The organism is Pontibacter sp. CAU 1760 (assembly GCF_054482735.1).
On record NZ_JBTLRL010000002.1, the window covers coordinates 230,686 to 288,356 of the forward strand.

General features: G+C 53.8%; 51 protein-coding genes and 1 pseudogene (2 of these 52 only partly in view). 37 read left to right on the forward strand and 15 right to left on the reverse strand.

Features of this window, described 5'->3' with window-relative positions:
* The 5 genes from ACXYMU_RS03470 to ACXYMU_RS03490 form a co-directional block, all read left to right on the forward strand.
* Nucleotides 1-257, forward strand: partial view of a hypothetical protein gene (locus ACXYMU_RS03470; protein ID WP_458984958.1) — the 3' portion only. The gene continues 40 nt to the left of window position 1, outside the view; the window shows 257 of its 297 coding nt (coding positions 41-297); its start codon lies off the left edge, out of view; the stop codon is at nt 255-257.
* Between the two features lie 80 nt (nt 258-337).
* Nucleotides 338-628: a cell division protein ZapA gene (locus ACXYMU_RS03475; protein ID WP_458984959.1), complete on the forward strand. Its 291-nt coding sequence runs from the start codon at nt 338-340 to the stop codon at nt 626-628.
* 107 nt (nt 629-735) lie between these two features.
* Nucleotides 736-2,334 carry a ribonuclease Y gene (rny, locus tag ACXYMU_RS03480; RefSeq protein ID WP_458984960.1) on the forward strand — a complete coding sequence of 533 codons (1,599 nt, stop codon included), beginning with the start codon at nt 736-738 and terminating at the stop codon, nt 2,332-2,334.
* A gap of 188 nt (nt 2,335-2,522) precedes the next feature.
* Nucleotides 2,523-3,626 (forward strand): glutamate 5-kinase, encoded by a 1,104-nt coding sequence (gene proB / locus ACXYMU_RS03485; protein WP_458984961.1) that lies wholly within the window; start codon nt 2,523-2,525, stop codon nt 3,624-3,626.
* 347 nt (nt 3,627-3,973) lie between these two features.
* Nucleotides 3,974-4,969: a LysR substrate-binding domain-containing protein gene (locus ACXYMU_RS03490; protein WP_458984962.1), complete on the forward strand. Its 996-nt coding sequence runs from the start codon at nt 3,974-3,976 to the stop codon at nt 4,967-4,969.
* Nucleotides 4,970-5,026: 57 nt separating this feature from the next.
* On the opposite strand, the gene ACXYMU_RS03495 is transcribed toward ACXYMU_RS03490, so the two are convergent.
* Together ACXYMU_RS03495 and sucD are read right to left on the reverse strand one after the other, a co-directional pair.
* Entirely contained in the window at nt 5,027-6,418 is a 1,392-nt protein-coding gene (locus ACXYMU_RS03495; protein WP_458984963.1) for a mercuric reductase, read from the reverse strand.
* 161 nt (nt 6,419-6,579) lie between these two features.
* Complete coding sequence (gene sucD, locus ACXYMU_RS03500; protein WP_458984964.1) at nt 6,580-7,470, reverse strand: succinate--CoA ligase subunit alpha; 891 nt, start codon at nt 7,468-7,470, stop codon at nt 6,580-6,582.
* Nucleotides 7,471-7,781: 311 nt separating this feature from the next.
* On the opposite strand from sucD, the pseudogene ACXYMU_RS03505 reads away from it, so the two are divergent.
* Nucleotides 7,782-8,765: pseudogene (locus ACXYMU_RS03505) on the forward strand (PLP-dependent cysteine synthase family protein); the annotation flags it as partial.
* A gap of 315 nt (nt 8,766-9,080) precedes the next feature.
* A complete protein-coding gene (locus ACXYMU_RS03510) occupies nt 9,081-9,536 on the forward strand; it encodes a response regulator (protein WP_458984965.1) in 456 nt (151 codons plus the stop codon).
* An 81-nt stretch (nt 9,537-9,617) separates the two neighbouring features.
* Here the strand turns inward: ACXYMU_RS03510 and ade are convergent, their stop codons facing one another.
* Nucleotides 9,618-11,252: an adenine deaminase gene (gene ade, locus ACXYMU_RS03515; protein WP_458984966.1), complete on the reverse strand. Its 1,635-nt coding sequence runs from the start codon at nt 11,250-11,252 to the stop codon at nt 9,618-9,620.
* A gap of 261 nt (nt 11,253-11,513) precedes the next feature.
* On the opposite strand from ade, the gene cmk reads away from it, so the two are divergent.
* The 8 genes from cmk (at nt 11,514) to ACXYMU_RS03555 (ending at nt 18,593) form a co-directional block, all read left to right on the forward strand.
* A complete protein-coding gene (cmk, locus tag ACXYMU_RS03520; protein ID WP_458984967.1) occupies nt 11,514-12,218 on the forward strand; it encodes a (d)CMP kinase in 705 nt (234 codons plus the stop codon).
* 10 nt (nt 12,219-12,228) lie between these two features.
* A complete protein-coding gene (locus ACXYMU_RS03525) occupies nt 12,229-13,122 on the forward strand; it encodes a 4-hydroxy-3-methylbut-2-enyl diphosphate reductase (RefSeq protein ID WP_458984968.1) in 894 nt (297 codons plus the stop codon).
* Between the two features lie 112 nt (nt 13,123-13,234).
* Nucleotides 13,235-13,777 (forward strand): DUF502 domain-containing protein, encoded by a 543-nt coding sequence (locus ACXYMU_RS03530; protein ID WP_458984969.1) that lies wholly within the window; start codon nt 13,235-13,237, stop codon nt 13,775-13,777.
* A gap of 168 nt (nt 13,778-13,945) precedes the next feature.
* Nucleotides 13,946-14,776 carry an alpha/beta fold hydrolase gene (locus ACXYMU_RS03535; protein ID WP_458984970.1) on the forward strand — a complete coding sequence of 277 codons (831 nt, stop codon included), beginning with the start codon at nt 13,946-13,948 and terminating at the stop codon, nt 14,774-14,776.
* A 156-nt stretch (nt 14,777-14,932) separates the two neighbouring features.
* A complete protein-coding gene (locus ACXYMU_RS03540; protein WP_458984971.1) occupies nt 14,933-16,126 on the forward strand; it encodes a PQQ-dependent sugar dehydrogenase in 1,194 nt (397 codons plus the stop codon).
* Nucleotides 16,127-16,261: 135 nt separating this feature from the next.
* Nucleotides 16,262-16,726, forward strand: a complete 465-nt coding sequence (locus ACXYMU_RS03545) for an ATP-dependent zinc protease family protein (RefSeq protein WP_458984972.1) — start codon at nt 16,262-16,264, stop codon at nt 16,724-16,726.
* 10 nt (nt 16,727-16,736) lie between these two features.
* Complete coding sequence (gene rimK, locus ACXYMU_RS03550) at nt 16,737-17,645, forward strand: 30S ribosomal protein S6--L-glutamate ligase (RefSeq protein ID WP_458984973.1); 909 nt, start codon at nt 16,737-16,739, stop codon at nt 17,643-17,645.
* A gap of 6 nt (nt 17,646-17,651) precedes the next feature.
* Nucleotides 17,652-18,593 (forward strand): succinylglutamate desuccinylase/aspartoacylase family protein, encoded by a 942-nt coding sequence (locus ACXYMU_RS03555; RefSeq protein WP_458984974.1) that lies wholly within the window; start codon nt 17,652-17,654, stop codon nt 18,591-18,593.
* Nucleotides 18,594-18,670: 77 nt separating this feature from the next.
* On the opposite strand, the gene ACXYMU_RS03560 is transcribed toward ACXYMU_RS03555, so the two are convergent.
* The 6 genes from ACXYMU_RS03560 to ACXYMU_RS03585 form a co-directional block, all read right to left on the reverse strand.
* Complete coding sequence (locus tag ACXYMU_RS03560) at nt 18,671-19,162, reverse strand: hypothetical protein (protein WP_458984975.1); 492 nt, start codon at nt 19,160-19,162, stop codon at nt 18,671-18,673.
* A 107-nt stretch (nt 19,163-19,269) separates the two neighbouring features.
* Nucleotides 19,270-20,055, reverse strand: coding sequence for an SAM-dependent methyltransferase (locus ACXYMU_RS03565; RefSeq protein WP_458984976.1), 786 nt, complete (start codon nt 20,053-20,055; stop codon nt 19,270-19,272).
* Nucleotides 20,056-20,165: 110 nt separating this feature from the next.
* A complete protein-coding gene (locus ACXYMU_RS03570) occupies nt 20,166-20,837 on the reverse strand; it encodes an oxidoreductase (RefSeq protein WP_458984977.1) in 672 nt (223 codons plus the stop codon).
* Between the two features lie 152 nt (nt 20,838-20,989).
* A complete protein-coding gene (locus ACXYMU_RS03575) occupies nt 20,990-21,826 on the reverse strand; it encodes a CvfB family protein (protein WP_458984978.1) in 837 nt (278 codons plus the stop codon).
* A 214-nt stretch (nt 21,827-22,040) separates the two neighbouring features.
* Nucleotides 22,041-22,673 (reverse strand): Dps family protein, encoded by a 633-nt coding sequence (locus ACXYMU_RS03580; protein ID WP_458984979.1) that lies wholly within the window; start codon nt 22,671-22,673, stop codon nt 22,041-22,043.
* 73 nt (nt 22,674-22,746) lie between these two features.
* Entirely contained in the window at nt 22,747-24,642 is a 1,896-nt protein-coding gene (locus ACXYMU_RS03585) for a BamA/TamA family outer membrane protein (RefSeq protein WP_458984980.1), read from the reverse strand.
* Between the two features lie 267 nt (nt 24,643-24,909).
* Between ACXYMU_RS03585 and ACXYMU_RS03590 the strand changes: the two genes are divergently transcribed.
* The 9 genes from ACXYMU_RS03590 to sigZ all read left to right on the forward strand — a co-directional run bounded on the left by ACXYMU_RS03590 (nt 24,910) and on the right by sigZ (nt 34,133).
* Complete coding sequence (locus tag ACXYMU_RS03590; RefSeq protein ID WP_458984981.1) at nt 24,910-26,175, forward strand: putative DNA modification/repair radical SAM protein; 1,266 nt, start codon at nt 24,910-24,912, stop codon at nt 26,173-26,175.
* 178 nt (nt 26,176-26,353) lie between these two features.
* On the forward strand, nt 26,354-26,494 hold the full coding sequence (locus ACXYMU_RS03595; RefSeq protein ID WP_458984982.1) for a hypothetical protein: 141 nt from the start codon (nt 26,354-26,356) through the stop codon (nt 26,492-26,494).
* A gap of 15 nt (nt 26,495-26,509) precedes the next feature.
* On the forward strand, nt 26,510-27,283 hold the full coding sequence (locus tag ACXYMU_RS03600; protein WP_458984983.1) for a TIGR03915 family putative DNA repair protein: 774 nt from the start codon (nt 26,510-26,512) through the stop codon (nt 27,281-27,283).
* Between the two features lie 184 nt (nt 27,284-27,467).
* Nucleotides 27,468-27,836: a hypothetical protein gene (locus tag ACXYMU_RS03605; RefSeq protein ID WP_458984984.1), complete on the forward strand. Its 369-nt coding sequence runs from the start codon at nt 27,468-27,470 to the stop codon at nt 27,834-27,836.
* Nucleotides 27,837-28,435: 599 nt separating this feature from the next.
* Complete coding sequence (locus ACXYMU_RS03610; protein WP_458984985.1) at nt 28,436-30,397, forward strand: DUF3857 and transglutaminase domain-containing protein; 1,962 nt, start codon at nt 28,436-28,438, stop codon at nt 30,395-30,397.
* 104 nt (nt 30,398-30,501) lie between these two features.
* Nucleotides 30,502-32,400, forward strand: a complete 1,899-nt coding sequence (locus ACXYMU_RS03615) for a DUF3857 domain-containing protein (RefSeq protein ID WP_458984986.1) — start codon at nt 30,502-30,504, stop codon at nt 32,398-32,400.
* 92 nt (nt 32,401-32,492) lie between these two features.
* Nucleotides 32,493-32,918, forward strand: a complete 426-nt coding sequence (locus ACXYMU_RS03620) for an ArsI/CadI family heavy metal resistance metalloenzyme (protein WP_458984987.1) — start codon at nt 32,493-32,495, stop codon at nt 32,916-32,918.
* 78 nt (nt 32,919-32,996) lie between these two features.
* Entirely contained in the window at nt 32,997-33,509 is a 513-nt protein-coding gene (locus ACXYMU_RS03625) for a GNAT family N-acetyltransferase (protein ID WP_458984988.1), read from the forward strand.
* A gap of 3 nt (nt 33,510-33,512) precedes the next feature.
* Nucleotides 33,513-34,133 (forward strand): RNA polymerase sigma factor SigZ, encoded by a 621-nt coding sequence (gene sigZ / locus ACXYMU_RS03630; protein WP_458984989.1) that lies wholly within the window; start codon nt 33,513-33,515, stop codon nt 34,131-34,133.
* Between the two features lie 26 nt (nt 34,134-34,159).
* Here sigZ and ACXYMU_RS03635 read toward each other — a convergent pair whose 3' ends face one another.
* Nucleotides 34,160-36,250: a hypothetical protein gene (locus ACXYMU_RS03635; RefSeq protein ID WP_458984990.1), complete on the reverse strand. Its 2,091-nt coding sequence runs from the start codon at nt 36,248-36,250 to the stop codon at nt 34,160-34,162.
* A gap of 232 nt (nt 36,251-36,482) precedes the next feature.
* Between ACXYMU_RS03635 and ACXYMU_RS03640 the strand changes: the two genes are divergently transcribed.
* On the forward strand, nt 36,483-37,733 hold the full coding sequence (locus tag ACXYMU_RS03640) for a cation:proton antiporter (protein ID WP_458984991.1): 1,251 nt from the start codon (nt 36,483-36,485) through the stop codon (nt 37,731-37,733).
* Nucleotides 37,734-37,735: 2 nt separating this feature from the next.
* Here ACXYMU_RS03640 and ACXYMU_RS03645 read toward each other — a convergent pair whose 3' ends face one another.
* Nucleotides 37,736-38,587 carry a hypothetical protein gene (locus tag ACXYMU_RS03645; protein WP_458984992.1) on the reverse strand — a complete coding sequence of 284 codons (852 nt, stop codon included), beginning with the start codon at nt 38,585-38,587 and terminating at the stop codon, nt 37,736-37,738.
* A gap of 456 nt (nt 38,588-39,043) precedes the next feature.
* Between ACXYMU_RS03645 and ACXYMU_RS03650 the strand changes: the two genes are divergently transcribed.
* Complete coding sequence (locus ACXYMU_RS03650; RefSeq protein ID WP_458984993.1) at nt 39,044-42,232, forward strand: SusC/RagA family TonB-linked outer membrane protein; 3,189 nt, start codon at nt 39,044-39,046, stop codon at nt 42,230-42,232.
* Between the two features lie 22 nt (nt 42,233-42,254).
* A complete protein-coding gene (locus tag ACXYMU_RS03655) occupies nt 42,255-43,625 on the forward strand; it encodes a SusD/RagB family nutrient-binding outer membrane lipoprotein (RefSeq protein WP_458984994.1) in 1,371 nt (456 codons plus the stop codon).
* Nucleotides 43,626-43,706: 81 nt separating this feature from the next.
* Here ACXYMU_RS03655 and ACXYMU_RS03660 read toward each other — a convergent pair whose 3' ends face one another.
* A complete protein-coding gene (locus ACXYMU_RS03660; protein ID WP_458984995.1) occupies nt 43,707-46,031 on the reverse strand; it encodes a S46 family peptidase in 2,325 nt (774 codons plus the stop codon).
* Nucleotides 46,032-46,127: 96 nt separating this feature from the next.
* Between ACXYMU_RS03660 and yidD the strand changes: the two genes are divergently transcribed.
* Nucleotides 46,128-46,349, forward strand: a complete 222-nt coding sequence (gene yidD, locus ACXYMU_RS03665; RefSeq protein WP_458984996.1) for a membrane protein insertion efficiency factor YidD — start codon at nt 46,128-46,130, stop codon at nt 46,347-46,349.
* 91 nt (nt 46,350-46,440) lie between these two features.
* Here yidD and ACXYMU_RS03670 read toward each other — a convergent pair whose 3' ends face one another.
* Complete coding sequence (locus ACXYMU_RS03670; RefSeq protein WP_458984997.1) at nt 46,441-46,821, reverse strand: DUF6334 family protein; 381 nt, start codon at nt 46,819-46,821, stop codon at nt 46,441-46,443.
* Nucleotides 46,822-46,991: 170 nt separating this feature from the next.
* Between ACXYMU_RS03670 and ACXYMU_RS03675 the strand changes: the two genes are divergently transcribed.
* A complete protein-coding gene (locus ACXYMU_RS03675; protein WP_458984998.1) occupies nt 46,992-47,918 on the forward strand; it encodes a DUF1684 domain-containing protein in 927 nt (308 codons plus the stop codon).
* 436 nt (nt 47,919-48,354) lie between these two features.
* The gene (locus ACXYMU_RS03680) at nt 48,355-49,017 is read left to right on the forward strand and encodes a thioredoxin family protein (protein ID WP_458984999.1); all 663 of its coding nucleotides are present in this window, start codon (nt 48,355-48,357) and stop codon (nt 49,015-49,017) included.
* A gap of 59 nt (nt 49,018-49,076) precedes the next feature.
* Here the strand turns inward: ACXYMU_RS03680 and ACXYMU_RS03685 are convergent, their stop codons facing one another.
* Both ACXYMU_RS03685 and ACXYMU_RS03690 read right to left on the reverse strand, forming a co-directional pair.
* A complete protein-coding gene (locus ACXYMU_RS03685; RefSeq protein ID WP_458985000.1) occupies nt 49,077-49,496 on the reverse strand; it encodes a VOC family protein in 420 nt (139 codons plus the stop codon).
* Entirely contained in the window at nt 49,493-51,487 is a 1,995-nt protein-coding gene (locus tag ACXYMU_RS03690) for a peptidylprolyl isomerase (protein ID WP_458985001.1), read from the reverse strand. The genes ACXYMU_RS03685 and ACXYMU_RS03690 overlap by 4 nt, the downstream gene beginning before the upstream one ends.
* A 117-nt stretch (nt 51,488-51,604) precedes the next feature.
* Here ACXYMU_RS03690 and ACXYMU_RS03695 point away from each other — a divergent pair, with 117 nt between their 5' ends.
* The 7 genes from ACXYMU_RS03695 to ACXYMU_RS03725 all read left to right on the forward strand — a co-directional run.
* Nucleotides 51,605-52,081, forward strand: coding sequence for a hypothetical protein (locus ACXYMU_RS03695; protein ID WP_458985002.1), 477 nt, complete (start codon nt 51,605-51,607; stop codon nt 52,079-52,081).
* A 26-nt stretch (nt 52,082-52,107) separates the two neighbouring features.
* On the forward strand, nt 52,108-52,608 hold the full coding sequence (locus ACXYMU_RS03700; RefSeq protein WP_458985003.1) for a hypothetical protein: 501 nt from the start codon (nt 52,108-52,110) through the stop codon (nt 52,606-52,608).
* A gap of 231 nt (nt 52,609-52,839) precedes the next feature.
* Nucleotides 52,840-53,178, forward strand: a complete 339-nt coding sequence (locus tag ACXYMU_RS03705; protein WP_458985004.1) for a hypothetical protein — start codon at nt 52,840-52,842, stop codon at nt 53,176-53,178.
* Nucleotides 53,179-53,315: 137 nt separating this feature from the next.
* Nucleotides 53,316-54,491 carry an MFS transporter gene (locus ACXYMU_RS03710; protein WP_458985005.1) on the forward strand — a complete coding sequence of 392 codons (1,176 nt, stop codon included), beginning with the start codon at nt 53,316-53,318 and terminating at the stop codon, nt 54,489-54,491.
* 152 nt (nt 54,492-54,643) lie between these two features.
* The gene (epsC, locus tag ACXYMU_RS03715) at nt 54,644-55,477 is read left to right on the forward strand and encodes a serine O-acetyltransferase EpsC (protein WP_458985006.1); all 834 of its coding nucleotides are present in this window, start codon (nt 54,644-54,646) and stop codon (nt 55,475-55,477) included.
* Between the two features lie 23 nt (nt 55,478-55,500).
* Nucleotides 55,501-56,421, forward strand: coding sequence for a cysteine synthase A (gene cysK, locus ACXYMU_RS03720; RefSeq protein WP_458985007.1), 921 nt, complete (start codon nt 55,501-55,503; stop codon nt 56,419-56,421).
* A 252-nt stretch (nt 56,422-56,673) separates the two neighbouring features.
* On the forward strand, nt 56,674-57,671 hold the 5' portion of the coding sequence (locus tag ACXYMU_RS03725; protein ID WP_458985008.1) for a LacI family DNA-binding transcriptional regulator. The gene runs 34 nt beyond the window's last position; 998 of the gene's 1,032 nt are visible here — the first part of the coding sequence; it begins with the start codon at nt 56,674-56,676; its stop codon lies off the right edge, out of view.

The following is a 57,671-nucleotide window of genomic DNA, read 5'->3' on the forward strand; positions in this document are numbered from 1 at the left end:
AGGACAAAGTGCGCAAGCTCGTGACACGGTACACGGAGCTGCAACAGAAACTGGTCCAGGCCCAGGAAGAAATAAAGTTTCTGGAAGGGCTAGTGGAAGAGAAGGATGAGCAAATAAAAAATTTTAAAAATCAGGAGAATATCGTTAAAATTGTAGACACGATAGCAGGAAACCCTGCGAATTCGACGGAGTTAAAGCTTAAGCTAAACGAATATATCAGAGAAATTGATAAGTGTATCGCTTATCTACAGGACTAAAGATCAGCATGTAAAGAGCGCCGCGAGGCCCTCTCGCTATGAAAGCACCTGAGTAAGCATAACCCTTAAAAACGCAACGGATGGGTGAATTAGCCATTAAGATTCGCATCGCGGAACGCGAGTATCCGATGCGGGTAAAGGAAGAGGAAGAAGAAAGAATACGTGTTGTCGGAAAGATTCTGAATGAGCGCCTGCGTTATTTCAAGGATCAGTTCGGGTTACAGGACAAGCAGGACCTGCTGGCCATGGTAGCCTTCGAGACGATGGTGGACAAGGTAAAACTGGAGGAGGAGAAAGACTCCCTCAGCACCGACATCACCCAGCAACTCACGGTTCTGGAGGACCTCTTATCAACCACAAACCTGAAGTAGAAACCAGCTTTACTGGTTGTACTCGCAGTTTTCGTAAGGCATCAAGCCAAACCTGTCTTTTTGCAGGCACTGCTATGTGTTTTTATTCATCATAAAAGCTAATAGTTATGCCCGATATCTTATCTATTTTAATAACTGCCGTTGTCGCGCTCGGAGTGGGCGTGTTCATAGGGCGCTCGCTGTTGCAGAAAATGTACAAGCAGCAGGAGGAAGACGCGCGCCAGCGTGCTAAAAGCATTGTGCGCGAGGCGGAAATAAACGCCGAGAGCATCAAGAAAGACCGCATCCTGGAAGCCAAGGAGAAATACCTGAAGCTGAAGTCTGATTTCGATGAGGAGATGAACAAGAAGAAAAGCATCATCATCCAAAACGAAAACAAGGTGAAGCAGCGCGAGCAGCAAGCCAACAAGCAGATTGAGCAGGCCAAGCGCCTGGAGGCCGATCTGCAGAAGGAAAAGGATGGCCTGGCCGCCCAGTTCGACAAAGAGAAAGACCAGTTGCACGTGCAGCAGGAACAGCTGAAAAGGCGCCGGGAAGAAGTTGAGGCCAAGCACAACGAGATTGTAGGCCAGTTGGAGAAGATTGCCGGGCTAACCGCCTCTGAGGCGCGCGAGCAGCTGGTAGAAGCCCTGAAGAGCGAGGCGCAGACACAGGCGTCTTCGCATGTGAAGGACATTGTGGCGCAAGCCAAACTCACGGCTACCAAGGAAGCCAAGAAGATTGTGATCGAGACCATACAGCGCACTGCTGCGGAACATGCCATCGAGAACTGCGTGTCGGTGTTCAACATCGAGAGCGACGACATCAAAGGTAAGATTATTGGCCGTGAAGGCCGTAACATCCGTGCACTCGAAGCCGCTACGGGTGTGGAGATCATCGTGGACGATACCCCGGAAGCCATCATTATCTCTGGTTTTGACCCGGTTCGCCGCGAGATTGCAAGGCTTTCACTGCACCGCCTGGTAGCCGACGGACGTATCCACCCGGCCCGCATTGAAGAGGTGGTTTCGAAAACCCGCAAGAACATTGAGGAGGAGATCGTGGAGATCGGGGAGCGCACTGCCATTGACCTGGGTATCCACGGTTTGCATCCGGAGTTGATTAAGATGGTGGGCCGCATGCGTTTCCGCTCGTCTTACGGACAGAACCTGCTGCAGCACTCCCGCGAGGTAGCGAACCTTTGCGCCACCATGGCCGCAGAGCTTGGCCTGAACGTGAAGCACGCCAAACGCGCCGGTCTGTTGCACGATATTGGAAAGGTAACGCCAGACGAGCCGGAATTGCCGCACGCGATCATCGGTATGGAGCTTGCCAAGAAGTATAAGGAGCATCCGGACGTGTGCAACGCCATCGGTGCCCACCACGATGAGGTGGAGATGACAGCGATGGTATCGCCACTGGTGCAGGCCTGCGACGCTATTTCAGGTTCCAGACCAGGCGCCCGCCGCGAGATCATGGAGTCATACATCAAGCGCTTGAAGGAGCTGGAGGAAACAGCCGTCTCGTTTGAAGGTGTAAACCAGTGCTACGCCATCCAGGCTGGCCGCGAGCTGCGCGTGATGGTGGATGCCGACAACGTATCCGACGAAAAAGCATCGCAGCTGTCGTATGACATCTCGCAGAAAATAGAGAAGGAGATGCAGTACCCGGGCCAGATCAAGATCACCGTGATCCGGGAGATGCGCGCCATCAGCTACGCCAAGTAACAACTGGTATATAAATTAAGGTGAAGCCGCCTGCTGCGTTTGTGGCAGGCGGCTTTTTTATACCCCCCTTCCTAAGCTGAGGCTACGTGCCATCGGCTTGCTTTATACCTGATCAAAATTGCACCTGCATGTGCTGCTGTTTTAAGGTTTTAGCTTTAACTTGTAATGCATTAACAAATTGATAGTTTATGGCCTTAAACTATAAGAAAATAGTAATTAAGATCGGCTCTAACGTGCTTACGCTGGATAATGGCATGCCTGACCTTGCCCGGATAAAGCACCTGGTAGACCAGATGGCGGAGATCAAACGGCAAGGCAGGGAAGTAATCCTGGTATCGTCGGGGGCGGTGGCTTCGGGGAGGAGTATGGTGCGTGTGTCTGAGAAGGCGGACGCTGTGGCAAGCCGGCAACTGCTGGCCGCGGTAGGGCAAGTGAAGCTGATCAACACCTACTCAGAGTTGTTTGCCAAGCATGACCTGACCTGCGCGCAAGTACTGGTTACGAAAGAGGATTTCCGTGACCGACTGCACTACCAGAACATGAAAAACTGCTTCCGGATACTCTTGCAGCACGACATCATCCCGGTGATTAATGAAAATGATGTGGTATCGGTTACCGAGTTGATGTTTACGGACAACGACGAACTGGCCGGCCTGGTGGCCTCGATGCTGGATGCGGATGCCCTGTTGATTCTCTCGAATGTAGACGGCATTTACAACGGCAACCCGAAAGACGAAGGCACCGAGGTGATTCAGGAGATAGACCACAATGCAACCGGCCTGGCTTCCTTCATCAGCACCCAGCGCTCGCAGTTTGGCCGTGGCGGCATGTTGACTAAAAGCCATATGGCCCGTCGGGTGGCGCAACTGGGCATTGCCGTGCACATTGCCAACGGCAAAACGGAGAATATTCTTTTGAAGCTGCTGGATAGCACAGTGGTGAACACCCGCTTTATACCCAAGCAGGCGGCTTCCGGTAAAAAGAAGTGGCTGGCGCACAACGAGAATTACGCCAAGGGCATCGTCCGGATAAACCAGGGGGCCCGGGAGGCGCTCTATTCTTCTAAGGCGGTAAGTGTGCTGCCGGTAGGGGTGACCGGTGTGAGCGGCGAATTTTTGAAAGGCGATGTGGTGAAACTGCTGGATGAAGCCGGTGAGTTGCTGGGGCTTGGCATTGCAGAGTATGGGGCTGATAAAGCGCAGGAGCGCATCGGGCAGAAGAAGCAGCGCCCTCTGGTGCATTACGACTACTTGTTCCTATACCCTGAGCCCGCTAAAACCACTGCAAACTAACTGAGGCACGGGAATAGGCTAAAAAAGTGCCTGCGGAAACCACAGGCACTTAAAAATATACATAGTTGCATTATACTCGCGCTGTTTTAACTCCGGAAGGCCCTCAGCACTCAAAGCGGTTTGTCGTTATGCAGCAGCTGAGTAGGCCCAATGTGTTCTCGTTCCTGCCTCGGCGGTGATGAGGCAGATCTCGCATACCCCCAGCAGTAGCGGGCTTAGAGTCTGGTGTGTGCTCCGCATTGCCATCTGTCATTCGTCAATTTCCTTGTCACAAAGATTCAAATCCAAGGATGATAAATCAAATTGATTAAAACTATACCGCTATACCTAAAATCTATTTTGTAGCTTTGGATGGACAGGAAAACTCTCTGACCGCTCACCCCTACGACCCGACACACATGACCCTTGTACAGCTAGAATACTTGGTGGCCGTCGATACGTTCCGCCATTTTGCCATGGCCGCGGAACACTGCTCTGTCACGCAGCCTACCCTGAGCATGCAGTTGCAAAAGCTGGAGGAAGAGATAGGTGTGCAGCTATTCGACAGGAGCCGGGTGCCCGTGCGTCCTACCGAGATCGGCAAGGAGATAATTGCCCAGGCGCGTGTGGTGTTAACTGAGGCCAAGAAAGTGCACGAGATCATTCAGGACCAAAAGCAGGAACTGAACGGCGAACTGCGCATTGGCGTAATCCCGACTTTGGCACCTTACCTGATTCCGCTGTTCATTACCAGTTTCATGGAGAAGCACCCGGAGGTGCATGTGGTGGTGCAGGAGTTGATGACCGATGAGATAGTAGAACGCCTGAACCACGAGTTGCTGGATGTAGGGTTGCTGGTAACGCCGCTCGAGAACAAGACCATCAAGGAAATACCGCTTTTTTACGAAGCCTTCGTGGCCTACGTCAACCCAGCGCATATGCTGGCAAAGACAGCCGCCATTAACCCTGCCCAACTGGACCTGAAGGAGCTTTGGGTGCTCAACGAAGGGCACTGTTTCAGGAGCCAGGTGCTCAATATTTGTAACCGGGGCAGCTTAAGCAGCTCAGAAAGTAAAGGGCACCTCGATTACAAGAGCGGATCCCTGGAAACGCTAAAGCGCATCGTGGAAACCCAGTATGGCCTGACGCTGCTGCCGGAACTGTCTGTGCAGGAACTGCCCGCGGAGAAGCAACAGTTGGTGCACCTGTTTGAGGAGCCGCAACCCATGCGTGAGGTCAGCCTGGCTGTGCATCGAAGCTTCCTGAAAAAGAAGTTGGTGGAGGCGCTGCGGCGTGAAATCGTACAGGCCATACCCCCAAGTATCCGCGACCGTAAAAAAGAGCACATCGTGTCGCTGAGATAGACCCGCGGTACCAGGATTTCATCTCCCTTCGACCCAGCTATCAAATGGAGCTATACCTCAGCTGTCCAGTTTCATGAACAGGTTATTCAGCGACTCCAGGTAAGTTGGGTGCGCAAATACGCCTTCTTTTAGTTGCTTGTAAGTTAAGTTGCCCATCATAGCCAGCTGCACAGCGGTCATGAGTTCGCCGCCTTCCTCGGCTAGCATGGCCGCGCCCAGAATTTTACCGCTTTCTGTAGCGACCAGCACTTTCAGGAAGCCCTGAGTATGGCCGGTTTCCTTGCCCCGGGCAACTTTGGACATCGGCAGCTTGGCCACCCGATAGGAAATGTTTTGCGCCTTCGCCTCCTTCTCTGATAGCCCCACGCGGCCCAGTTGTGGCTCCGTAAAAACGCAATAGGGTACAGGGCGCTCGTCGGTGGAGCGGTGCTTGTCGTGGAGCAGGCTGTCGCGGAGAATGCGGTAGTCGTCGTAGGAGATGTGCGTGAATTGCGGCCCGCCTTTCACATCGCCGATGGCGTATACCCCTTCTACAGAAGTTTGGAGGTGCTTGTCGGTTTTGATGTTTCCCTTTTCATCCGTTTCGATACCGGCTTTATCAAAATTCAGGTCTGCGGTGCTGGCCTGCACCCCAACCGCGAGCAGCAGGTGTGTACCTTTTATTTCTTCGCTGGCGCCGTCGGCGATTTTAACAGTAAGCACAATGCCCCCTTCTTGCTTCACCTCCTGCGGTTCTGCTTTAAGCAGCACCCGGATCCCATCCTCCTCCAGTATTTGCTTTAACTCATCGGCTACGTCGGCATCCTCGCGGCCCATCAACTGCTCGCCGCGCTGCACCAGCGTTACTTGGCTGCCAAACCTCCGGAACATCTGCCCGAATTCCAGCCCGATATAGCCTCCGCCAATCACCAGCAAATGCTCCGGCACTTCCGTCAGGTTCTGGATGGTTTTGTAGTTCAGGAAATCTACTTCATTTAGCCCGCTTATATCGGGTACAATTGGCGTGGTGCCGGTGTTGATGATGATTTTGTCGGCGGTTAGGGTTTGGGTGCTGCCGTCTGTCGCCTTCAATTGCAGCTTCTTTTGGTCGAGGAAGGAAGCCGTGCCGCGAAGCAGCGCGACCTGGGAGTTTTCCAGGCTTTTCTCGATGCCTTCCCTGGATTGTTGCACCAGGCCGTCGCGTCGTTGCTTCACCTTTTGCAGGTTCACCTGCACTTCCGATACTTCCACACCGTAGTCACCTGCCCGGCGGGCGGTATGAGCGGCATGGGCACTGGCGATGAGGGTTTTGGTAGGCGTGCAGCCATAGTTCACGCAGGAACCGCCCACGTGCTCCCGCTCAATTAGCGCCACTTTCTGGCCTGCTGCGGCCAGGTCTTTGGCAAGCGGTATGCCGCCTTGCCCTGCGCCGATGATGATACTGTCGAAATGCTGCGGTTGCTGCGCCATAGTTGCGTTGTTTGCTGCGGTGAAGGTATGAACGTACTCATGCAGAACGGCGATATCTTGCGACGGTTACAGAAAGCAGGGGAGGCAAAAAGAAAAGGCTACCCCGAAGAGTAGCCTTTTCTAAAGCATGAGCAAGAATGCCTATGCGTATGGTATAGCAATTACGCGTTGATACCTGCTTCCTGCAGTGCCTTTACCATCTCGTCGCCGATCTCGGCTGGAGACTCCACTACACGGATTCCGTTTTCACGCATGATCTTCATCTTTGCAGCAGCCGTGTCGTCAGCGCCACCTACAATCGCACCGGCGTGGCCCATACGGCGACCTGCCGGAGCTGTCTGGCCCGCAATGAAACCCACAACAGGCTTCTTGTTGCCAGACTCGCTGATGTACTGCGCAGCCATCGCCTCGTAGTTACCACCGATCTCACCGATCATCACGATCGCATCCGTCTCAGGGTCTTCCATCAACAGCTGCACCGCGTCTTTCGTTGGCGTGCCGATGATCGGGTCGCCACCGATACCGATAGCCGTAGAGATACCCAAACCAGCCTTTACGATCTGGTCAGCAGCCTCATACGTTAAGGTACCAGACTTAGACACGATACCGATGCGGCCTGGCTTGAACACGAAACCTGGCATGATACCAACTTTCGCCTCGCCGGGTGTGATAACACCCGGGCAGTTTGGCCCGATCAGGGTGATGTCTTTTCCTTTCAGGTAGTTTTTAGCGGCAACCATGTCCTTCACCGGGATGCCTTCTGTAATCGCCACAATCACTTTGATACCAGCGTCAGCAGCTTCCATGATCGCGTCAGCGGCGAAAGCCGGCGGCACGAAGATGATAGACACGTCAGCGCCTGTTCTCTTAACTGCCTCCTCCACGGTGTTGTACACAGGCAGGTCGAGATGGTTGGCACCACCTTTGCCTGGTGTAACGCCACCCACCACGTTTGTGCCGTACTCAATCATCTGAGATGCGTGGAATGAACCCTCTGAGCCAGTGAAGCCCTGCACGATCACTTTAGAATCTTTATTTACTAAAACACTCATGTGTATCTTGTTTAGTTTGTGTATTGACGGTCGAACTATAAGCTAGTGCAAAAATAGGCTTTTTTATGGCCAGTGCAAAAAATAGTTAACCCTAATACATAGGTTGCCCGCGTGCCTTGCCGGAACGACTTTTGCCTGTTATGCTGTTCTTTAGGGGGTATGGCCCAATGCGCGGCGCGGCGGCTACCCCCTCTTAATCCGAAGGATGCGCTGGCAGTTGCCCGGATAAGGACAGATCTGGCCGGAAGGGCGGCTCAGCGGCTAAATCATTTAAATTCTTACCTTTGCACCGAAACCCAAAACCAAACCAGATGAAGTATCTGAACCATATAACCGAGGCAATCGGTAACACCCCGCTAGTGAAGCTCAACAACGTAACGGATGGCGTAAAAGCGACGATCCTGGCCAAAGTAGAGTACCTTAACCCGGGCAACTCGATCAAAGACCGCATGGCTGTTAAGATGATTGAGGATGCCGAGGCCGCCGGTATACTAAAGCCGGGCGGCACGATCATCGAAGGAACCTCCGGCAACACCGGTATGGGCCTGGCCCTCACAGCCATTGCCAAAGGGTATAAGTGCATCTTCACAATGTCGGATAAGCAGAGCCAGGAGAAGATTGACATCCTGAAGGCCGTAGGCGCTGAGGTGCAGGTATGCCCGACCAATGTGCCCCCGGAGCATCCGGACTCTTATTATTCTGTCGCAAAGCGCCTGAACCAGGAAATCCCGAACTCGTTTTACCCCAACCAGTACGACAACACCTCTAACACGCAGGCGCACTACGAGTCTACCGGCCCCGAGATCTGGGAGCAGACCGATGGCACGATCACGCATTTCGTGACAGGCGTAGGCACAGGTGGCACGGTGTCAGGCACTTCCAAATACCTGAAAGAGCAAAACCCGGATATCATCACCGTGGGTGTGGATACGTATGGCTCCGTTTTCAAGAAATATAAGGAAACAGGAATATTTGACGAGAAGGAGATCTACCCGTATGCCACGGAAGGCATCGGCGAAGATATCCTGCCAAAGAACGTAAACTTTGATCTGATCGATACTTTTATCAAAGTAACCGACAAAGACGGCGCTTTGATGACAAGAAGGCTGGCCAAAGAAGAAGGACTTTTTGTGGGTTGGTCTTGTGGCTCGGCCGTGCACGGCGCACTGGAGTATGCCCGCGAAAACAACTTAACGGCGGATGATGTGATGGTGGTGATTCTGCCTGACCATGGTTCGCGTTACCTTGCCAAGCTGTATAACGACGACTGGATGCGCGCACAGGGCTATTTAGACTAGAATTGCAGTTGTAACACTTAAATTATGATAAATCCCGGGCCTCGTTTGGTCCGGGATTTTGTTACTCCTTTCCGTAGTGCAGCAGTACTAAGCCACCCGCGCAAGAACTGCAAATTATTTATATTCAACTTTTCATATATACTTTTTTGATATAAATAATAATCCTATTATTGAATAAGATTCAATACATTTGTTTCCGCATTAGATAAATCATGCCTGGAGCTTACATAATCTGGGTTTTGTAATTGATTTAAAATGAGTGTGAAAACATTTGTTCCCTTTTGCTGTTACCTCGTATTTAATTAGAATTATTTGAGTTTAGATTTAAAAATGAAGAAGCTGTCAGGTGTCCTCCTTATTGACGACGACGATACTACCAATTTCCTGAACCAGCGCCTGCTTGATCGGATGAATGTGACCAGCCACATCCGTACATTCGTTAACGGTAAGCAAGCGTTTGATTACTTGTATAATGTTAGCAATAACCATTACGAGCCAGAAAACAAGGACTATTTCAAGCCAGAGCTTATTTTCCTGGACATCAACATGCCCGTAATGGATGGGTTCGAGATGCTGGACCTGTATGAGCGCCTGAACGCTGATTTCCGGAAGAACATCACCATGGCGGTGCTAACCACCTCCACGCACCCCCAGGATACCACTAACTCGCAAAAGTATAAAGCGCAGTACCTGACCAAGCCACTGACAGTCGAGAAAGTGAACGCGCTGCTCGAGAAGCACTATGCCGACCTGGAAGAAGAAAACTAAACGACAAGCTATACTTATTTAGAAAGGGCCTTGCAATGTACTTGCAAGGCCCTTTTGTGTTTTTCCGGAAGAAAAGCCTGTTTATTCGGCCACTGGCACAAACGCAAACTTGTCGCCGTTAAACAAGCCCTTATCGCTTAGTTTGAGGGATGGGATCACGAGCAGGGCCATGAAAGAGAGCGTCATGAAAGGCGACTGCAGTTTGCTGCCCATGTCCTTGCTCATCCGGTCGATGGCTGAGTAGAGTCCGGCAACCTTATACCCATCCTCAGCCGACATGATGCCCGCCACGGGCAGGGGCAACAGCAGCTCTTTGCCTAGCCCAACCGCAGCCACGCCACCTTTTGCCTCGATGATCAGGTTAACGGCCCGGGCGATGCTCTCGTCGTCCACCCCCACCGCAATGATGTTGTGGGAGTCGTGGCCCACCGAAGAGGCAATAGCGCCTTCCTGCAAACCGATGTGCTTGATAAAGGCCACCGCCGGCAGCGTGTTCTCATAGCGGTTGACTACTGCCAGTTTCAGCACGTCCTGCGCTACATCTGCTTCGATAAACCCATTAGCTATGTTAGCGTCTGCCCATACCTCTTTGGTGATCAGCTGGCCGTCGAATGCCTCAATGACGCGGATCCGGGTGGTATCGGCCGCGGCTACTTTAAACTGTTCGGGTGCCTTGGCGTCGGTATCGAAGTTATTGATGATCTCGCTCTCTGTGAAGGCGATGTTCGACTTGCCCTTCTCGGCTACCAGCTGTCCGTTAATGTAAGTGGCCTGCACGTTAAAGTCGTCGAGGTTGTCAACCAGTATAAAATCAGCGGGGTCGCCTTCACGCAGCAGGCCTACTTCCAGTTTATAATGCTCTACGGGGTTCACGCAGGCCGCCTGCAGCACATGGAACAGGTCGTTGCCCTTGGCCAGTGCGCGCTTTACCAGCAGGTTAATGTGGCCTTCCACCAGGTTGTCGGGGTGCTTGTCGTCGGAGCAGAACATGAGGTTGCAGTAATGCTGCGGCAGTAACGGAATCAGGGCCTCGAAGTTCTTGGCGGCACTTCCTTCGCGAATCAGGATTTTCATACCCACAGCCAGTTTGTCCTCAGCTTCTTCGGCTGTAAAGCACTCGTGGTCGGTAGTGATGCCGGCGGCGGCATACTGCCTGGCCTGCTCGCCGCGCAGGCCGGGGGCGTGCCCATCCACTGCTTTGCCGTACTTCCTGGCCAGTTCGATCTTCTCCATCACCTGCGGATCGCGGTGCAGGGTGCCGGGCCAGTTCATCATCTCGGCCAGGTACTTGATCTCCTCGCGCTGGAAAAGCTTTTCGATGTCGGCCGCCGTGATCTCGGCACCGGCAGTCTCAAAAGGGGTGGCCGGCACACAGGAAGGCGCCCCGAAATAGAATTTGAACGGTACCTTTTTGCCGTTCTCCACCATATACTCGACACCCTCCAAACCGAGCACGTTGCCAATCTCGTGTGGGTCGGATACAGTGGCCACAGTGCCGTGCGGCACCGCCAAGCGGGCGAACTCGCAGGGCACCAGCATGGAGCTTTCTACGTGCACATGGGCATCTACGAAGCCAGGCAGGATGTATTGAGAGGCTCTGGTGGCTTCACGAACTATTTTAGAAATGTGTCCGTTTGTCACATGAACGGTTCCGGGGTATATCTCCTGGCTGTGCAGGTCAACGATGCGCCCGCTGAGCGTAAAATCTATCGGCATGGGTACAGGTAAGTTGGTCTGATAATTGCCTTTTTCAAGGCGGAAAACGGTAAATTACTGTATATTTGCATAAAATTCAGGTGTTTTGAGAAAGATAATTTCATATTTCCTAGTAGCGGGTTTTCTGGCAGCAGGCCCTTTGGCGGGTTGTACCGCTAAAACCCCGCAGCAGAAAAAAACAGCCTCTCTCAAACGGAAAAGCAAGTTAGGCAAGCTGCCCTGTCCTTGCGACTCAAATTAATTTCGTATTAGTTTCCCTTTATGAAGAAAATCGTAATCGCACTCGACGGATATTCCTCATGCGGTAAAAGTACCACGGCCAAGTTAGTAGCCGCCGAACTCGGATACGCTTACATTGATACCGGCGCCATGTACAGGGCGGTTACATTATATTTCCTGCAACACCACGTTTCCCTGACTAACCCGAAAGAAGTGAAGGACGCGCTGGACCACATCGAGATCGAGTTCCATTACAATCCCAAGACATCCCGCAACGAGGTTTTCCTGAACGGACTGAACGTGGAGGATGAGATACGCAAGATGTATATCTCGAACCAGGTGAGCGAGGTGAGTGTGGTGGCAGCCGTGCGCCACGCCATGGTGGCCCAGCAGCAGAAGATGGGCCGAAAAAGGGGGGTAGTGATGGACGGCCGCGACATTGGCACCGCCGTGTTCCCGGATGCAGAGGTGAAGATATTCATGACGGCGGATGTGGACACCCGCGCCCGTCGGCGGCAGGATGAACTGCTGGCGAAGAAGCAACTGGTGAATCTGGGCGAGATCAGGGAGAACCTGCAGAAGCGCGACCACATAGATTCCACCCGCCAAGAGAGCCCGCTGCGCCGTGCCGAAGACGCGCATTTGCTCGATACCTCGCACATGACGATTGACGAGCAGGTAGAGTTTGTGCTCGAAAAAGCAGCATCCAACATATTAAGCAATCAGGTTTCATTGCAACACAACTGATAAAGCACGCATGAACGTAACTATAGACAAAAACTCCGGCTATTGCTTTGGGGTAGAGTTTGCGATACAGATGGCCGAGGACGAGATGGAGCACAGCCAGGAGCTTTACTGCCTCGGGGATATTGTGCACAACGGCATGGAGGTGCAGCGCCTTTATAACAAAGGCCTCCGCATCATCGACCGCGACCAGTTACAGGAGTTGCGTGACTGCAAAGTGCTGATCCGGGCGCACGGCGAGCCACCGGAAACCTATAAACTGGCTCTGGAAAACAACATCGAGCTGATTGATGCCTCGTGCCCGGTGGTGCTGAAGCTCCAGAACCGCGTGAAACACGCCTACGACAGCGGCAAGGCGAACCAGACTCAGATTGTGCTGTACGGCCAGGTAGGCCACGCCGAGGTGATCGGTCTGGCAGGCCAGACCGGCGATGAGGCAATTATTGTTACGACGGCGGAGGATCTGGACAAGATCGACTTTACCCGCCCGGTTACCTTGTTCAGTCAGACCACCAAAAGCACCAAAGGCTTTTACCACATCAAGGCGCTAATTGAGGAACGCCTGCAGCAGGCAAACGAGGACAGCACAGCGGTGCCCTTGTTCAATGCCAACGACAGCATCTGCCGGCAGGTGTCTAACCGTGAGCCGCAACTGGCCCGCTTTGCTACCGAGCATGACGTGATTGTGTTTGTGAGCGGCAAAAAAAGCTCGAACGGCAAAGCGCTTTACAGCGTATGCAAGCAGCATAACTCAAACAGCTATTTTATAGAAAACGAAAGCGAACTGCAGGAAGAGTGGTTTGCCCAGTCTAGCAGCGTGGGGATATGCGGGGCTACTTCTACGCCCATGTGGCTGATGGAGCAAGTAGCCAACAGCATCCGCACGCTGGAAGAAACACAGGTCTGAAGATATTAAACCCAAGCGATATTAGCATTTTTGCTACATTTAGGCTTTGCTTCGGCAAAGCCTTTTTTTTGAGTAACACCATACAAACCCTTATTACCCGAATCTCATCCGAATGAAAAAACTAATCCGTTACTTCATCAACGGCCTTTTAATCATTGCGCCCATCGCCCTTACCGTGTTCATTGTAGTCGGGATTATAGACTGGCTCGACAGCATGTTCGACCTAGGCGTGCCTGGATTGGGTATTCTGCTGATGGTGGTGCTTCTGACCGTGGTCGGGTTCATCGGCTCCTCCTTCTTTGTGAAGCCTTTCTTGATCGCAACGGAGCGCATCCTGCACAAAGTGCCGCTCATCAGCATCATTTACTCCAGCATCAAAGACCTGTTTGATGCCTTTGTGGGCGACAACCAGAAGTTTAATAAGCCAGTAATGGTGAAAATGACCGAAGACACCGAGAACCACAAACTCGGCTTTGTAACACAGGAGTCGCTGCTGACGGTTAACATAGAGGATATGGTGGCGGTTTATTTTCCGCACTCCTATAACTTCTCGGGCGAGTTGTTTCTGGTGCCGAAGCGTAATGTCACATATATAGACGCCCCAAGCAGCGAAGTCATGAAGTTCATTGTTTCCGGCGGCGTGTCGAAGCTCTGATTGCTGATTGTTAATTGTTGAATGGCTGCCTTGTTGTTTGGAGGGGCAGGCACACAGCAGCAGCAGAAGAAGAAGAAGAAAATAGAGCAGCGCTGTTGTAACCATTCCACCCTCTGACAATTATACTTTAAACAACCAACAACCAACAACCAACAACCAACAACCAACTTGCCCTACATTCTCCACCAGAACTCTAAATTATACTACCGCGTGATCGGGCACGGGAGCCGTGCCTTGGTGGCATTCCATGGGTATGGGCAGAGCAGCGAGTACTACAAGCCAATGGCACAGGCCCTGGGCGAGGATTATACCATCTATGCTTTCGACATGTTTTTCCATGGCAAGAGTCAGCTGAACAAACAGCATATGCCCCTCAGCAAAGAATTATTGAAAGAGATGGTCGAGCGTTTTCTGCACAAGAACCAACTGGAGCGTTTTTCGCTGATGGGCTTTAGCATGGGCGGAAAGTTTGCCCTGACATTGGTGGAGTGCATGCCCGAGCGCATCCTGGAGCTTTTCCTGATCGCACCGGATGGCATCAAGACGAGTTTCTGGTATAACGTGGCAACATACCCCGGGTGGTTGCAGCAGCTGTTTAAGCGCACAGTCGTGAAACCCAACCTCTTTTTCGGCTTGCTGCGTATGCTGGACAGGTATAACATGGTGCACCGAAGCATCCTGCGCTTTGCCCAGTACCAGATGGACAGCACCTCCAAGCGCCTGCGCGTGTACCGCAGTTGGGTTGGCTTCCGGGAGTTGAACTTTGATATCCGGCAGATTGTGCGGCAACTGAACAAGCACCAGGTAGAGGTAACCATGTTCCTGGGCGAGTACGACCAGATTATTGCGCCTAAGCGTGTAGCGGTGTTTGTGGAGGCCATAGATAAAGGGGAACTGGTGGTGTTGAAAGCCGGGCACTCGCTGCTGCTACAGCACGTAGCGACCTTGCTGCACCAAAAGCGGCAGGCAAGCCAAAACAACATCAACAGAAAGGTATAAAACAGCCCACGGCTACCAGGCAATTGGTGGCAGGCTAAACATTGTACCCCTTTCTGAGTATAGGTATTTTAGATTAAGCTTCGCTGCTAAAGCTGTTGTTACTTATCGCTAGTATGCGCAACTTTGGCAATCAATCAAAACCTATCCCCTCAAAGCATGAAAAAAGCACTACACCTTGCGCTCTCAGCCTGTGTCATGGCTGCACTCAGCGTAAGCTGCACTTCCGACAACAAAACTGCAGAAACCACCAAAACCGGCCCTACTGAGCAGGAGCAGGCCACTGGTGAAGTCGCCTACCCATCCGGCCCCATCGACAAAGACCTGGAGCGGATTAAACTGCCAGCAGGCTTCCGGATAGACTACTACGCCAAAGACGTGGACAATGCCCGCTCGATGGCGCTGAGCGAGTCTGGGATTTTGTTTGTGGGCACACGTGAGCAGGACAAGGTATACGCCATTGTAGACGAGAACAAAGACGGCAAAGCCGACGAGGTAGTGGTGGTGGCCTCGGGCCTGACCATGCCGAACGGGGTGGCTGTGCGCAACGGCAGCCTGTACGTAGCCGAAGTGAACCGCGTGATCCGCTTTGATAACATCGAGGAGACTTTCCGAAACAACCCAAAGTTTGAGGTCGTGAATGACAAGTTCCCGAGCGATGCCCACCACGGTTGGAAGTACATTGCCTTTGGCCCGGATGACAAGCTGTACGTGCCGGTAGGCGCGCCCTGCAACATCTGCAAATCAGAAAAACCGATCTATGCCACTATTACGCGCATGAACCCCGATGGCTCTGGCCTGGAGGTTTACGCCGAGGGTGTGCGCAATAGCGTGGGCTTCGACTGGCACCCGGAAACCAAGCACCTTTACTTTACCGATAATGGCCGCGACATGATGGGCGACAACACGCCCGCCGATGAGTTAAACCGTGCCACCGAAAAAGGCCAGCATTTCGGCTACCCTTACTGCCACGCCGGCGAGGTGCTGGACCCTGAGTTTGGCAAGAACCGTAATTGCAGCGAGTTTGTAGCGCCTGTGCAGAAAATGCACCCGCACGGTGGTACCCTGGGTATGAAGTTCTATACCGGCACCATGTTCCCGAAGGAGTATAAGAACCAGATTTTTGTGGCACAGCACGGCTCCTGGAACCGCACCGAAAAGATCGGGTACAGCCTTGCCACCGTTACCCTCGATGCCGATGGCAAGGCTACCCATACCCCCTTTGCCGAAGGCTGGCTGCAAGGCCAGGAAGACTGGGGCCGCCCCGTGGATGTGATCCTGATGGCGGATGGCTCAATGTTGGTTTCGGATGATAAGAACGATGCTATTTACCGCATTACTTACCGGAAATAGAGTTCTGAATTGCAGATGATAAATTCAGAATGAGGAATCTGATTCGTGGTTAGGGGGCAAACCGAAACTGTGCATCAGCCTGCCATTCGTCATTCGCAGTTATTAACTCGAAATTGAAGAAGCGTGAAAAATAAGGTGAATCCAAAACTAGCCAAGGAGACTATCGGGAGACGCGAGCTTGTATCTTTCCCGGAGTTGGATATTGAGGAGATTGAGGCGAAGATCGATACGGGAGCTTATACCTCGGCTATCCATTGCTCTGACATACACGAGGAAACGCGGCCTGACGGCTCCAAGGTGATTGCCCTGGACCTGCTGGACCCCTCGCATCCCAAGTATAACCACAAAAAGCTGGAGTTCTCGGAGTATGAGCTGCGTGAAATCAAGAGTTCTTTTGGGGAAGTGCAGGAACGCTACGTTATCAAAACCACCATCAAGTTTTTTGACAAGGAATTCGAGGCGGAGTTCTCGCTCTCAGACCGCAGCGACATGAAGTACCCGGTGCTGATCGGCCGTAAGCTACTTAAAAACCGCTTTATTGTGGATGTGGCGCGCAAAAACCTGGCGCATAAATCAAAGATCAAACAAAAACAGAAATAACAGCGCATTTATGAAAATTGCTATTCTCTCCCGAAACTCAAAGCTATACTCTACCCGCCGCCTGGTAGAGGCGGCACAGCAGCGGGGGCATGAGGTGGTGGTGCTCGACCACTTACGTTGCGACCTCGTGATGGAGCAGGGCGACCCGCATATCCTGTACAAGGGCGAGCGCCTGCGGGATATAGATGTGGTGATTCCGCGCATAGGTGCCTCCGTTACGTTTTACGGTGCAGCCGTAGTGCGGCAGTTCCAGATGATGAAAGCTAAAAGTGCTGTGAGTTCTCAGGCTATCCTGCGCTCGCGCGACAAATTGCGCAGCCTGCAGATCCTGTCGCGGGCAGGCTTGGGTATGCCGAAAACCGCGTTTACCAACTACTCCAAGCAAACCGCTGAACTGGTGAAGGAAGTAGGGGGTGCCCCACTCGTGATCAAGCTGCTGGAAGGCACGCAGGGCTTGGGTGTGGTGCTGGCCGAAACGAAGAAAGCCGCAGAATCGGTGATCGAGGCATTCCATAACCTGAAGGCCCGCATCATTGTGCAGGAGTTCATTAAGGAAGCCGGCGGTGCCGACATCCGGGCTTTTGTGGTGAACGGCGAAGTGGTGGGTGCGATGAAGCGACAAGGCAAGGAGGGGGAGTTCCGCTCTAACCTGCACCGTGGCGGAAACGCAAGCCTCATTAAACTGTCGCGCAAAGAGAAAGCTGCCGCCTTGCTGGCCGCCAAGTCCCTGGGCCTCGACATCGCAGGCGTGGACATGCTGCAGTCAGAGCGCGGCCCCCTAATCCTGGAGGTGAATTCATCGCCGGGCCTGGAGGGCATCGAGAAAGCCACCCAAACGGATATTGCTGCCAAAATTATCGAATACACCGAGAAAATGGTGCAGAAAAGGCCATTCAAACGAAAAGGAGTAGAAGAATAAACGCCAATGCCTGAAACAATTGTTATTAACGGCAGAAGCATAGACCGTGGCGAGAAAGTGCTGACCAAAATAGCGATCAGCAAACTGCCAAGCGGCACTGTGATTGAAATCCCGATTTACGTTTTCCGGTCGGTGCACGATGGCCCGGTGGTGCTGCTGATGGCGGGCATGCACGGCGACGAGGTGAACGGAACGGAGATTATCCGGCGCATGCTCAGCAAAAAGATGCTGTATCCGCTCAAAGGGACTATCATTGCGGTGCCCGTGCTCAACATCTACGGCTTCCTGAACTTCTCGAGGGAGGTGCCGGATGGCAAAGACGTGAACCGCAGCTTTCCGGGCAACCGCGACGGCTCGCTGGCTAGTCGGGTAGCACACCGCTTCATGAAGGAGATCATCCCATACGTGGATTATGGCCTCGACTTCCATACAGGCGGTTCGAGTCGCGCTAACTACCCGCAAATACGGTGTGTGCTCGAGGATTTCCGGAATGAGGAGCTGGCCAAGGCGTTTGGGGCACCCTTCATCATGAACTCCTCTTACCGCCAGGGTTCTCTGCGCAAAGAGGCTGCCAAGCATGGCAAGTCTATCCTGGTATATGAGACGGGTGAGGCACTGCGCTTCGACGAGAAGGGGATTGCAGTAGGCGTGGATGGTACCTGCCGCGTGCTGCACCACCTGGGGATGATGCCCAGCCACCCCACGCCGCATGAGCAGAGCATCATTTGCCAGAAAGACTCTTGGATAAGGGCCAAAAACGCCGGGCTGTGGCGCAGTTTTGTACGCCTGGGCGAGTTTATCAAGAAAAACCAGTGCATCGGCAGCATCACCGATCCCTACGGGGAGATGGAGGTGAAGCTGAACGCCTCTGCCGGTGGCTATGTGGTGGGGCTCAACAACATGCCTGTGGTAAACCAGGGCGACGCCTTGTTACACCTTGCTTTTTAGCCACCCAAAGCATACAAACAAAACAGGCTGCCCGGTTTCGAGCAGCCTGTTTTGTTTGTAGTATACCTTTTTTAAGGTTAGAACACGTACCGCACATGCAGCGCCGTGTCCCAGAAGCCGCCGCCAACCGGCAGGTTCAGGTAGGGCTTGATATCGGCACCGATGGTAAAGGGGATGTCTTTAATATAGTATTCCAGGCCAAGGATACCGTCTATACCCACGCCCATCACGTTATCGCCGTAGTGTTTGTGGTCTCTGTCGTAGTAGTGGCGACCGTCGTAAAAGCCGATGTGCCCACCGAGGCCGTAGTACCATAGCAGGCCATCTGCGTTAAAAGCCTGCGCATGCTTCTCATACAGTACCGTAATCACGGTGCCTCTGTACTTAAAGCTAGTACTCACGATGCCCTCGATAGCAGCGTCGCGCTGTATGAAGTGCTTGATGGTAAGCCCAGAGGCAGCGCCGCCCCTTAAGCCTATACCGGTTGTATACCCACTCTGGGCCTGCGCGCCCAGAGCCGTGCACAGCACCAGGGCCAGGCAAAACGAAATGCGATAAATAAGCTTCATATAGTAATTAAAAGTGAATGAATAAATGTGTTGGGCAGGTGCCGCAACGGCTGCAAAATTAAACAACTTAACGTTGCAGGAAAGATATATTGCCCGCCGGAGGGGAGTTAATTTTCATCCTCTTTATAGTCCTGCAGGTAAGCGGTTTTGCTGGTGCGCCGCCCAACCAGTTTGAAAAACGAGATAAGCTGCTCTTTGTCGTGCTTCAGGGCCTTGGCAAAAGGGTCAGGCTTATCCTGTTCCTCAAAGTCCCGGACATACTGCTCGCGGACATGCTGCTTTTCTTCCAACTCTTTGGCCACTTCTAACTTCATCAACCCTGTTTTCTCCCATAGCTTTTTCCACCAGCCAATGGAGTGGATGAAGTACCAGTAGTTCTGGTAGTCCTCTTGCAGGAAGTCAGGCACCTGGTCCAGCGTCTCGATCTCTTTGGTGAAGCATACGTCCACAATGGCCAGGAAGCCTTCAGGCTTCAGGAAGCGGGCAATGTAGGGGAGGTACTTTTCGTCGGTGCCAAAGTAGGTATAAGAATCCACGACCACCACCGCGTCGAAATACTCCTCAGCAAACGGGAGTGAGCGGGCGTTTCCTTCCAGCGGAATCACTTTTTCCTGGCAGCCTGCGTCCAGTATGCGCTGGTAATTGTCGCTGGCAGGTATGGCTTCGTCCACGGCCCAAACCGTTACGCCAAACTCCTTGGCCAGGAAAATCGAACTGATGGCCTTGCCGCAACCCAGGTCCAATACCCGCAAGCCGGGCTTCAGGTCCAGTGAATTGGTCAGGCTTTCGAGGTTAAAAAGCACGTTCTCGCCCATTGAGTGTTTGCGTACCCAGTTGGGGTCATAGCGCGAAGCTTTCGGGAAAGCGTGTTGAAGCAGTTTTTCAGAAGGCATATAGGAAAATGGTTGAGGTGGTGGCTGGTTGCTGATCGTTATTGGATGGTTAAATGGTTGCGAAATAGGTATAGTTGCGTCGCATATCTAACGATTCAACACCCAACAATTCAATGCTTAGCGCCTAGGATGGCAATGTCGTCAGACGGGTGCACATGTATACCCTTCTGGTCCTGGGAAGCGGCAAACAGCATGGCCTTGGCTACAGCCTCTGCCTCAATCGGCTTATATTTCTCCAATGGCCCGATCATCAGCCCGCTCAGGGGCTTCATAATTTTAGAAGCCAATTCCTCGCCGGCGCGGTGCTCGTCGCGCTCGCCCAATAGCAGCGAGGGCCGAAAGAGGTGCACGGTGCTAAAGTCCTGCTGTTTCACGTGGTCCTCCATCTCGCCTTTCACCTTGTTGTAGTAGAAAAGAGAGCTGGCATCGGCTCCCATCGCCGAAACCACCAGAAATTGGCTAGCGCCTTTGCTGGCCGTGATCTCTGCCAACTGTGCCACATAGGTATAATCCACTTTGTAGAAAGCCTCTTTGGAGCCGGCCTTTTTAATGGTAGTGCCCAGGCAGCAGAAGATGTCGTCCGCTTTCAGGTCGGCAGCAAACTCCTTCATCCTGTCGAAGTCGATGACGCGCTGCTCCAGGTTAGGGTGTATAAGCGGCAACTCGCGCCTGCCCACCGCAATTACTTCGCTGTAGCGGGGGCTTTGGAGGAGAAGGTGCAAGAGGTGCGAGCCGACCAATCCGCTGGCACCCACAATAAGGGCATTTCGTACTTTTTGCATAAGGAGAATTACTTACGCAATCAGTACGTTCTTTCTAACTTTATAGTCTAAAAATAGGGGCACATTAAGCAAGAAAGGCTTTGCCGCAGCCCCGGTTATGAGGAGAGCGGCAAAGCCTTTCGTTAGAACAGGATTACTGTGAGCGCGCCGGCTTAGCGTAGCCGGATGCTGTCTTCTGCGATATTGATTTTTCCGGCTTTGTAGAGACCACCGATGGCTCGTTTAAATGTTTTTTTGCTCATACCCAACGTCTTGTAAATGTCCTCGGGCGTGCTGCCATCGGAGATGGGCAGCCAGCCGTTGCCTTGCTGCAGCAGTCGCATGATCTTGTCCGACGCACCCTCCGACTCACTTTTGATAGTAGCATCTGGCTTGCGCAGGGTCACATCTATCTTGTTGTCCGGTCGGATGGCTTTGATATACCCTATGGCCTTGTCGCCGATATGCAAATCCTGGAACACCTCGTTGCGGTACAGCATGCCCATGTAGGCATTGTTGATGATTACTTTTACGCCAATGTCGGAGAAGTTTGCAACCAGCAGCTGTACTTCCTCGCCCTCTGTCAGCTGGATGTCGTCGTTGTGCAGGAACTTGCCGAGTTTAGAAGTAGCCACCACGCGGTCAGAGGCATCATCCAAGTAAAGGTACACGCAGTACTTGCGGCCTACCTCCATCTTGTTCTTCTGGTTGTTGAGTGGCACCAGCAGGTCCTTCTCCAAGCCCCAGTCTAGGAACGCGCCGAACGGGGAGGTGTCGTTGCAGGTAAGGCAGGCAAACTCGCCCACCGTCGCGTAAGGGATGAGGTTGGTGGCGATCACGCGGTCCTCGGAGTCGCGGTACACAAACACACGCACAAAGTCGCCTACCTTGGCGCCTTCTGGTATATACTTGTTTGGCAAAAGGATATCGCCGTCCTCCGACGTCAGGTATACGCCAAAGTCCACTTCGCGCGCAATCTCCAGTTCGTTGTAATTGCCCAGGTCAACCATAATATGTTCTTGTAGGTGTGTTTATCTTATACGAGGCCAAAGCCCCTGCAAAGCTAGTAAAAAGCGCAGTGTGCTGAAAGCGGGGATTGGATTAACGTGACAGGCAGGTAGCAGGCGAGGAGCTTTGTAGACCAGAAGGGGTATAACAGCATAAAAAAAGCAGCCTGAAACAAATCAGGCTGCTTTAGATAGTTTACTAGAGTTTTATACTGGCTTAGGCTTTCGCTTTCGAGCCGGACTTTTTAGTGCCGGTACTGGTGCGCAGGCCCTTGGTGCCTTTAGAGGCTTCTGTTTCGCCCTCCATAATATCTTCCGGCTTGTGCAGCATGCCAATCGTCAGGCCGTCCTCGCCCAGGAAGTGCTCGATATGGTGGCAACGGTCCTCGGTTTTGAACGGGATGCCCTCGAGCAGGTTCTTAGTGCCGAAGTCGTCATGCTCAAAAGCCAGCTTGATGGACTTGCGTAACTCCACGGCGATGGTTTTCTCATCCTCCATGTCTTTCTGCAGCATTTCCCGAATGCGGAACTCGCCCTCCTCCTCATGCTTGATGTAGGACAGCTCAATCTGTTTGGCCGGATGGCAGGTCGGGACTACACCCATCACGGTCAGGCGCTCAGCAATGGCGTCGTACTGCTCATGGATCTCAGTGTAATGGTCCTCGAAGAACAGGTGCAAGTCGCGGAACTGCGGGCCTTCCACCAGCCAATGGTGCTTGTGGTACTGGTTGTATAGGATGATGAAGGAGGACAGGTGGCGGTCCAGCTCGGCGGCCATTTTAGTGGCCGTGGTTTTTGACAAGCCTACCGGATTTCCTTCATACGCTGATTTCTCTCTTACTTTGTCCATAGTCGCTTTTGGTGTGTCTTATTAAGTTTGTACCTCTTAAACAGGCAAAACGGCCAAAAGGATACGGGCCAGGCTAATTAAATTCGGCCACTCCCGGGCGGCTGAACTGGAAGTCGCGGAAATCGTAATAGGGCCGCGACGACTCGAAGACTTTGAAGCCGTTGATGTTTTCGTTGGGCGGCAACTTGGGGTAATAGCTGATCAGGAACTGTATGGTGCTGAACGACAGGTACTCGTTGCGGAACCGGAAGCCGATGCCATACCCCCGGTAGGGTTTGTCGCGGAACGGGATGCTGTTGTTACCCTTGGAGAGCCAGGCCACATCGGCAAAAAAAACAGTGGCCAGCTTAAAGCCAAAGAGGGAGAAAGGCGTGTACAGGTTGGCCTCGTAGTTAAACGTGACCCGCCGCGAGCCACGCAGCAGGCTGGAGCGGAAGCCCCGAATGCCATTCTCGTTGTTGATGGAAAGCAGCTCCTCGGGGTTGCGATTGATGCCCCAGGTGCCGCGGCCCCACAGGAAATGGCGCAGCTTCCAGTTATTCCACTCCGACAGCTTGGTAAAGTATAGCGACTCCAGCTGCATAACGCCCTGCTCCCATTGGCCTTCCCGCAAAAAGGAATCATAAGAGAGCTTGCCATACAGGTACCCAAAACTAGGGGTATACTTGGCAAAAGAAAGGGCAGCGCCCAGGTACTTTCGGCTATCGAACTCCCGGTGCTCATAGCCCCCGGTCAGGGAGAGCAGCGTGCCCGCCGGTATGTCCTCCGTCCGGCCAAAGCCAAACAGGAAGCGGTCCTTGTAGTATTTCCGGATGCTGTAACCCAGACTGGCCATGATCAGGGTGTTGTCCTGGAAGTTCTCGGTGGCTTTTACAGAGTAATTGGTGTTGATGAAGCGCGCCCCCAGGATCAGCCGCCCACGTGGCTCATAGCCTAGGTTGTAGGTCTTGAACTTGAAAGAGCGCCCCAGCCAGGCGTCCTGCCGGGTATAGGCCAGGTTGCTGTAGCGGGGGATGGTGTCTTCGGCCGTGGGGGAGAGCATGATGCGTTCCCCAATCGAGCTGACGCCCACGGCTCCGGCATACTTGGTGTTAGTGGCAAAGAAGTCGCGGCGCAGCAAGGCACTTTTCTCCTGGTAGAAGTTTTTGTCCACATAAGCCACATCGGCGGTGATGTAAGTACGGCCGATGTTCTCGACGGTATAGTAACCAGCCGCCTCCCAGGGGCGCGGGGCATTGGGGTTAAACCGGTAGGAGCCCTCCACCTGGTGGCCCTGCCCCAGAAAGTTGAGCTCGCGCAGCGTGATGCGGCCCCTGCCCGAAGAAGGGGAATAGGAACCAGAACCGCCCAGGCTAAAGATGTCCTTGGTGATCACCAGCACATCCACGCTGTCCTGCGTGGTCGTTTCCTCATTCACGATGATGCGCGCGTCCAGCAGGTAAGCCGTTTGGCGCAGCAAACGCTCCGACTCTACCAGGGCCAGTGGCTCCAGCGGGGCCAGCTTCTCGAACAGCAATTTGTTGCGGATAAGCCCGCGTCCCGTTTTCACGTGGAGCGAGTTGCCGAGCTTCTCAAAAATGTTGCGGGGCACCCGGGCAGTATCGTGTATAGAGTAGCCAAAAGCGTCGAGCGACATGATGTCGATGCGACGCACGATCTTATAGGTGTGCTTTTCATACTCCCGCTGAATCAGCTCGGCATCCAGCCCATATACTTCCTCTTCTTTCCTGTCAAACACCAGCACAGATTTCAGCAGTTTGCCCATGATTGTCTTGCGCTCCGACATTTTCCTGAGGTTCTGGATCATGCGCTCGTCGAAGCGCATGTGGGTGGTGTCAGCGGTAACTGTGTCTTGGGGTGCAGTAGTCGGCACTGCCTGAGCCTCACACACAGGCGACCACACAAGCAGCAACAAGCCTAGCAGCAAGGCAAGCAGTACAGGGTGAGGTTTATGGTGCGGGTGTGGCATAAAGGCAGGTAAAGGCACAGAAACAAGGATGCAAATGCCTACTAAGATAACGCATTATAGAGGTATAGTGGTACTCTGATGTCAGAATTAAGGTTTCCGGCCTTGTTGATACCGGTTTCAGAGGAGGAAGTCATACATGTGTATGCTAATGAATTTAGTTTATCCACATCTGTTGATAAAGATGTTCATAATATTTGCTAAAAATGTTAGGTGTTTTGTGAAGCTATTCGTACCTTTAACCTATTAACAGCGATGTAAATACGGAGTATGGATGATAAGATTATAGGTAAACTAAAAATATTAGCAGATGCTGCGAAATATGATGTTTCCTGTTCGTCTAGTGGTGGAAAGCGGAAGAATGAGAATAAAGGCCTCGGCAACGCTGAAGGCATGGGGATATGCCACAGCTATACCGAAGACGGTCGCTGTGTCTCGTTGCTAAAGATTTTGCTGACCAATGTCTGCATTTACGACTGCGCCTATTGCGTAACGCGCAAAAGCAACGATGTGCAGCGGGCTGCCTTTACCGTGCAGGAGGTGGTAGACCTGACCATTAATTTTTACCGACGCAATTACATCGAAGGACTATTCCTGAGCTCAGGAATTTTCAAAGACTCGGATTATACCATGGAGCGCCTGGTGCGGGTAGCCAAAAAGCTGCGCCAGGAACATAAGTTCAACGGTTATATCCACCTGAAGACCATACCGGGTGCTAGCGAGGAATTGATAAAGGAAGCGGGGCTGTATGCCGACCGGCTAAGCGTGAACATCGAACTGCCGTCTGATGCGAGCTTGCAGCAACTGGCCCCGGAGAAGAACTATGCTGAGATCCTGTTGCCGATGGGCGCTATCAGTCAGCAATTGGTGCAATCGAAGGAAGAGAGAAAGCTGTTTAAGTCTGCGCCGAGCTTTGCGCCAGCCGGGCAAAGCACGCAGCTTATCGTAGGCGCGTCGGCTGAGACAGACCATCAAATACTGCAGCTGTCGGACCAGCTGTACAAGAACTTCAGCCTGAAGCGAGTATACTATTCGGGGTACGTGCCGGTGAGCAGCGACAACCGCCTGCCCATCATTTCGGAGCCACCCATTATTCGTGAGAACCGCATTTACCAGGCCGACTGGCTGATGCGCTTCTATGGCTTCGATGCGAAGGAGATTCTGGATGAGCAGCACCCGAACCTGGAGCTGGATATAGACCCGAAACTGGCGTGGGCATTGCGTAACCGCTTTGCTTTTCCGGTGGAAGTGAACACTGCCGAATACGAGATGATCTTGCGGGTGCCGGGAATCGGCGTGAAATCAGCTAAGAAAATCGTGTCAGCGCGCCGGTTCACGACACTTAACTTCGAGCACCTGCGCCAAATGGGGGTCGTGCTAAAAAGGGCTAAATACTTTATCACCTGCCAGACCAGGAGCCTGCAAAAGCAGGATTTCGACTCAGACCTGATCCGGCGCAAGATCTTGTTCGGCGATGGTTCGGTGAGAAGCGCTCTGCTGACGCAGCAACTCGACCTGTTTCGGCAGGTAGGCTAGTCCTGGTTCTGCATAATCCTGGCGGCTTAAGCGCACGGCAGGCAAAAGCTGGGATAAGATAACTTATGAATACTATCTTTTTGATTCAAGAGGGGGAGGCAAGATGGCTACAGCCAAAAAGAAATCAGTTGTATCAACTCAAACTTCAAAATCTATACCTACTAAAAAAGTAATCGTCATGAGAAAGAACCAAAAAGTTGCCCGGGTATCGCTTTGCTGCAAACTGAATATGCTAGTGCCGCAATTGCAACGCCTTTCTGCCCGCTCGCAGTCAGATGCTTCCGAGAAAGGGCGCAACGGCTTCCCGGGGTCCAAATAACACTCGCTTACCCCCATGCACCTCTATACCTACGACGGTACCTTTGAAGGCTTGCTGACCGTGGTGTTTGAAGCCTACGAACGCAAAGCCTGGCCCACCAGCATCGAGCAGGAGCACCTGGCGCAGCCCAGTATGTTCGGCGAAACGGTTGCTGTAGTGTCTGATGAAGAGAAGGCGGAGCGGGTGTGGCAGGGGTTGCAGAAGAAACTGTCGGCAGGCGCGCTGAAAGAACTTTACCATACCTGTCTCTGGGAGCAACCTGGCTTCGAGCGAGCGATATTTGACTTTATCCGGCTCGCCTTTGGCACGAAAGAGAACATCGAGGGAAATTATGCGGTCCCTTGTGTGCTGCAGGTGCAGCAGGCTGCCAAGCAAGTGCACCGCGAGAAACACAGGATGGAGGCCTTTGTGCGCTTCCAGAAAACCGCAGATGGCCTGTTTTACGCCACAATCTCCCCGGACTTTAACGTGCTGCCGCTAATCATCACGCACTTTCAGAAGCGATATGCCGACCAGCGCTGGGCCATTTACGATACCCGACGTCGTTACGGCGCTTACTACGACTTGCACACCACCTCGCTGGTAAACCTGGAACTACCGTCCCGGCAAAGCAGTGCCGCAATGCCGTCGGCTGTGATGGCAGACGAGGAAGACAAATACAAGCAACTGTGGCAGGTATACTTTGACCACGTAAACATTCCGGAGCGGAGGAACCCCAAACTCCATCTACGCCATGTGCCTAAGCGGTACTGGAAATACCTCTCCGAAAAGCAGCCCCGATTGCATTAATCAAACGTTTGGGTGCGGTCTTTAAAATAGTTGTATTTCTGAAAGATAATAATTGCCTGAAAGCGAAACTATATCCCCTAAAATACGTTTAAAACAATATATATCGGTTTGATTGTACAGTCTAGAGGAGGCTAGCTTGTTAAGAAGGCTATGCTTCCATCATTATTTAAAGCCATCACAACATATGAACACACGGGTAAGAAAAAAACTGATTCAAGTCGCTCGGGGTCGTGCGCACCTGATGAGTTTCCAGAACCTTATATATGAGGCGGAACTCGGTCTTAACCTGGATAATTCTTCTGAAAAGTCGATGCTGACAGAGGTTATCGATGAAATTTCGGAGAAAGAGCATGCGGCCGGCCGGCCATTGCTGAGTGCGTTGGTCCGCGTAAAAGGCCAGAAAAACCAAGGAGACAACTTTTTCAGATTATGCGAACGCCTGGGCTTTGGTAACTGGAAAGACCTGAAACGGAACCACAAATTTATTGAAGAGCAACGCGAGGCTTGCCGCGAGTTCTGGCAAGACCGCAATAACTTCACGTCTTATCTGTAAATAGCACATTCAGAAGGCTGGTATTTTCTTTGTTAGGCCTTTTATTTTTTTGTTACCGGAGGCTTTGTGTAAGTCTCCTTAACGCTGAAAAAGCAGAAGCAGCACCCCGACTTTGAGGTGCTGCTTCTGTTTTTTTATAGCTGAATGTCATCACACAAAATAAGCTGTTGTCGAAAGCTTCCTGTGCTGATGATACCACACTGCCGCTGATCGCTTTTCCTCATAAACCTATCTGCAAGGCATACACCTTTTGATCCATAAGCGCACACAGTACAGGGCTGAGTTTGTACGCATAGCCTGTAGGGTTATGTTAGGCGCCGGTGTTAGTAATTTGGGCCAAAGGCACTGCGTGATTTAATAAGGATGAGAAAGAATTTAAGGATGAGAGAGCTTGATAATAGGCTTATGCAATGAAGTAGCACTTAATCAATAATTCTGTATGAAAAGTCTTGTTTATATATATTAAAAGTTATTTATTTATAAAAAAGTAATTTCAGCACATCTGTTGCGCATATTAACGGAGCGTATGGCATCCCGTGTGCTATCTTTTCTGCTGCTGATCTATTGCACGAAATATAACTTAACTTTTAAAGCTGTCTATGAAAACAAAGACTTTTACAAAACTCATTATTCTTGCTTTAATTTTATGCAGTGCTGCCGCACAGGCGCAGGATGGGGAACCGAAATTCGGGAAAATAGAAAAAGCCGAGCTGGAGATGCGTGCCTATCCGCAGGATACCAGTGCGGCCGCCCTCATCCTGGGGGATTATGGTGCCACCCGGTTTAATTTGTCTGGCGGCTTAACCGTGGTGACCGAACGTCACATGCGCATCAAAATCCTGAAAAAATCCGGGTATGACTGGGCCAATATCTCCATCCCTTACTACTCCAACGGCAGCACCCGTGATAAGGTGATGGGCATTAAGGGGTATACCTATAACCTGGAAGGGGGCGAGATCACGAAAGACAAGTTGGAAACGAAAACGGTGTTCGACGAGAAGCGCAGCGAGTATTGGCGCCTTAAAAAGTTTACCATGCCGAATGTGAAGGAGGGTTCTGTAATCGAGGTGGTCTATACCTTGTCGTCAGAGCGTGTGTACAGCCTTGATGACTGGGAGTTTCAGAAATCGATCCCGACAGCGTGGAGCGAATACCGGTTAAAAATCCCAGAGTACTTCAACTATAAGTTTCTGTTAGAAGGCTACCACAGTCTGGTGAAAAATGAGAAAGAGCAGACCTCAGGAGGCCCCAAATTGCTGGACAATGCTTATGTGTGGGCTATGAAAGATGTACCTGCCCTGCAGGAAGAAAAGTACATCACCTCCCTTACCGACTACCAGGCCAAAATAGCCTTTGAGTTACAGCAAGTGAACTTTCCAGGCGAACCAACCCGCATTATGACGGGTACCTGGGACAAAGTGAACGAAGACCTGATGGAGTCCGCTTATTTTGGGGTGCAGCTCAATCGCAACAGTTTCTTTAAGGAGGAACTGGCGGCCATCACGGCGAAGCACAAAACGCCGGAGCAGCAAATGCGGGCGATTTACGACCTGGTGAAGACACGGATGACCTGGAATGGGTATAACGGCTTGTACACAGACAATACGATCCGGAAAGCCTTCGACTTGCGGCAGGGCAACGTAGCTGAGATCAACTTGCTGCTAACGTCTATGCTGCTGGAGGCCGGGCTGGAGGCAAACCCGGTGGTGCTGAGCACCCGCAACAATGGCCGCGTCCACACCAATATGTCGCCGATGAAAAGCAAGTTCAACTACGTGATCGCGCATGTGAAAGTAGGTGAGCAGGAGTATTTGCTGGATGCCACGGAACCACTTTTGCCCGCCGGCATGCTGCCTTTCCGCTGCCTGAATGGCCAGGGCCGCCTTATTGCAAAGCAAAACCATCGTTGGGTACCGCTCGAAACGGCACACTCCGATTCGAAACTGTTCAATGCCACCGTCTCGATCAACAGCAAAGGTGAAATGACAGGAACAGGGGAGGAGTCGGCTGCCGGCATGAAAGCGCTATACCTGCGCAAGACCATCCTGGAAGAAGGGGAAAGCAAGTATGCCGAGCGCATCGCCAAAGAGGTGGGTGATTATAAGATGGCAGAGCCCATCATCAAAAACCTGAGGGAGGTGGAGCAGTCCCTGAACATTTCCTATAAAATCAGTGCAAACGGAAGCGGACAGGAAAGCGACATCATTTATCTGAACCCGATGCTGGGGCAGGGTGAAAAGGAGAATCCGTTTAAGTTAGAGCAGCGCCTGTACCCCGTGGATTTTGGCAGCCCTGTGGACGAGGTTTATGTGGCTAACTTCACAATTCCGGCGGGGTATATATTAGATGAAATGCCGCAAAGCGTGATCATGAACTTGCCTGAGCAGGGAGGCCGTTTTACCTACATGGTGCAGCAACAGGGTAGCCTGGTGCAGGTTATGAGCAAAGTAAGCATCAGCAAGCCCTTGTTTTACGCCTCAGAATACAGCATGCTGAAGGAATTCTACAACCGAATCATCGCGAAGCACGCCGAGCAGATCGTACTGAAAAAAGCCATCTGAATCATGCTGTGGCCTTTTGCCAATTACTTTAACGGTATGGGCAAAAGGGCTGCGGTATATTGATGCACGTCATTCCATTTTGACAACACGCTTACTAGCTTTCTATGTATAAACCGCTTACTTTTTTATGGCTATTGGTATGCCTGATGACATCCCAACTGCAGGCACAGGCCACAGGCCCAGTGGCGCTAGCCAAAGATGCCAATATCATCATACATAACGAGGAAACCGTTTTTCGGGTGAACTCGATCAGCAGCGGCACCACTACATACACCGTGAAGCTCACTATCCTGAACAAGCACGGCAACCACCGGGCAAAGCTGCCGGTGTACTATAACAAGCTGACCAAGGTAAACCGCCTGGAAGGGACCTCTTACGATCAGTCCGGTAAGAAAATCAAAGCGCTCAAGAATAAGGATGTGCTGGACATCAGCGCCGTGGATGGCGGCTCGCTGTTCACCGATCACCGCGTGAAGGTTGCCAACCTGCAGCACACGGTATACCCTTACACGGTAGAGTTTGCCTATGAACTGACGACCGAGAACATGCTTTTTTACCCCGGCTTCACACCCCTGGATGAAGAACGCCTAGCGGTTGAGAAGGCCTCTTTCGAGGTGCAGCTGCCAAAAGGGGCGCCCCTGCGCTACTTGGAGAGCAACATGCCCACCGGCGTAAAGCGCGGAGGCACCGCCGCCCACGATACTTACACCTGGCAGGTGCAGAACCTGAAGCCCATGGAAACAGAACCTTACGGGCCTGAGCTGCATGAACTGGTGCCACAGGTACGCACAGCACCCGCCGACTTTGAGGTAGAGGGGTATAAAGGCAACATGGAGAGCTGGGAAAGCTTCGGGCGCTGGATTCACCAACTGAACCAGGGCCGCGATGCCCTGCCGGAAGAAACGAAGCAGCAGCTGGTTGCACTGACCGCCAAGGCCAAAACGCAGGAAGAGAAAGTGCGCACCGTCTACGATTACCTGCAGGGCAAAACGCGTTACGTATCCATCCAGCTTGGTATTGGCGGCTGGCAGCCTTTCGAGGCCAACTTCGTAGACAGCAAAGGTTACGGCGACTGCAAGGCCCTGACCAACTATACCCAAGCCATGCTAACCGCAGTAGGGGTAAACTCCTTCCATGCCCTGATCCGGGCCGGAGACGATGCGTCCGAAATCAAAGCTGATTTTCCGAGCGCCCAGTTTAACCACGACATCCTGTGCGTGCCGATGGCCCAAGACACGCTTTGGCTAGAGTGCACCAGCCAGACAGAGGCGGCAGGTTATTCAGGCAGTTTCACCGGCGGGCGCCATGCCTTGCTGATTACGCCGGAGGGTGGCAAACTGGTGAAGACCACTGCCTATAAGGCTCCTGACAACGCCCAGATTCGCCACATCAGGGTAAAGCTGGACGAGCAGGGCAACGGCAACGCCAACATCACCACCCGCTATACCGGGCAGCAGCAGGAGGCAAGGCACCAGGTTATACACAGCATGCAACCCGATGAACAGCGCAAGTGGCTGTACAAGCAGGTGAAGCTGCCTTCGTTCGAGATCAACACGTATGCCCTCGAGCAAAAGAAAGACCGCCTGCCTGTGGTAACCGAGCAATTAGACCTGAGCCTGCGGCAGTGTGCCACCATCAGCGGAAAGCGCCTGTTCATCACCCCTAACTTGATGAACAAATGGACGTATGCGCCTAGCCAGAAAGCGGAAAGGCTGACGGAGGTGGTGCGCGATATGGCATTCCTGGATGTGGACACGGTAGTGTTTGATTTACCTGCGGGATATGCCGTGGAGTTTCTGCCAAAGGCGGCGGTGCATACCACTCCCTTCGGTGAGTACAAGGCTTCGGTGGAGGTAAAAGGGCAGCAGGTGATCTACCTCCGCAGCCTGCAAATGGCAAAGGGACGTTACAGCCCTGCGTCTTATTCCCAAATGGTTGAGTTCATGAACAACATCATCAAAGCGGATGCCCAGCAGGTTGTTTTTGTGAAGAACATCCCCTAAAAAAGATTTAAAATTGTTTTCGGAACCTGCGTCTTTTCAACCAGCGCTCCGTCTTCAGGGTGTATTTAAAAAAAACCTTAAAGACCGAAGCCATGAAAAGATTCCATGTGAATGTCCGTGTAAAGAACTTAGAAGAGTCCACCGCCTTTTATACCGCGCTGTTTAACACTGTTCCAACGGTACTGAAGGAAGACTATGCCAAATGGATGCTGGAGGACCCGCGCATAAACTTCGCCATCTCGCTGCACCCCGAGAACGCCGGTATCGAGCACCTGGGCATTCAGGCAGAAAGCGAAGCAGAGCTGGCGGAGGTATACGGCAATCTGAAAAAGGCCAAAGGCACTATCCGGGAAGAGGGGAAATGCACTTGCTGCTATGCCAAGTCCCAGAAGTCGTGGATAACTGACCCGCAAGGTGTGGACTGGGAGGCGTTTTATACCTTCGGCGAAGCCACCATCTACGGCGAAGGAGCCAATGCCCGACAGCCTGGAGCGGCAGCGGAAAACATACCTGCATAGTATCATACCTATCGGGGGCTTCTCTGTTTTTGAGGGGCCACCGATAGTTGTTTTAAAAGAAAATCAGTTAATTTAGGTATGGGAAAGTACGCTGCACCGGCCACGCAAATCGTTCCGATGCTACCTGAGCATTACGGGCAGGTGCGTGAGATTTATACCCTAGGCATCGCCACCATGCAAGCGACTTTCGAGACAGATGCCCCAGCCTGGGAAACCTGGGACAGCACACACCTGGCAAGCTGCCGATTTGTGTTGCTGGCAGCGGGGCGCATAGCGGGCTGGGCCGCCCTTACCCCGGTTTCGGGGAGGTGTGTTTACCGGGGCGTGGCAGAGGATAGTGTGTACGTGCACCCCGATTTTAAAGGCCTGGGCTTTGGTAAGTCGCTGCTGCACCAGTTAGTAACTGCCTCGGAGCAGGAAGGGATCTGGACCATGCAAGCCAGCATTTTCCGGGAAAACACTGTGAGCCTGCGGCTGCATAAAAGCTGCAGTTTCCGGCTGGTGGGAGTGCGCGAGCACATTGGCCAAATGAACGGGCAGTGGCGCGATACCTGCCTGCTGGAAAGAAGAAGTAACAACATAGGGATATGAACAATGGAAAACTGCTGCAACACACCGGAACGAAACAACGCTACACCCGACTCCTGCGCTGCCGTGGCGCCGGTGTTTCTGGCTTATGAGGCCCAACTCAGGGGCTTTATCCGCAAGCGCATCCAGGATCAGGAGGAAGCCGATGACCTGCTGCAGCAGCTCTACCTGAAACTCTATAAAAACTGTGAGCAGTTACAGGAAGTGCAGAACCTGAAGGCCTGGCTTTATCAGGTTACGCGTAATGCCATCTATGATTCCTTTCGGGAGAACAACCGCTGCCAATCCCTGGGGGAGAGCACGGAGTTGCCTGCCGAGGAGTTGCCTGAGCAGTCGCGGCAGGAGGTAGAAGCCTTGATAGAGCCGCTTATTGACCTGCTTCCCCCGCTTTATGCCGAGGCGCTGCGCCTGAGCGAATTGGAGGGCATCAGCCAAAAGGAAGTGGCCGCCCACCTGAACATCTCTTATTCCGGGGCCAAATCTCGGATACAGCGGGGCCGCGACATGCTGAAGCAACTGTTCTTTGAGTGCTGCCACCTGGAGCTGAGCCACGACGGACAGGTGATCGGGGCGCAGGTGAAGCCGGGGTGCAAGCCGTTGGCGCAACAGCAGAAAGAAATCCTGTAAACGCCCTTTCTACAACCTGCCTGTTTCTAAAACTTATACCGCACCTGTGCTTTCACGTCTGACCTTCTGGGGCCATCAATCATGTCAAGTCCGGAGCCGACGGTCTTCTGGTTGCGGTAATGCGTCAGGGCATAGCGGAGCCAGATATCCAATTTTTGGTGTGGCCTGAATTGTAAGAGGGTATAAAACCGGGTGCCCCTGCCGCTGAAGGCCGGGATGGAGAAAGCATACAGCACATCGCGCTCATAGGCATACTGACGGGTGTTGTAGTCGTCGGTGTCGAAGAGGGCGTAGCGGGTGCTCAGCCGGATCCTGTCGAAGGTGAAGTTGACGTCCTGCGCAATCAGGTAACCGGTGGTTTGCGGGGCCTCGTGGCTGTAAGTGCTCAACTGCACCCGCGATTTAAACATGACAGCCTTCGTAGGAGCCGTCTCGAAATACAGCAGGTAATTGCGCCTGTCCGCCTGCGCCACATAATCCAGAGGCGTAGTGTTTTCTGCCACATTAAGCCCTTTGCGCTCATAACGCATTTGGGCATACAAGCTGCTCTGCCGGTTAGGCCTGTAATAAAGGCGCACCAGATACTCCTGCCCGGCAGAAGGCGCGTCCACGCGGTAGCGCAGCCACGGAAACCGGAACCTGTCGTAATACGCCGTGATCTCCCATTTGCTGAAAGGCTTGATTTTAACCCCAGTATAAAACCCCTGCTCGTTTATGTTGCGGGTGCCCTCTCCGAAAGCGCTGCCATAAAACGTGTGGAAATTACGGGCATAGTAGCGGTAGAGTAAGGCCAGCTCAACGTTGCGGGCTAAACTAGCGACAAGGCCATTCACCGTGCCCATACCCCCGCTTTTGCTCATCGCCGACTCCCCGAACAGGTAAACGTTCTGCCAGGTATAGCTGTAGGTGGTCCCGATATTATAATGGCTGGTGCCGCTAAACTCAAAGCGCTGGTACGGGGCACCGGCCTTCTGGATTGGGGCGCTATAATGCGTGCCGAGCGCTGTGATGCCTAGCCTTAGGTTTTTACCCGCAGATTGATAACTGAGGTTCGCGCCATATAGCTGTTCCTGCACTTGCTTCCTGCTCGCCAATTCAGAAACGGTGCGGTGGAAACCGGATATTTGAATACCTGAAAAGAAGCTGCTGATGCCATTGAGGGTGTCTTGCTGTGGACGCAGGTTAGCATCCACATGTTTGTTGGAGTAAAACCCGGTAACTTCCACCCGGCCAAGGGTGTAGGTTGCCGCAGCCCCGCGCATAAAAGCGTATTCCAGCACCGAGTTATAAGGCCGGATGCCCAGGTTTGGCCTGCTGACGGTGGCAATCGTTTCGCTGCCTTTGCCCACGCTGTACCCCGATGAGAGCAGCAGGCCCTGCCCGAACTGTAACTGGTAATCGCCGAGGGCGATGGCCTTAAAGCGGCCTTTGTTGTAGAGCTGCAGGTGCGCCGTATAATAATCGAAGCCGTAGCGGCGGGTGGCGGGGCTCCAGGCAAGCTGCTCCCCGGCATCTTTCTCCGCGGCAAACCCAAAGCTGTAATCATGCGCGTGACTGGTGCGGTAGCGCATGTATAATTTGTCGGGCGAGCCCAGGTAGCGGCTGGTAGCGCGGCTGTTGGTGTCTGGTGGAGCATAGCCGCGGCGTTCCTGCAACGTGCGTTCATACCGCAGCACGAGGGCGTTGTTGTCTTCGCCGACTACCCGCTGCCAAAGTGGGCGCTGGTCGGCCTGTAATCCCGCATCCTGCACCCGCACAAACGGCAGCAGACGCTGTATGGCCAGCAAGTCGAAATCCGGAATGGCCTGCAGCTCATAGATGCTCAGTAGTTTGCCGTTTTCCTGCAGGTAGCCAAAGAAGGAGGTGATCTGCGGGCGCGACAGAATGTAGAGCGAGGCAAGTTCTTCGGGCGTGGTGCGATTCAGGTCTATAGGGCGCTGGTAGTACTGGAAAAGCGTCTCGTAAAAGTCTTCGTATGGCACGTTGGCATCATCCTGCTCGGCAAACAGCTCCTGCACCAGCAGGTCCAGGTCGATGTTCTGGCGCGGATATTCTTGGGCATGCAGGGGCCCGGCAAAACAAAAAACCAGCCAGCATAGCAGTAAGCCTCGTACCATAGGCATTATGAATGTTAATGGTTAGATTGCTGTATGGTTAAATGCTATTAGAATAAGGTTTCAATATGATTTATGCCTCTAGCAGCACCTTCTGAGGCAGCATGCAGCATGCTATTGACGCATGGGGGGCTACCGGGGCGAATCTAAAATCCTGATAAAACCTTATTTCAACAATTTAATAGTTTAACCATTTAGCAGTTAACATTACTATACTAAAGCTAAAAATAGTTACATGGAGTTTTTTCACATCTTCTCGGTCATACTGGTTATATCCGCCATTTTCGCCTACATCAATCAGCAATACATCAAATTGCCTACTGCCATCGCGTTGCTATTGGCGGGTTTGATGGTGTCGGTGCTGGTGCAAGTAGCAGGGGCAGTGTCGCCGGTGTTCGAAGAATTTGTAGAATCCACACTGCGGGAAGTTGACTTCTCGGAGGTACTGCTGGAGTTCATGCTGAGCTTCCTGCTGTTTGCCGGGGCCCTGCACACGGACCTCGAGAAGCTGAAGAAATCCAAGTGGTCGATTATGGTGTTTGCCACCGTAGGGGTCGCCATCTCGACTTTCATGACCGGCACTGCATTTTACTACCTGCTGCAAGCGGTAGGCCAGCCAATAGAATACATTTACTGCCTGCTGTTTGGTGCGCTCATCTCACCCACCGACCCCATCGCGGTGCTGGGTATCCTGAAAAAGGCCAATATCCCCAAGTCGCTGGAGGTAAGCATTACCGGTGAGTCGCTGTTTAACGACGGTGTGGGTGTAGTGGTGTTTCTGTCGCTTTTCCAGATTGCCAAGTTGGGGATGGACAATGTCGAGGGAGCCTTTATCGCCGAGCTTTTCATTGCGGAAGTAGGCGGTGGCATCGGGCTGGGGCTGTTGATCGGCTACATCGCCTTTTACTTTATGCGGCGCATCGACCATTACCAGACAGAGGTTCTGATTTCGCTGGCTGTGGTGACAGGGGGGTATAGCATTGCGCATTTTCTGCATTTCTCCGGCCCCTTGGCCATGGTGGCGGCAGGTCTGCTGATCGGTAACCAGGGAACAAAGCTGGCCATGAGCCAGCAAACCGCCGATTACCTGACCAAGTTCTGGGAAATGGTGGATGAGGTGCTGAACGCCGTGCTGTTTGTGCTGATCGGGCTGGAGCTGATGATTGTGCCGTTTAGGTGGGAGTATGCGCTCGTTGGTCTGATCTCCACCGTAATCGTGCTGGTGGTGCGTTACATTGCCCTGGCAATCCCGTCGTATACCCTGCAACTTCACCGCACCTTCACGCCAGGCACTTTGCCCATCATGACGTGGGGCGGCCTGCGGGGCGGTATTTCCATTGCCCTGGCACTCTCACTGACCCCTGAAATGCACCGAGATGTGATTGTGGCCATAACCTATGCCGTGGTGCTGCTGTCTCTGGTGGTGCAGGGGCTCACCATCGAGCCGTTTATCAGACGGCTGTCCAGAAAGCGCGTGGCGGTATAGGCTTATTTGGCTGTGGCCCTCTCGAATGGGTAGGATACCGACAGGTGGTGGCTACTGCCGAGCGGCGTGAAGGAGCCAAAGGCGTAGTCTACCTGCAGTTGCCGCGCCCGGAAGCCGGCCCCAAAGCTTAACTGGTGGGTGAGGGTGCCAAAGCCGCTGCGGAGCAGGAACTTCCGCGCGAGCAGGGCATACTCCACCCCAGCCCTGAGGTCAGCTGCGTGATCTATGTGCTTCTCTGTTTCGGCAACAAGGGTGAGGCGGGGCGTTGGCTGATAGGCCATTCCTGCTTTCATAACGGTGGGCAGGCGCTCGTCCTCAAAGGAGCTTAGGCGGGCCTGGTTCAGGTTGTACGCAAAGGTGCCAAAGAACAACTGCGGGGCCAGTTGGCCATACACGCCCGCCGAAAGCGCCACCGCCTTTTGGCTGCCGTATCCCGCCGCCTGCACCTGCCATACATCGGCTTTGGCCCCCAGGCTAAAGGTGCCGATGCTGTGGGCAGCCCCAAGCCCCACATGCTGCTGGCTAAAAAGCGCATCGCCAAAACGACTGAGGCTCAGGCCGAAGGTGCCATACCCATGGGTAGGGTATACCCCTTGCAGCGCCACCGTGCTAAAGGCGCGCTCCCCGAACCTGTTTTCCACATACACCCCCACTTGCGGCTGCTGCAACCCGGCCATGGCCGCGGGGTTGTTGCCCAGCGCCCACAGGTCTGGCAGTGCGGCAGCGGCATTGGCCATACCCGCCGCACGCGCGCCAAAGTTGCTCAGTTGCTGGGCGTAGGTCCGCTGGTGCCCGAGCAGCAGCGCCGCGCACAGGAGTAGCCAATAAAGAGCCGGTGGCTGGTGCTGTCTCAAAGCAGGTACGGCATGTTGTGACACAGTAAATGCAAGGCTGGTGAAATTGTGCTGAGGTACGCAATCAGGCGATAAACGGTCAGGCAGCAGCGCGCCTCCCTTAGCCGGTATTGCACCATTTTATAGAAAGATATTGACGGCGAATGCTTTGTATAGGCTACGATTTTGCACCGCAGTATCTTGTGTTAAGGTTCATGGCTTAAGTTGTTGTGGTGTAACTTTCTGATATATAGTGTGTTATAGAATTAATCACTCTATGCGTTTTGACTAAAGTCAGGTAGGGGGTGGCGTGCATACTTTCATTAAAACTTATACTAAAAAATAGCTGCGATTTACACTCATTAGCCTGAGGTTTATTCATTATTGGTATTCACTTGCATTTTACCATGTCTGTTGCTTTCAGGCGCACTCGTACATATTATCTAAGTAAGTTTTGTTGGAATAAAATGTGCGCGTATGAAAAAGATGCTACTATTGAGCCTGCTGTTGGTTTTCCTGATGCCAACGATGGGCTTTGCACAGGCAACCAAAACAGTGACCGGTAAAGTGGTTACTGCTGCCGACGCGATGCCATTGCCAGGGGTTTCGGTAATCGTTAAAGGAACTACAACAGGAGTAACAACTGACGTCGACGGAAACTTCTCCATCAATGTGCCTGCCGGAAACGACGTGTTGGTTTTCCGCTTTGTGGGCTACCGCCCGATGGAGCGCAGCATAGGAAACCAAAGCGTGATCAATGTGGCCATGCAGGAAGACACCAGGCGGCTGGAAGAGGTTGTGGTGACGGCGATAGGGATAGAGCGGGAAACCAAGGCCCTGGGGTACTCCGTGCAGGAGATCAGCACCGACCAGATTGCCAGAAGCACTCAGCCCAGTATCGCAAATGCCATCAACGGTAAGGTGGCGGGCGTCAACATCACCAGCGCCTCCGGGGCGCCGGGTGCGGGCTCGCGGATTGTGATCCGGGGGGCTACCTCGGTGCTGGGCAACAACCAGCCGCTTTTTGTGGTGGACGGCGTGCCGATCGACAACAGCACGGTGGCCGCCGGTAACCCGAACGATGGTGCCAACGCGGTGCTGTCGGGGGTCTCCAACTCCAACAGGGCCGTGGATATCAACCCCGAGGACATTGAGTCGGTGACGGTGCTGAAGGGACCGGCGGCAACGGCGCTGTACGGTATCCGGGCAGGTAGCGGCGCTATCGTGATCACGACCAAAAAGGGTACGAAGGGCAGGGCCGTCATCAACTACAGCACCTCCTTCACGCTGGATTATGTGAACAAGCTGCCCGAGATACAGCAGAGCTTCTCGCAGGGAACCGGCGGGGTGTTTACCGGTACAACCCGCTTCTTCAGCAGTACACAGTCGTGGGGCGCCCCCCTCGACCAGCTGCGCTTCAACAACCAGCCCTACCGCTACGACCCGAACGGATTCCTGGTGCCGGTAGGCTCTCCGGGCGCCACCGACCAACGGGCCATCGCCTACGACAACCTCGACAATTTCTTTGAGACCGGAACCACCTGGACCAATACGCTCAGCATCTCCGGGGGAACGGAGAAAGCAGACTACTACGTGTCGCTGGGGCGCACCGAACAGGAGGGGGTGGTGCCTAACAGCGACTTCGAGCGGAACTCCGTCCGGATAAACGGTTCGGTGCAGCTCACCCCCAAGTTCAACACCTTCGGCTCAGCCAATTACATCAAGTCGGGCGGTAACCGTATCCAGCAAGGGTCTAACACCTCCGGGGTGATGCTCGGGCTGCTGCGCGCGCCAGTCACCTTCGACCTCTCCGGCGGGTTTGGCGAGGATGGCGATGACAGCCCCGGTGCCTACGTGTTCCCGGATGGTACGCAGCGCACCTACCGCGAGGGGGCCGGGTACGACAATCCCTTCTGGACGGTGAACCGTAACCCCTTCTCGGATGATGTGAACCGGCTGATCGGGTATGTGGGGGCCAAGTATGACTTTACCGATTGGGCAAACGCGACTTTCAGGCTGGGAACAGACTGGTACTCCGACAGGCGTACCGGTGGGTTTGACATCCAGTCGAGGACGGCGCCGGCCGGAAGGGTGTATGAGGACCAGGTGTTTAACCGGGACCTGAACACTGACCTGCTGTTCAACTTCAACCGGGAACTAACCACTGATATCTCTGCTCGGCTGATTCTGGGGCACAACTACTACTCGTCTAACTTTCAGCGCCTCTACGTGCAGGGCGACGGGTTGTCTGTGCCTACCTTCTTTGACCTGAGTAACTCCTCCAGCGTTATTACCTCCGAAACGACGACGCGCATCGAGCGCGCGGCTGTGTTCGCAGACCTTTCACTCGACTATAAGGACTTTCTGTTCCTGGGCTTTACCGGGCGAAACGAGTGGTCGTCCACGCTGCCTTCCGATAATCAGTCCTTCTTTTACCCTTCCGTGAACCTCGGCTTTGTGTTCACGCAGGCCTTTGATGTGGGCGGCAATGCGCTGGAGTTCGGTAAGATCAGGGCTTCTTACGCCGTGGTGGGCAAGGATGCCCCGGCCTATGCCCTCACCACACCCTTTACCTTCTCGACCTGGGGCGACGGCTGGACAAACGGGATCACCTTCCCGTTCACGGGGGTGTCGGGCTTCAACCAGCTGACGCAGCTTGGTAACCCGGGCATCAGGCCCGAGAAGAACAAGTCTATTGAGGCTGGCGTTGACCTGCGCTTCTTCGACAACCGGCTGGGGCTGGATGCCACTTATTATAAGAACAACTCCGAGGACCAGATCATACCGGTTTCCATCTCCTCTGCATCGGGCTTCCTGTCTGCCATCCTGAACGCGGGAGAGATAGAGAACCGGGGCATTGAGGCCATCCTGCGCGGTACGCCTATTCAGGCCGTGGACTACTCCTGGGATGTGATCGTGAACTTCACCCGAAACCAGAGCGAGGTGGTGTCGCTATATCCCGGTGTGGAGACCGTCACCCTCAACGGCTTCACCAGCCCCTCGTCGCGCGCGGTGGTGGGAGAGCCCTACGGGGTGCTGTTTGGCGGCCGGTTTGCCCGAAACGACGCGGGCGAGCTGTTGATCGGCGATGACGGATTTCCCTTCCCGGCAGACGAGGACGGCATCATCGGCGACCCGAACCCCGACTGGACGGCGGGTATCACCAACACCTTCACCTGGAAGGGCCTCAGCCTGTCGGCGCTGCTCGACATCCGAAAGGGCGGCGACATCTGGAACGGCACTGTGGGGGTAATGACTTACTTCGGAACGGCTGCGCGTACCGCAAACCGGGGCGAGACCCAGGTGTTTGACGGCGTGCGGCTGGACGGTACGCGCAACACGCAGGAGGTGGTGCTGGACCAAGGCTGGTACCAGGCAAACGGAGGCGGGTTCGGGGCCATTGAGGAGCAGTTTGTGGAGGACGGCTCCTGGGTGAGGCTCCGCGAGCTCACGCTCTCGTACAACCTGCCGGCCACGCTGCTCTCCAACACCCCGGTGAAAGCCGCCAGCGTTGCCTTCAACGCCCGCAACCTGTGGCTCAACACAGATTACAGCGGCATAGACCCCGAGAACAACCTGACCGGTACCGGCAATGCCTTGGGCCTGGACTACTTCTCCATGCCAAACACCGAGGGCTACGGGCTTACCCTGCGTGTAACATTCTAGTATGACCTTAAAGAGCACAGTTATGAACGGATATTTATATATAAAGCTGAAATATGTCCTGACCGGGGTACTTGTCTTGATGATTGGGTCCTGTGACCTGGAGGAAACGAACATCAACCCGGACAACCCGGAGCAGGTGCCCAGCCAGGTACTGCTGTCGTCTGCTGAGGCGGGCTTGGCCTACGCGCTGGGCGGCGACCTGGGCCGGTATGCGAACGTGCTTACCCAGCACCTGGCCGGTGTAGGCCGGCAGCACCTGGTAATTGGCAGGAACCAGATAACCGAGAACGACGTGAACAACGCGTGGCGCTTCAACCTATACCCCATCATGCAGAACCTCCGGATTGTGATAGCGCAGGGGCAGGAGTCTAACTCGCCGCACTTTGTGGGTGCGGCCAAGGTGCTGCTGGCCGCCACGCTGGGCGTAACCACCGATGCCTGGGGAGACGTGCCTTACTCCGACGCCTTCCAGGGTATCGATGAGTTCAACCCCACCTACGACCCGCAGGAAGCCGTCTATGATTCCATTCAGTCCCTGCTGGACCAAGCCATTGTCGCCCTGCAGGCAGCGGAGAGCACCAACCGGCTGGGGAACACGGATTTCATTTACAGGGGCAATGTGGAGAACTGGATAAAGGCCGCTTATACCCTAAAGGCCCGCTACCACAACCACCTGAGCGGGGTAAACCCGCAGCAGTCGGCCCAGCTGGCGCTGCAGGCGCTGGAGAACGGCTTCGAGAGCAATGCGGAGAACATGGTGTTCGTGTTCGGGGGCGCCCAGACCGAGGCCAACCCCTACTTCCAGTTCAACGACCAGCGGGGCGACGTGCTGATGGGCAAGTTCTTCACCGACATCCTCATCTCGAGAGACGACCCACGGCTGGACGAATACGTTTCGCCGCAGCAGGGCAGCTTTGAGGGGGCAAACGCTGGCGTGGAGGAGGAAGGGTCTGACATGGGGCCCTACTATGCGTCCATCGACTCGCCCGTGCCCATCATCACCTACCCGGAGGCGCTGTTCATAAAAGCGGAGGCGCACCTGCGGCTTGGGGAGCGGGCAGAGGCGGCAGAGGCCTACAACGCCGCCGTGAAAGCCTCGCTGCGCAACGTGACGGGCACCGACGCCTACCCGCTCTACATCGCCCAGCACGCCAGCGCCACAGCCGCCACCATCAGCCTCGAGCAGATCATGACGCAGAAGTACATTACCATGTTCTCCACCTTCGAGACCTGGGTGGATGTGCGCAGAACTGGCTTGCCCAACATCCCGGCGCCAGCGAACGCGCTTGGGCCAAGGCCGCTGCGCTTTCCATACCCCCAGAGCGAGCGCACGTTCAATGCAGACAATGTGCCTGATGTTTCGCTGACGACACCGCTTTACTGGGATAGATAGCGCTATAAAGCTATACATGCCCGAAAAAAGAAGGCGCTGAGGATATCCCCAGCGCCTTTTGCTTTTTAGCTTTACGGAAGCTTAGTCTTTTATTTGCAGCTTCACCTTCGCGTCGCCTTTCTCTTTCTTGATCTTGAACTCCGTCTTGCCGGCACGAAGCTTCTCGTTGGCTTCCTCTATGGTTGCCTGCAGCAGTTCCGCCTGTGGGGTTTTGGCCTCCGCCTTGGCAGCGTCTCCGGCACCCGGGCTGTTGGTGTCCACAATCGTCATCTCGTTAATCAGGTTTTGGGCACCCGCAAACTTATCGATCAGGAACAGCAGGTAGCGCGAGTCCATGTTGATGCAGCGCTTGTAATCCGGGTCGTATACCAGGTCGCCGGTCATGGCCTCCCAGTTGCCGTCGAAGGCCAGGCCGATCAGCTCACCTTTGCCGTTGATCACCGGAGAACCGGAGTTACCGCCCGTGATGTCGTTGTCGGTGATGAAGTCGGTTACCAGCTCGCCTTTGGAGTTGGCATAGCGACCGTAGTCTTTGGCCTGGTACAGCTGCTTCAGTTTGGCAGGAACCACGAACTCCTCGTTGCTTGGGTCTTCCTTCGCCATCACACCATCCAGGGTAGTGTAGTAGTTGTATAGTACGCCGTCCTGTGGGCTGTAGTCCTTGACAGTACCGTAGCTCAGACGGATAGTAGAGTTGGCATCCGGGTAGTATACCTTGTCCGGGTTCATCAGGCGCAGGCCGGCAACGTACAGGCGGTTTGCCTTGTCCAGCTTCGCGTTGCTAGCAGCCAGCTTCGGAGAGATGTTGCTGCGGTAGTTGTCCACGATGGCATCCACAATCTGGTAAGCCGGGTCGTTTTCCAACACTTTCTTAGTTGGGTTCTGCAGGAAGCTGTTCAGTTTCTGCTCATCCACCACCACTGAATTGCTGTATACATAGTCGGCTAGCTTATCGAAGTTGTTATTATACTTCTTCACCAGGTTCTTGAAGTAAGCTGGCTGCTGGTCTTTGGCGATGTCCTCAGCGTAAGCTTTCATCATGGCGGCAAACACTTCTTTGTCAGCCTTCATGAAATAATCCTTGAAGAAAGCGTCTGCGCGTGGCTTCACATCCAGGGCAGCTTTCTTGGCAGCATCCTGGTTTCCTGATTTCAGCGCATTGTAAACCGGAGCGAGGCGGTAAGCCATCAGCAAGGACTCAGTGCCCAGCACGGCTTCGTTCAGGTATACAGCACCCAGGTTATATTGCTCGATGGTGTTATAAGCGTCTGCGATGTCGCGCATCACATTGCCGTAAGTGGCCTTGCGCTCCGGGTTGGCATCAGCCCAGTTCTGGAACTTGTCCTCGTCCACGATCTTGCCCTCGATGGTGCGCATGCGCTTGATGCCCTCGTTCTGGCCGATAGAGTACTTGTAGTAGTTAGAAGTGGAGGCGTACTTAGACGCATACTTGATGCGGGTAGCCGGATCCTGGTCCATGTACTGCTTCCAAAGGCCCAGCTTCTGCTCACGCAGTTTGATGCGCGACTTGTTCAGCTGATTCACTTCCAGTTTCAGGCCATGTGAGGTCATGAAGCGCTTGGTGCGGCCCGGGAAGCCGAATACCATCGAGAAGTCGCCCGGCTCCTTGTCACCGATGTTGATCGGCAAATGATGACCTGGCTTGTAAGGCACGTTTTTGTCAGAATAAGCAGCTGGTGAGCCGTCCGGGGCCATGTATACGCGGAACATAGAGAAATCGCCGGTATGGCGTGGCCACATCCAGTTGTCGGTGTCGCCACCAAACTTACCGATAGAGGAAGGGGGGGCACCCACCAGGCGCACGTCGTTGTAGCGGTTGTACACGAACAGGTAAAACTCGTTTCCGTTGTAGAAATCACGCACGTAAGTTACGTACTTGCCGTTCTCAGAAGCTGCCTTGGCAAGCTCTTGGGTGCGCTGCGCGATCAGTTGCGCGCGCTGCTCTTCAGTCGTGTTGCTGTCGATGCCTTCCAGCACTTTGCCGGTCACGTCGTCCATGTGGTGCAGGATGTCCACGAACAGGCCTTCATTTGGCAATTCCTGGTCTTTGGAAGTAGCCCAGAAACCGTCGGTCAGGTAATCGTGCTCGGTGGTGGAGTGCGACTGGATAGCGCCGTAACCGCAATGGTGGTTTGTGAGTAACAGGCCTTCCGGAGAAATGAACTCACCGGTACAAAAACCGCCGAACTGCACGATGGCGTCTTTCAGGCTGGAGTTGTTAACAGAGTAGATTTCTTCGGCAGTAAGCTGGAGGCCCTGCTTCTGCATATCGGTGTGATTGAGACGCTTGATCAGCATCGGAAGCCACATACCTTCGTCTGCCTTGGCCGTAAACGGCACGCTCAGCGAGACGAAAAGTAAGAGCGAAAGGATTCTTTTTAGCATATGAAATTGTTTAGGTTAATTAAACATTACAAATTTAATAAAAATCGCGACACCTAACAGCCGTTAGGCATTTAGGCAAGTCGCAAACACCAAGCCATGACCTGGATTTTCAAAAAGTTTGTGCTGGCCCTGCTTTGGGTATACCAGAAAATGATCTCGCCGTTTACGCCTGCCGCCTGCCGCTATGTGCCCACCTGCTCAAACTACGCAGTGCAGGCTGTAAACAAGTACGGGCCGTTTAAGGGCGCCTGGGTGGCGCTGAAGCGCATCAGCCGTTGCCACCCCTGGGGCGGCAGTGGGTATGATCCGGTGCCATAGCCTGTATGGCAGTCCCGGTTGGGGAAAATTTTGCTTGAGAGGGCTGATATGCCCTGCACACTTGGCCTTGCACTTAGGGGGATAGGGGAGGTTAGAACCGTTTAAATATGCTGAGTCTGAGTTGAGCGCCTTCTGCCAGTAGTTGCACATTCGTGCTTTCTACGTCGTCGAGTTCTATTTGAAAGCCATCTTCATACCCCCAACTGTTGGTCATACGCCAAGTAGCGCTGATCTTTTTGCGTTGATTAGAGATAGGGGTGCTACTGTAGCGCTGTGCTAGCTCCCCAAGGTCCAGGGCAGGAAGCAGGTTCAGGACAATCTCATCCGTAGCAGCATCTACCGCCACGGTAAGGTAAAGGTGTTCTACCTGAAATACCACCATTTGCAAAGCCCCTGTCTCGCGGTGATGCAGCGCAAAGGCTTGGTGGATCATTTTTCCGGTCAGCTCGTCCAGTTCTGTGGTATGCTTCATTTCAAACAAGGTAGCAAAATATCCTTTCACAACCCAAAAAGCAGGTTATGCGGAGCTTTACTATCTTTATGCCGGAAGTTGCCTGGTATATATTTTACATAGCTCTTCTATGGATGTGAAGCAATCCTAAGCAGGTATACCAGGGCACGTTTTAAACTGAATTGAATAGGATGATGAAGCACTTACTCGTTTTAGGCACTTTAGGAATCCTGCTGTTTGCCTGCTCGCAGCCACAGGAAAGCCCGCAAACCAATAAAGTACCTGCAGCAGCGGCGGAGTATGTGGAAACCGTTAACCAGTGGCATCATGAGCGGGAGGAAAGCTTACAGAAAGAAAATAGCTGGTTGGCCTTGGCCGGTTTGTATTGGCTTGAGCCGGGGCGCAACAGCTTTGGGAGTTCCGGGGCAAATGACATCGTGTTTCCGGAGGGGAAGATAGCGCCAAACGCCGGAGCGTTTATACTGCAGGGCAATGAGGTATGGTTAGAAGCGACACCTGAGGCCTCCGTGTTAGTGAACGGGCAGCCGCCTGAGGGAAAGGCGCTCGTCTTCAGGCCTGACATGGAGGCTCCACAAACCATGCAACATGGCGCGTTGAGCTGGGTGGTGATCAGCCGTGGAGACAAGTATGGGATTAGGTTGTGGGATGCTGAGCACCCCGCCAGGCAGGCTTTTAAAGGAATCGCGCGCTTTCCGGTAACGCCATCCTGGAAAGTGGAGGCCAGGCTGGAGCAGAATGCTTTGCCCAAGCAGATCGCCATCACCAATGTGCTAGGCCAAACTTCGCAGGAACCGTCGCCGGGGGCGGTTGTGTTTACGATAAACGGGAAGCAGCACCGCCTCGATGCGCTGGAGGAAGGCGAGGAGCTTTTCATCATCTTTGCCGATAAAACCAATGGCAATGAAACCTATGGGGCTGGCCGCTACCTCTACATCCCGAAGCCCGGGGCTGACGGCAAGACAGTGATCGATTTTAACAAAGCCTATAACCCGCCCTGTGCCTTCACAGGGTATGCAACCTGCCCCTTGCCACCCAAGCAGAACTTCTTGCCTCTAGCGATACCCGCAGGCGAGAAGAGTTATGCGCTGGCACAGTAAAACGTCATATCAACCAAAGTGACAAGGGCTCAATTAGCAGGAGGTATGGCACTTGTTTTGGCAACGGTAGGCTCTTGAGCAATGTCAGGGAACGCCAGGTGCCGCTTCCCCCTCCTGCTAAATTACAACCCGTGGTAGCATGCCATCCAAGCGTCAGTCTGGGCATTTGCAGGGGTAAAAGCAGCCTGTCGGTTTGCCTCGGATTGTTTTCTGCCCAATAGTATCACAGCACCCAATTGTAGCGGGGTACCGATGGTCTGGGGTAAAAGGCTATCCGGTGCCTGAAAACTTTTTGCTTGTGGAGGTGTTCCTTTTCAGTCCCTTATCCTGCTAAGGGAGTTAAAAACACGGTAGCCGGAACTATCTACAGGAAAGCGTTGTAATATATAGATAATAAAATATTTAAGTCGATACACGAACTAACCCAACCTACTTTATGGCTGATAACTTTATGGCACAAGCACCCATCACACACGAGCACATTGCAAAAGGAATTTCTTACATGCAATACCGCGATATGATTGACCAATTGTTGGCGGAAGGCAAAACCACAGGCACCAACCACTCGGAAGACATAATAGAGTATACCCGCATGAACACGCACCGCATGCGCCGCGTGGAAAAAACCACGGTACTGGAGGATGAACTGGTGCAGTTGCTGCTGAGCGTAGAGACAAAGATGCTGTGGGTGGTACTGACGGAGGCATGGTGCGGCGATGCGGCCCAAAGCCTGCCAGCTATCGTAAAGATTGCAGACGCCTCGCCACTTATTGAAGTAAAGCTGTTGCTGCGTGACGAAAACCCTGAATTGATGGATGCCTACCTGACCAACGGTGGCCGTTCTATTCCGAAACTGATTGCCCTGAACCCAGACACGCTGGAAGTACTGGGTACCTGGGGGCCGCGCCCGGAACCTGCCCAAGCCCTTTTCCTGGAGGCGAAGGCAAAGGAAGCCCCCTTCAAAGAATTTGCGGAGCAGTTGCATGCCTGGTATGCCAAAGACCGTAGCCGCACCCTGCAGCAGGAATTCAAAAAGCTGATCTGCAACTGGTCATCGCTCACGGCGCCACAGGACCAACTCGTAGCGCGCTGCTCATAAACAGAAATAGCTATAGAGCCCATTCATAAAAAAAGGCGACACCCACGTGTCGCCTTTTTTTATGAGATACCGGCGGAGGGCATCAGGACCAGTCGCCAGCCATCCGGGTCCTCTATCGTGATAGCGCCTTTCTCCTCCCAATATGGGTTTTCAGGGGCTACCACAGGATAGCCCAAGTGCCCGAGCCGCGATGCCACACGTTCAATTGCTGCGGCGTCCGGGATGTATAACACCAGGAGGTTATCCTGCGTAGGAGCGGGGCAGGGGCTGCCTGCCTCATGCTGTGTAAACTCCAGGTGGTAGGCAAAGCCTGGCAGTCCGAGCATGATGCCATCATACCCTTGATGGCTCTGAAACTGGCCCAGCTTTTTTAGCCCGAGGCCCTGGCAGTAAAAGCGCTCTATCTCCTGCAACTGGTCGGTGGGGCGCGCGATGCGTACCTGCGCTACCAACAGGTCGTTTGGCCAGGCCACAATCATTTCCGGGCTGCTTTGTGCAGGGTGGCCGGTTGCTTTAGCTCGATATCCAGGATGCGGTCGCCGACCTCCAGTTGGTGCACCACGAACATGCCACCGATCACCTTCGCGAAGATAGTGTAGCGGCCATCCAGGTGCGGGGTCGGGGAGTGGGTGATAAACCACTGGTTGCTCTCGGTGTCTTTGCCTGCCGAAGCCATGCCCACATAGCCCTCCATATAACGGAGTGGGGCAAACTCCGAGCGGATAGCGTAGTCGGAGCTTCCCCAGCCATCGCCGCGCTTGTCGCCGCCCTGTGCCACAAAGTTGGGCACTACCCGGTGGAAGTACAGGCTATCAAAGAAATCCTGCCGGGCAAGTGCCACAAAGTTAGCCACGGTGCCAGGGGCATCTTCCACAAAAAGCTGCAGGATAATTTCGCCTTTCTCGGTATGGAGCACCGCCTGCTGATCCGCAGGAATCGTTCGGACCAGTGACCAGTCAATGGGGTGCGTGAACGGGTTCTTGGGGAGGATGCTCTCAGGCCTGTTATTCAGGTAATCCAGTGTTTTCTGCAGTTCAATGTTAGTTTCCATGTCGCGGGGCAATTGTAGTTTCTGCTGTGCCTGCGCCAGAAAACCGAAGCTGCTGTAATGGGGCTTTAAGTTAAGCTTAGGGTCGCGGATGGCGGCGGCGGCCATACCCACCAGGGCCACATCGCCGGTGCTTACTGCCTGCTCCAGAATCTGGGCGAAGGCCTTTTCCAGACGCCGTGGGAAATCAGGCTGCTGGCGCATCAGGATCAGGGCATCCATGGCTGTGGTCGCCACTACAGGCTCCTTGGCAGCCAGCATCTCATCGGCAATGTATTGGTAATTGTCATAATCGCCGGAAAGGGCCTTGAGCAGGTGCGCGCGTTCGTAAGGGGTGCGCGCATTCTGGTACTGCTGCTTATAACGGCTGTTGAGGTAGCTGGTGCCTTGGGTCTGGCTGTTGTGCAGTATTACCCAGATGACGTTGCTTCGCACGCGGGCATCCTGCAGTTGCGGCAACAACTGCACCAACGCAGCCGGCTCCACCCCGGCAGGGTTGGCTACCAGAAACTCGGAGGTGGCCACTGCCGTGTTGATGTTCGGGTCTTGCAGCGCAGCCAGAAGGGCGAGTTTTATATCCGCATACTTCAGCCCGCCCATCGCGCGGATGGCACTCAGGCGTACTCGGTAGTCCTGGTCGAGCTGGGCGATTTGAGCCAGGAATTTTGCTTTGTCAGTTGCCCTTACCTTCGCCAGCGCTTGCACTGCTGCCATGCGTACCTCCGGGGCGCTGTCGGCGGTAGCTGCGGCCAAAAGCTCTTTTTTATAAGGCGTAAGGTCGAGTTTGGAGGTGCGGGCCAGATAGTGCGCCGCTGCCAGGCGCGCCTCGTAGGGATTTGGTGTGGCCAGTAAATTCACTGCCTCGGCGGTCCCCTGCTGAGTTACCTGCTGGCGCAGCCCGGACCGGTAAAGGCCCCAAGCCTGCCCAACCTTTGCTTGCGGGTTGGGAGGTATATAGGAGTTCAGGAATAGCGCACCCGTCGGAGAGGCCACTTTCCCGAGGGCCTCCATCAACTCAGCCTGTGCGGCAGGGTGCTGCTCCCGCTTTATCTGTTGGATCAGGGCTTGTTCGGTTGCCTGGCCACCCGTCTGGCCAAGTGCGTAAGAGGCTGCCTGGCGTACTGCCACCACGGAGTCGGAGAGCAGGGGCAGCAGGTGGGCGACAGCCAGTGTATCCTGCACAGAGGCAAAAGCCAGCGCGGCTTCGGCACGGTACTTTTTGTTGGCGTGACTGAGGTAAGGCAGCAGCGCTGTGGTGTTCCGCTCGTCCTGGAGGGTATAGATTTGCCGGAGCGTTTCGTCCGAGAACTTGTTGGGAGCTTTGGCCACCGCTTTTGGCTGGCGCTGCGGCAGTTGCTGGCAGGCCACCAGATAACATAGCGCCAGCGCAAGTGTAAATCCCGAGTTTAGATATCTTTTCATAGGCAGGCTCAAGTTAAATAAAAAGCAGCACAGCCCACAGTATTAGGCAATTCTAATTCAATTTTTGACATTTACAAAAATTTAGCTATTTTTAGACGAAACTACCCTCAGTAGCACATGAAGGAGATCAGTATCAGACTTTTTGAAGGTGCTTACACCATAAAACCCAGAGCGGAGCGGCGAATTTGGCTGCTGGCTGTGCTAGCGGTAGTGGTGCAACTGGGGCTGTTGGTATACCTGTCCGTCACGAAGATATTCACCATCGGCCTGGTGTTGGTGTTGCTGCTGAACCTGGTGGTGCCGGCGTATTTGTTCCTGAACGCTTGGCTAGACCGGAAGCCACGGTACCGCCGCCACCTGACGCTGACCGAGAAGGGGGTGCGCTATCGGGCCCGGTTCCGGCAGCAGTTGCAGGAGTTTGATTGGGAGGAGATTGACACGGTGCAAATCGGATTATACCAGGTAGTGTTCCTGCTGAAGAACGAGGAAGAGCACAGCATTAACCTGGAGCACATACGAAACGACGAAATACTAGCACAAGTGAAGGAGCAGATCAGGGAGATGGTGGCGCAGAAGGAAATAATACTCCGATAAACATTAGCATACCCAATACAACTTATATGTACATCAACCTTTACCCTGGCAAACAGCTCCGCAGCACCAAAAACTACCTACTAGCCACAGGGCTTTTCTCTGCCGCCGGCGGCTCTTATGCGTTGCTGCGCGAACTATTCATGTTAAACGATTTCAGGATAGGCTGGGCCACTTCCAGTGCTGCCGTCACCCTGGCGGGCTTTCTGATGATCCTTGTGGCCATGGACAAGATCCTGCTCAAGGATGCTTACGTGTCCATCACCCCGGAGCGGGTAGCCTACCGTTTAACGCTGACCGGGCGCGAGCACTTCCTGCTTTGGCACAACATCAAGGCGCTGCAAATTACAGAACACTATGTGGCATTTGAGCAGGGAGCGGGCAGTGTGATAAAGATGCGCCTGGGCCATGTGCAGCAGCTGGAGGTCGCCCACCACGTGTCGCGCAGCATTATGCTGGCCGCCATGGAGAAGGGAATCCCTGTGAACGGTACCACCACTGTGCCACAGCAGCCCACGCTACAGGTATAAAATAACCTGATCGCTGGGTTCTGTGCTGTATCTCCCTACCCAGTACGGGGACCCCGTTCTACATACTGTAGAGCCTTTCCCCTAACATTCACGCAGGGTCAAACATCCAGATGCAGTACATGTTTTATTGTAACATATTGATGTTCAATGATTTAAGTTGTTTTCTGTGATTTTGGCATGGTTCTGCCATATACCGGTTTAAATCATCTTTTAAACTGAAAACAACGCATTATGAAGAAGATCACTTTTGTAGCAGCAGCTTTGGTATTTGCAGGTTTCATTTCTAACGAGGCAAGTGCCCAGACAGCAGCTCCCGCACAGCAAGAGCAAGCGCCCGCACAGCAGCAGGAGGATAAAAGAGAGAAAGTAACACCAGAGCAACTACCTGCGCCTGTTACCACCACCCTGGCAAATGAGGTTTATAAAGACTGGACCGTGGGAGACATCTACAAGGTAACAGCAACCCCGGCAGGCAAGCCTTTGTACGAGGTAACCATGGTAAATGCAGCAGGCCAGAAAGGGCTCGTGCTGCTGGATGCAGAAGGCAAGGACGCTTCTGAGAAGGAGTAGCGGTATAAATAGAAGCAAGCATTAATAGGCAGCTACCTGACACAGGTGGCTGCCTATTTTTTATGGGGCGAATTTGTGTGCTCCGGGTTGGTGTACCAACCGCAGGTTTACGACCTTTGCACCTGGGACCAACCGATATGGCAAAACAGATAACGCGGGTGTATGGGGTGCAGTTTGGCTTGCTTTGCCTGAGCTCCTTTCTCTTCTTCTCAAGTTTCAACATGATCATCCCGGAGCTGCCCGATTACCTCAGCAGCCTGGGTGGTGCCGAGTACAAGGGCCTGATCATCTCGCTGTTCACTGTTACAGCTGGTTTGTCCCGGCCATTCAGCGGTAAGCTTGCCGACAAGATCGGACGTATTCCGGTGATGGTGGTAGGCGGCGCAGTGTGCATTGTGGCGGGCTTCTTATACCCCCTTACGGGCACAGTGTCGGCTTTCCTGCTGCTGCGCTTCCTGCATGGTTTCTCCACCGGCTTTACGCCAACGGGCAAATCGGCTTACGTGGCCGATGTGGTCCCAGCTGAAAGGCGCGGTGAGGCGATGGGACTGCTAGGCTTGGCGGGCAGCCTGGGTATGGCGGCGGGGCCTGCCGTTGGCGGTGCCCTGGCCACCTATTACCCCGTGGAGGTCGTGTTTTATGCCTCCTCGCTGGCTGCCTTCCTGTCGGTGGCCGTTATCTGGCACATGCAGGAAACCGTGCAGGACCCCAGCCGATTCCGGATGGGCCTGCTGCGCATTTCGCGGGCCGAGCTCTTTGAGCCGCGGGTGCTGGCGCCATCCATCGTGATGCTGTTTTCTACCTTCGCTTACGGCACCATTCTCACCATCATCCCTGACTTTAGCGAGCACCTCGGTATCCGCAACAAAGGGCTTTTCTTCACGAGCTTCACACTGGCCTCGCTGGCTATCCGTTTCCTGGCAGGCCGCGCCTCCGACCGGTATGGCCGTGTGCACGTGCTGCGCCTGAGCACCATGCTGCTGACAGTGTCGATGCTGCTGATCGGCCTGGTGACTACCCCGACGGAACTGCTGCTTGCCGGGGTGCTTTTTGGCGTGGCCACCGGTATGAACTCGCCCACTATCTATGCCTGGACAATAGACCTGAGCCACGATGCGCACCGGGGCAGGGCCATGGCCACCATGTACATCGCCTTGGAGGTTGGCATTGGGGTAGGGGCGTTCTTTTCGGGCTGGCTCTACAGCAATAAGGTCAGTAACTTCACACTGGTTTTCTGGCTTTCAGCAGCCTTCGCTCTCGTATCCTTTCTATACCTGGTGCTGTTTGTACGAGCGCGTCCACAAATGGCCTAACCTCGCTTTGCTGTTTGGTGAGCGATAAAATGTTCCTCGGGGCATTGTTATTTTAACAAAAACTAGCCGCTTCGAGTAAAACCTGAAAAACCGTTCGCCGCTTTTTTTGTTAATTGCAATATCATATCCTCCGCTATACGTTGTAACTCATAATGAACAGTCAGTTTATCAGTACACTCTTCAAGCAGCACCAGCAGGCAAGGCACCAGGTTCCGGCTTCGGCCATTTGCCACCTGGTAGAGGGAGTAATCCACCTGCTCTTTCCGGTATTGGCTGATGAGCGCTTCGAAACGGTGCGGGAACTGGAGGAATACGCCAGCAGCCTGCAGCAGAACCTGCTGCGCATCCTCTCGGGCATGGAGCAGCAACTGCCGATGGCGCCGGAGGAGGTTGCCCAGCAGATGATGCAGGAGTTGCCCCGCATCCATGAACTGTTGCTCTGCGACGCCGAGGCCATTGCCGCCGGCGACCCTGCCGCGCAAAGCATGGAGGAGGTGATCAGGACATACCCCGGGTTCAAGGCAGTGGCCGTGCACCGGTTAGCCCACGAGCTTTACCGCCTGCAGGTACCCCTGTTGCCGCGCGTACTGGCCGAGTATGCCCACGCCCGCACCGGCATCGACATTCACCCCGGCGCACAAATAGGCACGCACTTTTGTATCGACCACGGCACGGGCATCGTAATAGGGGAAACCTGCGTGATAGGCAACCATGTGAAGGTATACCAGGGCGTGACGCTCGGGGCACTGAGCGTGGACAAGAGCATGGCCAACATCAAGCGCCACCCCACCATCGAACACCATGTGGTAATTTATGCCGGGGCTACGATCCTGGGCGGCCATACCGTGGTGGGCGCTTACAGTACCATCGGAGGGAACGTGTGGCTCACCGAGAGCGTGCCCGCCTACTCCAGGGTATACCACAGGCCGCAGATAAACGTGCGCCGCTCCGCTGACCCGGAAGATGTGGTGAACTTTTCCATCTAACCATAAACAAAGCAAGATAAAACATGAAAGCTAAATCAGTACTCGAAATGATCGGTAATACGCCGCATGTGCGTATCAACAAGCTTTTTGGAGATAAGGCAGAGGTGTGGATGAAACAGGAGCGAAGCAACCCCGGTGGCAGTATAAAGGACCGCATTGCGCTGGCCATGATTGAGGATGCCGAGAAAAAAGGGGAATTGCATAAAAATAGTGTGATCATAGAGCCGACATCGGGCAACACCGGTGTGGGACTGGCCATGGTAGGGGCCGTGAAAGGCTACCAGGTGGTGTTGGTGATGCCGGAGTCGATGTCGATTGAGCGCCGCCGCCTGATGGCCGCCTATGGTGCCCGCCTGGAACTGACGCCACGCGAGAAGGGTATGAAAGGTGCCATTGAGCGGGCCAGGGAAATGGTGGCTGAAGACGACAATGCCTGGATGCCCATGCAGTTCGACAACCCAGCCAACGTGCAGGTGCACATCGACACTACCGTGGAGGAGATATTGGAGGACTTCCCGGATGGGCTGGACTACATCATTACCGGTGTAGGCACGGGCGGGCATATTACCGCTGCCGCCAAAGTGCTGAAGGGCCGCTTCCCGAACCTGAAAGTATACGCCGTGGAGCCATCGGCCTCGCCGATACTGAGCGGGGGGCAGCCAGGGCCGCACCCGATCCAGGGCGTGGGTGCCGGATTCATACCTACCATCCTGGACACTACTTTGCTGGACGGGGTGCTGACCGTAGAGGCAGAGGCGGCATTTGACTACACCCGGAGGGCTGCCCGCGAAGAAGGCCTGTTCATCGGGATTTCTTCAGGAGCCTCGCTCGCCGCTGTGGCTAAAAAGCTGGAGGAAAATGACATTCCGGAGGGCGCCAGAATACTGACGTTTTGCTACGATACCGGCGAGCGCTACCTTTCGGTAGAGGGCTTGTTTGTGTAAGCGCACATCCGGATCCAGATTTCAGCCGCCTCCTGTTAACACTAGCAGAAGGCGGTTTTTTTTTTGTAAAAAGCCGGTGAAGCGCGGCATCAACTTTTGCCCTTTCGCTGATTTATACCTAATATGGTACCGTGCAATTTCGTGCTCCTTTGTAAAGTGCCGGGTGGGTGGGTTCCTGCTGTTGTATGGCGCAATAAAGGAATTAGTTGGCAGCCCTCCATACCCTGAAAATCGCCGGATGGTGCGTATGACATGTTAAAAAAGAAAAAAGTATCGATACTGGACATCGCCAGGAAGCTGAATGTTTCGAAGTCTACCGTCTCTTTCATCGTGAACGGCAAGGCGAAGGAGCACCGCATCAGCGATGAATTAGCGGAGCGCGTGCTGAAGGTGGTGAAGGAGATGGGGTATAAACCGAACCACCTGGCGCAAAGCCTTGCCACGGGCAAAACCAACAGCATCGGCTTGATCGTGGAGAACATCTCCGACTCCTTTTTCGCCAACATCGCCTCCCTGATTGAGGAGCGCGCTTACAACAGCGGCTACGAGATCATCTACAGCAGCACCAACGACGATGTGACCAAGGCTAAGTCGGTGCTGAAAATGTTCCGGGAGCGGCAGGTGGATGGGTATATTATCTGCCCGCCGATTGGGGTGGAGGAGGAGATTCAGGCACTGATCGATGAGGGAACCCCGGTGGTGCTGTTCGACCGCCACCTGCCCACCGTGGCGGCGGATTACGTAGGGACAGATAATAAGGAAAGCACATTTGAGGCATGCAACTACCTGTACAAGCAGGGGTATAAGCACATCGCGTTCGTTACCCTGGACTCGGAGCAAAGCCAGATGAAAGAGCGCCTGGAAGGCTATCAGGAACTGGCAAAGGCCCACGACCTGGAGAGCTACGTGCTGGAAATCCCGTACCATCTCCGCGACAAATCCGCTATCGATAGTATAGAGGACTTTTTGAAAGCGCAGCCAGCGATTGAAGCGGTTTGCTTTGCCACCAACTACCTGGCCGTGCGGGGCCTCGAGGCCATCCAGCGGCTAGGCTTGCTTATACCCCAGGATATTGCGGTAGTCGCTTACGACGATATTGAGTTGTTTAAGCTGTATTCCCCGCCCATCACCTCGGTCGTGCAACCGATGGAGGAAATCAGCAACCGTTTGATCACGATGCTGCTCGAGCAATTACAGTCCACGCGTGAAATCAGCAAGGGAAGAAAAGTCATTATCCCGTCCAGCTTTAC

Coding starts and splice junctions, on each gene's coding strand:
- proB (WP_458984961.1), top strand. CDS start 2,523: ATGGCCTTAAACTATAAGAAAATAGTAATTAAGATCGGCTCTAACGTG.
- sigZ (WP_458984989.1), top strand. CDS start 33,513: ATGGAAAACTGCTGCAACACACCGGAACGAAACAACGCTACACCCGAC.
- ACXYMU_RS03570 (WP_458984977.1), bottom strand. CDS start 20,837: ATGCAAAAAGTACGAAATGCCCTTATTGTGGGTGCCAGCGGATTGGTC.
- ACXYMU_RS03525 (WP_458984968.1), top strand. CDS start 12,229: ATGAACGTAACTATAGACAAAAACTCCGGCTATTGCTTTGGGGTAGAG.
- ACXYMU_RS03700 (WP_458985003.1), top strand. CDS start 52,108: ATGTACATCAACCTTTACCCTGGCAAACAGCTCCGCAGCACCAAAAAC.
- ACXYMU_RS03620 (WP_458984987.1), top strand. CDS start 32,493: ATGAAAAGATTCCATGTGAATGTCCGTGTAAAGAACTTAGAAGAGTCC.
- ACXYMU_RS03565 (WP_458984976.1), bottom strand. CDS start 20,055: ATGCCTTCTGAAAAACTGCTTCAACACGCTTTCCCGAAAGCTTCGCGC.
- ACXYMU_RS03560 (WP_458984975.1), bottom strand. CDS start 19,162: ATGAAGCTTATTTATCGCATTTCGTTTTGCCTGGCCCTGGTGCTGTGC.
- sucD (WP_458984964.1), bottom strand. CDS start 7,470: ATGAGTGTTTTAGTAAATAAAGATTCTAAAGTGATCGTGCAGGGCTTC.
- cmk (WP_458984967.1), top strand. CDS start 11,514: ATGAAGAAAATCGTAATCGCACTCGACGGATATTCCTCATGCGGTAAA.
- ACXYMU_RS03690 (WP_458985001.1), bottom strand. CDS start 51,487: ATGAAAAGATATCTAAACTCGGGATTTACACTTGCGCTGGCGCTATGT.
- ACXYMU_RS03590 (WP_458984981.1), top strand. CDS start 24,910: ATGGATGATAAGATTATAGGTAAACTAAAAATATTAGCAGATGCTGCG.
- ACXYMU_RS03495 (WP_458984963.1), bottom strand. CDS start 6,418: ATGGCGCAGCAACCGCAGCATTTCGACAGTATCATCATCGGCGCAGGG.
- ACXYMU_RS03710 (WP_458985005.1), top strand. CDS start 53,316: ATGGCAAAACAGATAACGCGGGTGTATGGGGTGCAGTTTGGCTTGCTT.
- ACXYMU_RS03475 (WP_458984959.1), top strand. CDS start 338: ATGGGTGAATTAGCCATTAAGATTCGCATCGCGGAACGCGAGTATCCG.
- rny (WP_458984960.1), top strand. CDS start 736: ATGCCCGATATCTTATCTATTTTAATAACTGCCGTTGTCGCGCTCGGA.
- ACXYMU_RS03705 (WP_458985004.1), top strand. CDS start 52,840: ATGAAGAAGATCACTTTTGTAGCAGCAGCTTTGGTATTTGCAGGTTTC.
- epsC (WP_458985006.1), top strand. CDS start 54,644: ATGAACAGTCAGTTTATCAGTACACTCTTCAAGCAGCACCAGCAGGCA.
- ACXYMU_RS03660 (WP_458984995.1), bottom strand. CDS start 46,031: ATGCTAAAAAGAATCCTTTCGCTCTTACTTTTCGTCTCGCTGAGCGTG.
- ACXYMU_RS03655 (WP_458984994.1), top strand. CDS start 42,255: ATGAACGGATATTTATATATAAAGCTGAAATATGTCCTGACCGGGGTA.
- ACXYMU_RS03605 (WP_458984984.1), top strand. CDS start 27,468: ATGAACACACGGGTAAGAAAAAAACTGATTCAAGTCGCTCGGGGTCGT.
- ACXYMU_RS03650 (WP_458984993.1), top strand. CDS start 39,044: ATGAAAAAGATGCTACTATTGAGCCTGCTGTTGGTTTTCCTGATGCCA.
- ACXYMU_RS03610 (WP_458984985.1), top strand. CDS start 28,436: ATGAAAACAAAGACTTTTACAAAACTCATTATTCTTGCTTTAATTTTA.
- ACXYMU_RS03595 (WP_458984982.1), top strand. CDS start 26,354: ATGAGAAAGAACCAAAAAGTTGCCCGGGTATCGCTTTGCTGCAAACTG.
- ACXYMU_RS03635 (WP_458984990.1), bottom strand. CDS start 36,250: ATGGTACGAGGCTTACTGCTATGCTGGCTGGTTTTTTGTTTTGCCGGG.
- ACXYMU_RS03695 (WP_458985002.1), top strand. CDS start 51,605: ATGAAGGAGATCAGTATCAGACTTTTTGAAGGTGCTTACACCATAAAA.
- ade (WP_458984966.1), bottom strand. CDS start 11,252: ATGCCGATAGATTTTACGCTCAGCGGGCGCATCGTTGACCTGCACAGC.
- ACXYMU_RS03555 (WP_458984974.1), top strand. CDS start 17,652: ATGCCTGAAACAATTGTTATTAACGGCAGAAGCATAGACCGTGGCGAG.
- cysK (WP_458985007.1), top strand. CDS start 55,501: ATGAAAGCTAAATCAGTACTCGAAATGATCGGTAATACGCCGCATGTG.
- yidD (WP_458984996.1), top strand. CDS start 46,128: ATGACCTGGATTTTCAAAAAGTTTGTGCTGGCCCTGCTTTGGGTATAC.
- ACXYMU_RS03585 (WP_458984980.1), bottom strand. CDS start 24,642: ATGCCACACCCGCACCATAAACCTCACCCTGTACTGCTTGCCTTGCTG.
- ACXYMU_RS03580 (WP_458984979.1), bottom strand. CDS start 22,673: ATGGACAAAGTAAGAGAGAAATCAGCGTATGAAGGAAATCCGGTAGGC.
- ACXYMU_RS03575 (WP_458984978.1), bottom strand. CDS start 21,826: ATGGTTGACCTGGGCAATTACAACGAACTGGAGATTGCGCGCGAAGTG.
- ACXYMU_RS03670 (WP_458984997.1), bottom strand. CDS start 46,821: ATGAAGCATACCACAGAACTGGACGAGCTGACCGGAAAAATGATCCAC.
- ACXYMU_RS03640 (WP_458984991.1), top strand. CDS start 36,483: ATGGAGTTTTTTCACATCTTCTCGGTCATACTGGTTATATCCGCCATT.
- ACXYMU_RS03540 (WP_458984971.1), top strand. CDS start 14,933: ATGAAAAAAGCACTACACCTTGCGCTCTCAGCCTGTGTCATGGCTGCA.
- ACXYMU_RS03675 (WP_458984998.1), top strand. CDS start 46,992: ATGATGAAGCACTTACTCGTTTTAGGCACTTTAGGAATCCTGCTGTTT.
- ACXYMU_RS03600 (WP_458984983.1), top strand. CDS start 26,510: ATGCACCTCTATACCTACGACGGTACCTTTGAAGGCTTGCTGACCGTG.
- ACXYMU_RS03685 (WP_458985000.1), bottom strand. CDS start 49,496: ATGATTGTGGCCTGGCCAAACGACCTGTTGGTAGCGCAGGTACGCATC.
- ACXYMU_RS03680 (WP_458984999.1), top strand. CDS start 48,355: ATGGCTGATAACTTTATGGCACAAGCACCCATCACACACGAGCACATT.
- ACXYMU_RS03530 (WP_458984969.1), top strand. CDS start 13,235: ATGAAAAAACTAATCCGTTACTTCATCAACGGCCTTTTAATCATTGCG.
- ACXYMU_RS03615 (WP_458984986.1), top strand. CDS start 30,502: ATGTATAAACCGCTTACTTTTTTATGGCTATTGGTATGCCTGATGACA.
- ACXYMU_RS03625 (WP_458984988.1), top strand. CDS start 32,997: ATGGGAAAGTACGCTGCACCGGCCACGCAAATCGTTCCGATGCTACCT.
- rimK (WP_458984973.1), top strand. CDS start 16,737: ATGAAAATTGCTATTCTCTCCCGAAACTCAAAGCTATACTCTACCCGC.